Below are 53,805 nucleotides of genomic sequence, written 5' to 3'. Positions count from 1 at the left end.
AACGATTATTCATTGCGAAGGTGAAAGTTACCGACGCAAAACAGCGCTCAATAAGAGCAAATAAAATTCGGTGTCAACCGGCCAAGATAATTGACGCGGAACCGGCCAAGTTAATTGACGCTAGATAGTCATCATAACGCGATGATCACGAAAGCTTAAAATTAATTACACGTTAATGTCACTAAACGGTTAGAATCGAAGCTATATTTGCGGCGCGCATTCATCACTTATTATTCGCCGCGTAACATTCAGCACTCAAGGATTTGAGAACAACGCTATGTTAAATCAAAAATTAATGAATATTGATCATGTCGTAGCCATCGGTGGCGGTCATGGGTTAGGCAGAATACTTGCTGCACTCGCTTTTTTAGGTCCTAAATTAAGCGGCATTGTTGCCACCACAGATAATGGCGGTTCAACAGGACGATTAAGACAAGACCAACAAACTATTGCTTGGGGTGATTTACGTAATTGTTTATCACACTTAGCTCACCGCCCTTCTTTAGGTTCTATGCTATTTGACCACCGTTTTACTGGCGACAATGAGCTTGCTGGGCATAATTTGGGCAATGTGGTGTTACACGCGCTTGACCAATTGTGCGTACGCCCACTCGATGCAGTCAATTTAATTCGCGGGATTTTAAAAATCGAAACGCAAATCATCCCCATGTCTGAAGCATCAACTCATTTAGTTGCACTAAGTCATTGTGGCGCAAAAGTGTTTGGTGAATTAAATGTTGATGGTATGACCGAGGCACCAATCGCTTTATCTTTAGAACCACAAGTACAAGCAACATTGGAAGCGTGTTTGGCCATTGAAAAATCACAATTGATTATTTTGGGGCCAGGTAGTTTTTTAACCAGTATTTTGCCGCCACTGCTCATTCCTGAAATTGCCGAAAGTATTAGAAACTCAAATGCGCATGTGATGCTTATCGACAACTTAACTGCTGAGTATTCTCCAGCTAGTACGTTTAGCATTGAAGATAAAATTGTTTGGTTAAATCAAATTATCGGTAAAAAGGTGATTGTCGATGTTATCCAACATGGGCAGGGACAAAAAATAGCCAGTCATTACAGCAATGAAGTGCGTTTTAATCAATTTAACTTAGTCAGTCAGCACCATCCCGGCCTACATGATAAACAGTCTTTAGCTGAAGCAATTGAACAAGTATGTCAATTTCATTTAGCCCAACAACAGATCCCTGAACTTAATTAATACCGCGGAGTTCAAGGATGAGTTTCTAAACAAGAAAATTAAATCAATAAAAAAGGCTGCAAAAGCAGCCTTAATTATTATTCGATTTTTTTACAGCACTTGTGCGATAGCTTTACATACTGCTGGCATGTTGTTTTTAGTTAGGCCAGCGACGCTAATGCGACCTGAACCAACGATATAAATGGCAAACTCATCTTTTAAACGAGCCACTTGTTGCTTGTTTAAACCAGAGAAACTGAACATACCGTTTTGACGTGAAATAAAACTAAAGTCTTGCTCTACGCCTTCTGCTTTTAGACTGTCTACAAATAACGTACGCATTTCTGCAATGCGTTGGCGCATTTCAGTTAATTCTGCTTCCCACTGTTGACGCAACTCGGTGTTTGCCAAAATAGTACTCACAATTAATCCGCCATGAGCAGGAGGGTTAGAGTAATTTGCACGAATTGTTTTTTTGATTTGGCTAAAGCTGTTAATCGCTGCGCTATCATCTTGTGCTACAACCGTTACCGCACCAATACGTTCATTGTATAAACCAAAGTTTTTTGAAAATGAGTTCGCGATAAGTAACTCAGGTACCAAAGCCGATACAGTACGAAGACCTTGTGCATCTTCTTCAATACCAGCACCAAAACCTTGGTATGCAAAATCAAATAATGGTAAAAGCTGCTTGTCTAAACAAACTTGCGCAACCTGACTCCATTGCGCTAAAGATAGATCAATGCCAGTTGGATTATGACAACAGCCATGCAATAGCACCACATCACCAGCTTGAGCTTGATTAAGATCGACCAGCATCGCATCGAAATCCATGTCGTGAGTTTCGGCTTTATAATAACGATACTCTTTGACCGTTAAGCCGGCAGTTTCAAAAATATTTTGGTGATTAGCCCATGTCGGATTACTCACCCAAATCGTTGTTGATTGAGTATTTCGAACTAAAAACTCGGCAGCAACACGTAAGGCACCGGTTCCACCTGGTGCTTGTGCTGTTACTGCACGCTTGTCTTTAATAATCTGGTTATCCGCACCAAACAGTAACTCTTGTACTACCTGGTTATAAGCTTGAACACCTTCAATGCCTAAATAGTTTTTGGTCATTTCTGTTTCAAGTAAAATAGCTTCTGCTTTTTTTACTGATTTCAGCACTGGCGTTTGCCCTGCCTCATCCTTATAAATACCAACACCTAAATTAACTTTATGTGCGCGAGTATCGGCTTTAAAAGCATCAGTTAAGCCTAAAATTGGGTCCGCTGGAGCAAGCGTTACTTCAGAAAAGATCATTACAACTATCCTAATTGAGGGAAGAGACAAATTTTATTTAGTTATACCATTGTATCGACAAGCTGAGTAGTGAGATTTTTAATTGTTGGGATAAAATGACACAATCATTAAGATTAAATCAAAAATTTTAAGATAACTTCTATTTAATCGGTGATTTCGATAAAATTTTAATATAAGAAGCGCAATGTTAACTCGGTTTATGTTCTATTCGTCAATTTCTGATAGGCATTTTTTGTTAGCAGTATTTTATGTGCACTGCTTTGTGTGAATGGCGTTGAAGATATTGTGCTGAGTGTTTATAAAATGGCTCAGGGGAAATGTATTCACTGAATACAGATTTTATCGCTGACAAAATTTACACACACTGCAAAATTTAAAACCATTTTTTACATTTTGATGATTACGTTTTTTTGATAAACCACATGTATTTAGACGATTGATTACCGATGCATAAGACTATTTATCGTAAATGCATTTAAAATTAAAAGAGTTTTAACTTATTTTTAGGCATAAAAAAAGGAACCCGAAGGTTCCTTTTCTAAAGCATTTCACTAATTAATTAGTTAATGCTTCTTTTGCTTTTTCAACTAAAATTGCAAATACAACTTTGTCGAAAACAGCGATGTCAGCCAAAATCTTACGATCGATTTCAATAGACGCCTTTTTCAAGCCGTTAATGAAACGGCTGTAAGACAGACCATTTTGACGTGAAGCCGCATTAATACGAGCAATCCATAATTGACGGAATTGACGTTTTTTCTGACGACGGTCACGGTAAGCATATTGACCAGCTTTAGTTACTGCTTGAACAGCAACACGGTAAGTACGGCTACGAGCGCCATAATAACCTTTAGCTAGTTTAAGTACTTTTTTGTGACGAGCACGAGCGGTTACACCACGCTTAACTCTAGGCATTGTTTATCTCTCCTTTAATTAAGCGTATGGTAGTTGACGTGCAATTGCTGGCACATCAGACTTAGCAACTAAACATTTAGCACGTAAGTGACGCTTACGCTTAGTGCTCTTCTTGGTCAAAATGTGACGTAAGTGTGCTTGCTTGCGCTTGAAACCATTAGCGGTTTTCTTAAAACGCTTCGCTACACCCTTGTCTGTTTTCATTTTAGGCATTTCTAAAACTCCGCATTGGGACGTTAATAAACGTAAGGCGAGCAAAAGCCTCAAGAGACTTTTGCTACTTTAGGTTGCCCTACTATTTCTTTTTAGGTGCTAGCACCATAATTGCTTGACGACCTTCCATTTTCGGGAAAGATTCGACAACCGCATACTCTTCCAAATCAGCCTTGATACGGTTCAAAAGATCCATACCTAGGTTTTGGTGTGCCATTTCGCGACCACGGAAACGCAGCGTAATTTTCGCTTTGTCACCATCTTCTAGAAAACGAATCAGGTTGCGTAGTTTTACCTGATAGTCGTTTTCATCAGTGCCGGGACGGAATTTAATTTCCTTCACCTGGACCTGTTTCTGCTTCTTTTTTTGTTCTTTTTGAGCTTTCGCTTTATCAAAAAGGAACTTACCGTAGTCCATTATGCGACAGACCGGAGGCTCAGCATTAGGGCTGATCTCTACAAGATCAACACCGGCTTCATCTGCAATACTCTGAGCTTCTTTAATACTAACGATACCAATTGGTTCTCCTTCTAAATCCGACAAACGGACTTCAGGAACACCAGTGATTTCATCATTGATTCTATTAGGGGCTGGCTGTCGCCCTGCTGTTCTTTTGATCTTTATGACCTATTCCTCCAACAATTTGAGACTACGGAGCGAAATTTGTTGACGTATTATAGAGGCGAAATCTTCTAATTTTAACTTGCCTAAATCAATACCGTCACGTGTACGCACCGCGACTTCCTTATTTTCCATTTCTTGATCACCAACGACCAACAAATAAGGCACACGTCTAAGTGTGTGTTCGCGTATTTTAAAGCCTATTTTCTCATTCCTCAAGTCAAAAGATGCTCGAATACCCTGTTCTTTGAAGAATTTAACGATTTCTTCAACATAATCAGCTTGTTTATCGGTAATATTCATTACAACGACTTGCATTGGAGCAAGCCAAGTTGGGAATTTACCCGCGTATTCTTCTATCAAGATACCTAAGAAACGTTCTAACGAACCTAAAATAGCACGATGGATCATTACCGGCGTCTGGCGACTGTTGTCTTCAGCTACATAAGTAGCACCTAAACGAGTCGGTAATGCATAATCTAGCTGTACTGTACCACATTGCCATGCACGATCTAAACAATCATGTAAGGTAAATTCGATTTTTGGGCCATAAAACGCGCCTTCGCCCGGTAATATATCATATTCTATATTATTTGCGGCTAATGCTTGCTTCAAAGCTTCTTCTGCACGGTCCCACATCGCATCATCGCCAATACGCTTTTCAGGGCGTGTTGACAGTTTTACGACAATGTTTTCAAAGCCGAAGGTTGCGTATGTGTCATATACCATTTGGATACATGCACTCACTTCCTGCTGAACTTGATCATCAGTACAAAATACGTGAGCGTCATCTTGAGTAAATCCGCGTACGCGCATTAATCCATGTAATGAACCCGATGGCTCGTTACGATGACAACAACCGAACTCAGCCATACGTAATGGCAGGTCGCGATACGATTTTAAACCTTGATTGAAAATCTGTACGTGACCAGGACAGTTCATTGGTTTAATCGCGTATTCACGGCTTTCGCTGCTGGTTGTGAACATGGCTTCTGAGTATTTATCCCAGTGACCTGAACGTTCCCATAGAGAACGATCCATCATTAATGGACCTTTAACTTCTTGATAAGTGTACTGGCCTAATTTTTGACGAATAAACTTTTCAAGCTCTAGGAATATGCTCCAACCATCATTATGCCAAAACACCATTCCTGGCGCTTCTTCTTGCATATGGTATAAATCTAGCTGTTTGCCAATTTTACGATGATCACGCTTGGCTGCTTCTTCTAAACGCACTAAATGAGTTTTAAGGGCTTTTTTATCTGCCCACGCTGTTCCGTATACACGTTGCAGCATTTTGTTATCAGAGTTGCCACGCCAATACGCACCCGCAACACTCATTAACTTAAAGTTTTGACAAAAGCGCATATTCGGCACGTGCGGTCCGCGACACATATCAACATATTCTTCGTGATGATATAGCGCTGGAGTTGCATCTTTACTGATGTTTTCATCTAAAATAGCAATTTTGTATTCTTCGCCACGTTCGCTAAAAGCGTCACGCGCTTCTTGCCAAGAAACGACTTTTTTAACCACGTCGTAATTGGTTTTTGCTAGCGCAAGCATTCGCTTTTCAAGTGCTTCGATATCATCTTGCGTTAACTTGTGGTCCAAATCGATGTCGTAGTAAAAACCGTTATCGATAACAGGGCCAATAGCCATTTTTGTTTCAGGCCACATTTGTTTGATCGCGTGACCTAATAAATGCGCACAAGAATGGCGAAGGATTACAACACCCTCGTCGTCTTTAGCCGTAATGATAGCGAGTTCTGAATCTGCTGTGATTAAGTCTGTTGCGTCTTTAAGCTCACCGTTAACTCGGCCAGCGATACACGCTTTAGCTAAACCAGGGCCGATGTCTAATGCAACATCAAGAGTCGATACAGGATTGGCAAACTCACGTTTGCTGCCATCAGGCAATGTAATAATAGGCATGAAATGTCCTTGTCCAGTGGTGACCCACACGTAGGGCCACATGGTAATTAAGTATGTTCTTTTGGAACGAGAGACACGTTAATGAAATCAAGACAGTACAGGAGTCTTAGTTACCCATAAACGTAGCCTTTATTCTAAGTGATAAGCCGTTTATGGCGCAACTATATAAGGCTGAATAACGACTATATTTGATGATTTTAGAAAATATAGTTGTCCGAAGGATAAATTATGACATTCACTCCTTTTTAATGTTCTACGTTATTTATTTTTAGATACAACGAATTAGCATTGATATTGCCAGCCTTTTTTTAAACACCTCGCGGGATTCTTTGTTTGAGCTGATTTTAATCACTCGCTACACTACTGATATTATTATTTATTATTAAGAAATTCATTAAAAACCTACATTTAGAATCAAATAATTTCAACAGACATAAATCAAACAAATGGATGATCCACAATAACAGGAGGCCACTATACTGTTTATAACAACATCAGTGGGAGGTTTAAAATGAGATTATTATCGCGCCCAATTTGTTGCCCGCATTGCGGTCATCATCAACATGTCACAATCGATGCGAGTGCTGGCGATCAAGAATATTATGATGATTGTCGCATCTGTTGTAACCCCATTCATATCCGTATGCACTTAGATGAAAACCGCCGAATGATTCAGCTGCATGTCGATTCAGATGATGAACAAATTTATTAGGCTTAAAAGACAACCATTTTTAAGAGGGTAACGCCATAATGGCAACAATAATGGCGTTACATGCTTATCACTATGAGTATTAGGCATACATTAATTATTGAGTAACTGCTTTTTTGCCAATATCCGCTCAACAGTGTCGACTATCACCTGTGTTTGACTATCGATTTCGATATTAATCTTATCACCCATTTTATATTGACTTAAATTAGTCAATTTCAATGTTTCGGGAATTAAGTGCAACATAAAGCCGCTATCACTTACCTTACCTACTGTTAGACTGCACCCGTTAATGCCGACGAAACCTTTATAAAAAATGTAGTTCATCCACTGCGGGTCAACGTTAAGTTCAATATTATAATGTTCCGCAGTATTACTGACTTCACCAACGGTAGCTTGAGTATGCACATGTCCCGATAAAATATGTCCGCCAATTTCGGTTCCAAATGTCAACGAACGTTCAATATTGACATTATCCCCAACACGGGTGTTACCTAGGTTAGTCAGCGCTAATGTTTCTTCCATTACATCAAAGAAAACCTTATCATTTAGTATCTTGGTTACTGTTAGGCAAACGCCGTTATTGGCAACACTTGCACCTGTCACTAATCCCTTTGTTAACTCTGATGTCATAAGGATTTCAAAGGTGTTAAGTCCTGCAGTTTTTTGTATTGATACCACTTCACAAGTGGCTTGAACTATACCAGTAAACATATTTCTCTCGTTCCGTAATAGGCTTTTTAATGAATAATACAGGTTTTCAAATTCAGCGCTTAATAAAATTAGCGCTTCCGGTACTTATTGCCCAAGTAACACAAACCATGATGGGATTCATCGACACGGTAATGGCTGGAAGAGTCAGTGCGGTCGATATGGCTGCAGTGGCTGTAGGTACCAGTTTATGGTTGCCTGCTATTTTATTTGTTCAAGGTTTATTAATGACTTTTACGCCAGTGTTTTCTCAACATCATGGTGCAAATAATCAACAAGTGATCCCGTCTCTCATATTTCAAGCAGGTTATATTGCCATAATTGGTGGGATTGGCGTGATGATCTTTCTCGCATCTTCTACCTATTTACTTGATTTAATGCATTTAGAACCGCAATTACATGCATTAACTGTGGGGTATATTGATGCGATTTTATGGGGCGCCCCCGCTTTTGTCTTATATCAAGTATTACGTGGCTGCAGTGAAGGAATATCTTACACCATGCCTACCATGGTGATTGGCTTTGTTGGTTTAGCTGTGAACATCCCAGCTAACTATATCTTTATCTATGGAGGCTTCGGCATTCCCGCTATGGGCGGTGCAGGATGCGGCGTAGCAACGGCATTAGTGTTTTGGGCAATGTTAGCCGCGATGATTATTTATATGTTAGTCGATAAGACCTTTAAAGAACTTGGGCCTTTTAAGCAGTTTTATCGTCCGCATTTAGCCAGCATGTGGTCAATGACTAAACTGGGCATGCCAATTGCCATGGCTTTGTTTTTTGAAGTGAGCTTATTTGCGGTGATTGCACTCTTTCTTGCGCCGTTAGGGGCAAATGTTGTTGCTAGCCATCAAATAGCACTTAACTTTTCATCGATTGTATTTATGTTGCCATTATCTATCGGCATCGCTGTTTCAATCCGTATTGGTTATTACCTTGGCCGTAACCAACCTGAAATAGCAGCCTTAGTTGCCAGAGTAGGATTAGGACTATCCTTTGTGTTAGCGGTTTGCACGGCATTATTAACAGTTACATTTAGACATGAAATCGCTTTGCTCTATAACGACAACCCTGAAGTGGTTGCATTAGCAGGCAGCTTAATGATGCTGGCAGCCTTTTACCAAATATCAGATTCAGTCCAGGTCGTCGCAGCTGGCGCTTTACGCGGTTATAAAGACACCCGAAGTGCATTTTACATCACGCTGTTTTCATATTGGTTTGTGGGTATGTCGACGGGCTATATTTTAGGTTATACCAACATCATTGTTGAACCAATCGGGGCGCATGGATTTTGGATTGGTTTAATAGCCGGTTTAACAGTAGCCGCAATATTGTTTGCAATACGCTTAAAGTACATACAGAAGAAAGGATTTGAGTTTCAACAGATTGGGTAATTAGGGCAACATTTTCAAGGTTTAATCATTCATATTGTTTAACCTTGAATCAAGTTGCACAGCAAATCACCATTTAATCATAAAAATGATTTTTTTACTTGCAAGCGGTAGGCTATCCCACTTACTATAGCGACCGCTTTGAAGCAAAACGTAATTAATGTTTACTTTAAACGATACACCCGTAGCTCAGTTGGTTAGAGCACTACCTTGACATGGTAGGGGTCGGTGGTTCGAGTCCACTCGGGTGTACCACTCTTCTGACAGAGTATAAACAGTCAGTTTTTGTTAAAAGTAAACAATACACCCGTAGCTCAGCTGGTTAGAGCACTACCTTGACATGGTAGGGGTCGGTGGTTCGAGTCCACTCGGGTGTACCATTTCTCGCTGTAACCTTTTTGAAAAATTCAGTCATAACCCCTCTAACTACTAGCTTACATTGCAGCTTCCATGCAAAAAATCATTGCTCCAAATAGGTTGATATACAAAAAAACTCAATTTCAGCCAAAAATTATCGCTTAACGTAACACGTCTTTAAATCACCAAATTACCACCATAAATGTCTAAATGGCACAATGTGCCAAACAGAAAGGCATAGACACTGTTTTACCAGTATTAAAACAGGTCGAGTGCGAGTGGTTTTCCGTATAAGTAGCCTTGTAAATCATTGCATCCCATCGCTTTTAATAATTCATACTGCTCTTCGTGCTCTACCCCTTCAGCGATTGTGCCTAACCCTAGGTTTAGTGCGAGTTGGACGATGGTGCGTGCGATGGCGGCATCTTTTGGATTATTAACAATGCCATCGACAAATGATTTATCAATTTTTAAGGTGTCGATTGGAAAGTTCTTTAAATAGTTGAGTGACGAGTAACCCGTGCCAAAGTCATCGATAGCCAAAAGAACGCCGAGTTCTTTGAGTTTAAACAATAATGCAATGGCATCGTCTACGTTACTGATAATGGCGGATTCAGTAATTTCAAGTTCAAGTAAATGGGCTGGAAGCGATGTTAGCAACAATGCATTGTTAACGTGGTCGACAATGTTGGCGTGATTAAATTGTAGCGCAGATAAATTAACCGCCATTCGAGTAAAATTACTGTCGGCAGCGTGGATTTTTTTGGCTTTTTTACAGGCTTCAATTAACGCCCACTCACCGATAGGAATGATTAATCCACTGCTCTCTGCCATGGCCATAAAATCAAAAGGCGACAACATGCCTTTGGTGGGATGATTCCAGCGCAGTAATGCTTCGTAACCGATAACTTTACCGTTTAATGAGCTCACTTGAGGTTGGTAATGTAATTGGAGTTGATCGCCGAGGATAATCGCTTCTCTCAGTTCTGCCTCCAGTTGCAATCTGTCCATTAATGACTTGTGCATGTCATGAGAAAAAAGCTGATAACCATTTTTACCATTATTTTTAACTTCATACATTGCTGTATCGGCGTGTTGTAGCAGTATATCGCCAGTGAGTCCGTCATCTGGATAAAACGAAATACCAATACTAGCAGAGATAAAGGTCTGTTTACCCATAATAAAATACGGCTTAGACAACTCGTCGATAATGCGTTGAGCAATAATAGCAACACTATCAAATGTGGTCAGTTCGGTTAATAACAGGGTAAACTCATCGCCACCTAAGCGTGCAATATGTTCATTGTCAAAGTCGACTTGATTATTACCAATGCTCAGTTCATCAGTGTTACGTATCGACATTTTAATGCGTTTAGCTGCTTCACAGAGTAATTCATCACCCGCTTTGTGCCCTAAGGTGTCATTAATGCGTTTAAAATGATCTAAATCGATAAAGAGTAAGGCTAATTTTGTTCCATGGCGCTTTGCTAATGCGATAGCTGATTCTAATTGAACCAAAAACTTCCGTCGATTAGGCAGGTCAGTTAATGTGTCGAAATAAGCATAATAGGCAATTTCTTGTTCCGATTTTTTACGGTTAGAGATATCGTGTAACGTGCCGTTTAAACGCTGCCCTGTAAAATCATCGGTGATATCGGTTCTGTCATGTAACGTTATCACTTCACCACTACCATTTAATATTCGATATTCAATATCATAGGACACTTTGTTTTTTAAAGCGTTTTTAAGTGTTTTAGTCAAAAACTCACGATCGTCTGGATGAATAATTTCAATTAAATTAGCAAAGTCGAGTTCGCGTTCTTGCGGCTGCATTCCAATCATGCGATACACTTCGTCAGAACAATCCAGTGTTTGATGCTTAAAATCCCATTCCCAAGAGCCTAAGTGGGCGATGCTTTGTGCCCTGGCCAATCGATTTTTACTTTTAGTCAGTTCTTTAATGGTTTTATTGGCTTTTAGGACATAGTGGATCCGATGATTCAACAAAGGCCATTTGACAGGTTTAGTCATAAAATCAGTGGCACCGACATCGAATGCTTTTTTAATGTCTTCTGGCTGGTCTAAAGCTGTCACCATAATAATGGCAACATTATCACCTTCTGGCATAGCCCTAATAGCAGAGCAGCATTCAAAACCATCCATTTTATCCATAGAGACATCAAGTAAAATAAGGTCGGGTAAGTGCAAACTGAATAATTCTATAGCCTCTTCACCACTGCTGGCTTCAAGAATATGTGTCATCGACGGATTCAATGCACGGCGCATTAGCATGCGAATGACGGGATCGTCATCCACAATTAAAATGACATCATGTATTACATTGTGCGTCATTGACTCAACTCCTCAATCTTTTGCATTAACGCTTGTTGAGTTTGTTCAAATACAGTGTCAAGCGATGCTGCTAGCGGTGTGGCTTCATCTAATTGGGTATTGCGAGCCAATAACTCAATTTGACTGGCTAAACATTGTATTTTACTCGCGCCTAAATTAGCAGAACTAGACTTTAACGAATGCGCCGCTTTAAACACCTTATCGGCATTTTGCTCTGCGAGCCCCAGTGTAATATCGCTGATCAATGTCGGGGTACTGTTAATATAAATATCAATAATGGTTTTCACCAGTTCCACTGAATCATCTGGCGATATTTGCATAATGTCATTGAGAGGACCTTCGACAAAAATCTGTGGCTCATCATCGGTTGGTTTATCGTTTTGGGCTAATGTCTGGACAGAGTCAAATACCCATTTATTTAAGCAGTCACTAAGGGTTTGTCTGGTAAACGGTTTAAGTAAGGTGTCTTTTGCCCCTGCTGCTCGAAACTGACGTTTTACATTAGGTTGTATATCAGCGGTTAGCGCAATAATGGGCGTGGTAAAGTTTACACCCTCAGGGCCTTGATTCGTGATGGCTTCTGTTGCCGCTATCCCATCAGCTACGGGCATATGATAATCCATAAAAATCACATCAAACTTTTTCTCACTAGCCCGCTTAATCGCCTCTTCGCCGTTATCTACGATTTCACATTCATGGCCTAAAGAGGCTAACAAGCTTTTAACCACTAATTGATTGACGACGTTATCTTCAGCGACTAGGACATACGTTTTACGGTAAATGGCTTCGCTAATCGTATTGTTAAACAGTTCGCTCACGGGCTCAGATGAACTATCAACAGCGACAAGCGGAAGGCTAAACCAAAATACACTGCCTTTGTTAACAGTGCTTTCAACACCATAGCGACCATTCATTAATACAATCAGTTGCTGGCAAATGGCTAAGCCTAAACCTGTGCCCCCAAATTCGCGGGTAATGGAGTTATCTGCTTGAGTAAACGGAGTAAAAATTGATTCTAGCTTAGTGTCAGAAATCCCAATCCCCGTGTCATTAACGGTGAATTTGATTACGGTATCTGAGCCCTCAATATGTTCACTAACCTTAACCGTTATTCCTCCCTGGCGAGTAAATTTAATCGCATTAGAAATGAAGTTGTTAATAATTTGACGGATCCGAACAGAGTCACCTAAATAGCTCAATTGCGTTAATGGTTCGATATCAACTGTAAATGTGAGGTTTTTATTGTGTGCGACAACTTGATGCGATTGACAGGTTGAATGGACTAAATCAGGAAGATTAAATTCACGTATGTCTAAATCCATTTTGTTGGCATCGATTTTAGAAAAGTCTAATACCTCATTCAACAATACCAATAACGTTTGCGCTGAATCGTTAATCATATCTACAGTCTTAGTGACGTCTTTATTCAAATCATAGGATTTAAGTAAATCTGAAAAACCAATAATGCCATTAAGTGGTGTTCTTATTTCATGACTCATTACTGCCAAAAATTCAGATTTAGCCAGATTGGCATTTTTGGCGATTTCTAACGTTTGTTGTAACTCAAAGGTACGTTCGCTTACACGATGTTCTAATTCACGGTTAATGGTTTCTAATTGTTGGCCACGCGTGTCAACCTCAGCAATCATAACGTTAAAACTATCAGCAAGTTGTGAAAATTCATCATGAGATTTTATGCTGACTCGCTGGCTATAATCTTTGTTGTTTGAAATTTGTTCAATCACAGCTAAAAGTGTGTTCATCGGCTTAGTAAATAACGACTGCAACCAAAACATCACCAATAAACTGGCAAAAAAAGCCGACACACTGGCTGAAACCACTAACAATAAGTAATCATCAAGCTGTTTTGATAAAGTATTCATATTGTCGGTAATGCGAAGCATGCCTACAAACTCACCTTCGGAGAGTATTGGCGTATACGAATGTACAGCACCATGGCTAAACGTAATGTGTTTTTTCTTACTCGACACTACATCTAAGAATTGCTCTGTTTGTATGTTCGATTCATGTTGTGTATTGCTAGAGTACACCGCAAAAATGTGCCCCAGTGGATCATAAATTACCGCATTGATAATGTCAGGTTGAGCAACTAAAGCAGACAAGGTTTTCTCGGCCGAACTGGGATCGTTAAATATCACCGCAGATAAACTGTTGCTCGCAACAATATCACTGAGCACGGTTAAGTTTTGCTCCGCTTTTTGTTTGGTAATGGCAAATTGTTGGCTAATTAACGCGGTAGAAATTATCGCAATGACGATGACGGCAATCGCAAGCATTGAACAAATAAGCTTGGTTCGAATAGAAGAAAAATTGATTATGCTCATCGTTTTACCTCAAGCGCTAACTTTAAGACCTGTGAGCTTATATTTAAGCCAGATTGTTCTATCGCTTGCATGTTCACTTTGAAAAATAGTCGTTTATCTTGTTCTACAATTTCAATCATGCCGCCCTGTGCAGCAAAACCAGAAATATCCGACACGGTTAAAATTGCTTTACTGTCTACAGCCAAAAATAACCGTCGTGTTAGCTCTCGTGAGCCTGAGTCGATAAACACCACATCACATTGATCTATTGGGCTGGTTTCTGATAATTGAATAGCCGAAATGGCGTGTGTCGCTATCTTTTTATTCTCAAGCCCCTTAAAGCTGTCTCGGTATTGATTACCATAAAAACAAATTTTCCATGCAGAATCTTGTTCAAGACGTGTTTGAGGCCATTGAGTAAACTTAGCAAAGTTATAGGTAAATGCTGCTTTTAAGGCAAACGAGTCCTCGGCGATTGTTGGACCAGAAAACAGCACCAGTATCGCCATTAATAAATAAAGTAGCTGTCGATAAATGTTATCTTTTTTCATAAATAATGCTTAAAAGCTCAAGCTTGCTTTAACAAAATAACTTGGCCCGACCTGATAAGGCAGCAAAATACTTTCTGCCTCATATTCAAGGTGTGATGAATAAAATAAATCTTTACCGTATGCAGATAGCATCAGCTTAGGCGTTACCGCCCAGCTAACACCAATATCAACCCCCGTGTAGCCATCAATGCTTTTAAAGCTCGATCCGTTACCGGTGAGTAACTCTGTGCTGTCAATGAAACGCCATACAATATTAAAATCAATGTGTTCGGTTATGTTCCAATCAATCATGGTTGACACCATATTTTGCGGCGCTTGAGTATTTTGGCCTAAGATGTCACCAAATTCGTTTTGAATATAGCTGTAGTTAATGCGTAATTGCAGAAAATCGGTCAAAGCCCACATTGACGACAATTCGGCGCCATAGTTGTAGCCATCATATTGGTTTTCAAAGACAGTGTATTGTGAAAGGTAATTCGGAAAAGCACTAAAATCAGTTGTGCCAACAGAGGTGCTGCGTAATTTATCATAAGTATTATAGAAAAATGTGGTGTCAAAAGACCATTTTTTAGCGGGTACAAAGCGGTAGCCAACTTCATAAGAGACTATTTCTTCCGATTGATAATCATCACTGCCCACAACAAACACTTTAACTGGGGGTGATACATCCGATGGCGGAATATTAAGTGCATTAACTGATAAGTTATTTTCAACACGAGAAGGCGTTCGCACTGCACGGGCAATTGAAGTCCAAACACTGTTTTTAGTATCGACTTGCCACATTAATCGAATATTGGGCTGAACTTCAAATCCAGTATAATCATTGTGCTCAAAGCGTGACGCTAACGTTAACCAAAGAGCATCATCCACTAAGGCAATTTCGTCGCTTATAAATGCACTCCATAAATGCGTTGTTGTTGAATCGGGTTCAGTGCTGGTTAAAATAGGCATTGAACTAAAATCATCGCTTATATATCGGTAACCTAAGCCCCAAACGATATTATTATCTTCACCAACGATGAGCTGATGTTGAAAATCAACATCTACAGTATTGGTGCGTAAATGATAAAGTTCTTCGTCTCTGTCGGCAAAATCGTAATAGGTTTGCAGTGTGTATTCTGAGGTAGCCGACAACGCTTTAGTGTAACGAGATAATAAATTAAACCCTTCGCTCTCAACTTCTTCTGAATAAAATTCACGGTATACCGGCGGATCCATCGAGGCGACATTGGATGCTTGTTGCATTTTGGTTGTGTAATAATCACTGCTTAACGTCAGGCTCGTGTCGTTTTCAAGCTGAATATCAACCCGCCCACCTAACTGTAAATGGCGCCAATCATTATTTTTATCGACGGTCGCAGCAGCATCAATCAGTGAACTGTCGAGATCATTTGGCTTATGGTCTAAAGAGTCACGACTATTGCCTTTTATATACATTCTCGAGGTCGTATTGTCTGATAGCTTACTGCCGTATCGTGCACCGATAAAACCTTGTTCATAATCACCCGCACCAAGCTCAGCATAGCCTCCTAACGTATCTGCACTGTGTTTAGTGATAATGTTAATAACACCATTAACCGCATTGGCACCCCACAATGCAGCACTAGGGCCGCGAATAACTTCAATACGTTCAATATCGGCCATTAAGGTATCTTGTACTTCCCAATACACCCCTGAAAACGCAGGGGAATAAAGCGTTCGACCGTCCATCATCACTAGGAGTTTGTTGTTATACCGGCCATTAAAGCCACGGCTGCTGACAGCCCACTTTTGAGCGTCAATTTGGGCAACATGTAAGCCAGGTACATCACGCAGAGCTTGAGGGATGGATGTCGCGCCAGACTGGCGGATAGCATCGTTAGTAAGAACATAAATAGCAGCGGGAGAATTGGATAAAGACTGTTTTTGTTTTGAAACCGATGTGACTTCTACGTTCATCAATTCTTGCAAACTGAGGTCTAATGAATTTGATTCTTGCGCCATAACAGTGGAACTTGCACATAAAACCGCTAACGCAGAGTAAGGAAACACATTCAATTTCAACATTTCAATAATGCCCTCGAAAAATTAACTAGTATGTGAAAGTTTATGAATAAACTTATACATTTATACAATTAATTTACACTAACAAACCATAAATGTATGTCTTAGGGTATGATTTTTATTAATTTAAAGGGAGTTTTCAGTTAAACATGCTGTAAAAATGCCAAAAATGTGAACTCAGCAATAAACAACCCAAATCACGTTAGTCATTCGCGACTTAGGTTGTCACTTTAGTTACAGGCGTATTTGCGGGTTTGTATGGTTTACCTGATGATAAAATTTGAGGGTTTTACCTACTGTGAGCTTGTCTCTATCTGTCATGTTATTCCAACTGATAATTTGCTCTACACTCACTTTATAAACTCTTGCAATACTCCATAAGGTATCGCCGTATTGTACTGTGTGCCCCGTTTGGATAGCTGTGCTGGATGATACAGAGGTTAACAGCGGTTGTACTGGCGTATTGTCGGTCTGTTTTTGATGTATTTTCTTTGCCGCTGATTTCGATGCGGCTAATTCAACATCTAAAATGACTTGCGATGCCGTGTGTGGCATGTATAAAAATTTTCCGGCAACAATAATATCGCCATTAATGTCATTCATGGCTTTAATTTTATCAACACTGGTTTGATGACGTTGTGCGATAACCGTAATATTGTCACCGTTTTGGATTTGATATTTGTACCATTTCACCCGTTCATTAACATCGGTATTGGCTAACGCCTGCTTAAACTTATGCGCTTTACTCACCGGCACCACCAATTGATGTGGCCCTTGTGGTGATGTTGCCCAACGATTAAAACCGGGATTTAATTTCTGTAATCGTGTCACGGGTATTTTAGCCAACTTAGCCGCGACGGCTAAATCAATTTGACTGCCAACATCAATCACTTCTACTAAGGGTTTATTAGGAATTGAGTTGAGGCTTATGCCGTAGCTTTCAGCATTTTTAACCACATCGGCAATGGCTAAGAGTTGCGGCACATATTGTCTGGTTTCAGTGGGTAATTTTAATGACCAAAAGTCAGTATCAAGTCCCCTTGCCTCATTATATCTTATAGCTTCTCTCAACCGGCCTTCACCTGCATTATACGCCGCGAGTGCATACAACCAGTTATCGGTTTTTATATACAAATATTCCAACATATCTAGCGCTGCAGTGGTTGCGGCAGGCACATCTTTGCGCCCGTCGTACCACCAGTTCATGTCTAAACCAAAGTGACTTGCCATCGGCGAGGTAAATTGCCACAAACCTGAAGCATCAGCACTTGAATACGCTAAAGGATTAAAAGAGCTTTCAACAATGGGTAACAATGCCAGTTCAATCGGCAAATCACGGTGTTCAAATTCTTGGACAATTAAATATAAGAAAGGTCGAGCGCGCTGCGAAATTCGCTCTAAGTGCTTTGGATTATCAATGTACCATTGGCGATATCGATTGACTAAGTACTGGTCAGGTATGGGCATATCCATTGAAAACCGAATACGTTCCCATACATCACCAGACTCTTTATATTGTCGACGAACCAAAGATTTGGGGATGTTATATTCAGTCGACTTTTTAGATTTATTAACGCTTTTTTGTGCTTCTACATTGGTGACAGTTGCTGTTTGGCACCCGCTTAACAGCATAAATCCCGCGGAGATAAGGAAGAGAGATGTTTTCAATTAAAGGTATTCCTCAGATATTACGCGGTGTTTTTATTGATTAAAGCGTAAGCAAAATTGAGCAAAAGTCGGGCATTATAATTCAGATTTAAAAACCTTGCTATTGAAATCACAGCGTCCAATTTTACCTGCTTAACTCCAACGAAATTGGCTATATCAGCCTTTGTGCTTGGTTATGGTCAAATTCTGTTAAGGTTTTTCTTGCCAGGTATCTAAAGGGAAAAGCTTTCACTGCTTCTTCAAATGGCATCACGGCGAAAGCCCAAAAAATGGATGCGTCAAAATACAAAATCAATAACGCACACAGCGGAATTGAGATTAACCATTGACCGGTAAAATTGATTTTAAATACCGCCGTCGTCTTACCCAACGCACGCAATATATGACCATGCACCGTATTGTATCCACGGATAAACGGCAACAGTATGTATAAAGGGGCTATTGATGCTAACGCTAAGTAGGTATCAGGGTTTAACCCTGGATAAATATCACCAATTACAAAACTTAATCCAAAAAATAAACCGCAAGACAATACCGACAAGACGACAGCCATCTTGATACTGATATCAACATCTGCGGTTAAGTTTTCTAGTTTTGCTGACCCAATCGCTTGGCTAATTGTAATAGCGGATGCGTGCGCCCATGAGGTGATAAATTGAGTTCCCCCTCTTATCCAGGGCATTAATACGGTAATGGCGGCATAAGCATTGATAGAGAGCTGCGAATACAATAGTTGGTAAATTGTTGCTCCAATAGACAACATAGTGACATTGGCAGCTACAGGAAAAATCTCAACGAAATGCAATTTAATATTGTTTAAAAATAATGCCTTTTTGCTGCTAAAAGACAAATCCAACTCGTGCTGGTACTTTAAACAGACGGTTAAAAATATCATTCTTAAGCTTATTGCGATGACACTGCCTATTGCTGCGCCAACAACCCCTAAGCCCTGCCAATCACTCACGCCATGGATTAAAAAATATGATGCGAAGGCATTAATGGGTAACTCAATCAAATAGCTCTTAAACGGAATTTTACTGTGGCCTAACGCGTTAAACATTGCCGTAATAACTTGCGTAATGGCAGTAAATAAGACTAAGTATTTTGCATAATCAAGGTACGCACCAATCTCAACATATAAGGTGATATTGTCAGTTAGCCAATGAATCAAATCTTGATCTAACCATGAAAGCAATAGCCAAAACACGATAGCCACGAATAAGTTAATCAACATTCCAGACCAATATGCATTAGCCAGTTTGGTCTGACTTCCAGAGCCTACAGCCCGGCTCATCACCAGTTGAGTCCCATTAGCCAGCGCCATTTGAATACCTAAAATAAATGACACAATAGTGGTGGCAATCCCCATTGCCGCTAATGATACTTCGCCTAAAGGACTGACTAATAAGGTATCAATCATCAACATTGACTGCATTAACAGCGCATTTAATGCTAATGGCCAGCCTAAAGAGATATTACGTTTGATGTAGGCATGAGATGCCGTTGATAAAAACACAGTACGTCCTCTAACAAAATATGTTAAATAAATCATGTTGTTTATCAATCACATTGACCACTCTAAAACATTATTCCAGTATTGATGAACTGACTATAATCTGCCACTGTGATTGACACTTAAGTTAGTCAACAACAGATGGCTAACAATGCTAAGTATTAAGTAATACAATTACATTAAGCTAATCAACATAAATTAACAGATCTTTTTTTATTTTATGATCAAATTTAGATGAAATTAAAACAGTAGTCACTAAGAAACACATCAATAAACGTGAGCCCTTAATGATTTACTCATCAATTTGGTGTTTGCTTTAACCTCAACCCAGCCTAGGCTTTTGGCTATAAAGGCTTGTAATAGCGATAACTCAGATCCGTACTGCATCACTATTTCAGATGGTTAAATTAAACAAAATCATATATGTCACATTTAAAAAGATTGCTCGTTTGTATAGTGATTTTTTAGGTGTATAGTTGTACTTAAATAGTATGTTTTAATAAGTAGAGATGAATATGATCGGTGATTTTGATTCAATTGCTGGCTCAAAGCGTAGTTTGCATGTACAAGTCGCTCGCGAAATAGCAAGGAAGATTTTGTCAGGTGATCTCGCACAAAATTCAATTATTCCTAGCGAATTAGATCTCTGTGAACAATTTGGTGTTAGTCGAACCGCACTGCGAGAAGCAATTAAACTGCTAACGTCAAAAGGCTTATTAAAGTCGAGACCGAAAGTAGGCACCAAAGTGGTTGAACGGGCATATTGGAACTTTCTTGATTCTCAATTACTTGAATGGATGGATGGTATTTCTGATAACGACGAATTCTGTTCGCAATTTTTGGGTTTACGCAGTGCAATTGAGCCAGAAGCGTGCGCCCTTGCTGCTCGCCATGCCACCATTGAACAACGTATGAAGCTGTCAGAAATATTCGACAAAATGTGCGATATCGCTAAAGCTGATGTATTTGACCAAGCACAATGGACCAACGTTGACACACAATTTCATAGCTTAATCTTTAATGCAACGGGTAACGTATTTTACCTGCCATTTGGCAATATTTTAACGACCATGTTTGCAAACTTTATCCACCATACCTCTGAAGATGGCAGCACCTGTATTGAAGAGCACAGAAAAATATACAGTGCCATTATGGCGGGTAACAGTGACAAAGCTCGTGCTGCATCAGCTGCTCATTTATTAACGGTTAAAGACAAATACCCTGTTTAATTCATTTCGTATTGAACGGCTGTATTACTGAATCAACAATGCATACTGAATCAAGAATGCATACTGAATCAACAATGCATACTGAATCAAGAATGCATACTGAATCAAGAATGCATACTGAATCAAGAATGCACATCGATCATCAATCAATCGATGTGTGTTATTGAGTGGTGTACCCAATCACATAGCCTAATGAAAAACTTGACCTCATCGCTATTGGGGTCATACACAGCAAGCCAATACTCTTTCAAAAAACACTAAAACGGTGATATCTACTGATGCTTGTATCAGCTTTTATCATGGCAATTGTTTGTATATTAGAATAATTAAGCGCTAGAGGTCTTTATCATGCCACAATCTTTACTGCCGAATATCATGACTTTTATCAGTCAGATCGATCCTTTCGACAAAATTGATAAAGCCGAATTAAGAGAATTATGCGCTCATGTTAAAATAAGCTACTTGGGCAAAGGCGAAAAAGTCGACCTCAATGATGATGACAAAGAAAAATCACTCTATATCGTTCGCACGGGTTCAATGGAGCAACGCAAAACTGATGGTGTACTTAGAGCGAGATTAGGACCTGAAGATCTGTTCGGCTTTACTTTTCTAAATTCGAATGTCAACGATAACGAAGGCTATTACGCTACCGCAATTGAAAATACCCTGCTCTACTTAATTCCTCATTCTGCACTGCAAACCTTATTTAAACATTCTCCACATGTAGCAGAACATTTTGCCTCACAAGCACAGGTTCGATTAAAGTCAGCTTTAGATGTTGTGTGGTCTAACAAAGAGAAAGGGTTATTTTTACGTCGAGTTGGTGATATTGCCACAGGACGCATTGCTATTGTTACTGCGGACATGAGTATTAAAAAAGTGGCGCATGAAATGCGTAATGTACAGCGAACCTCATGTGCAGTCATTTATAAAGACAGTCAGATTGTCGGTTTAATTACTGACCGCGATATGACCAAACGTGTAATTGCAGATGGCGTATCTGTTGAGCGCCCGATTGAAGATGTGATGACATCATCACCCCACATCATCAAACCAGACGATTTAGTGCTGCATGCTGCATCATTAATGATGCAGTATAATATTCGTAACTTACCTGTTGTAAAAGATAATAAAGTCATCGGCTTATTAACCACTAGCCATCTGGTACAAAATCACCGTATGCAGGCAATATTCTTAATTGATAAGATCAAATATGCCGGAAGCACTACGGTATTAGCCAGCTTTACGCCTGAACGTCAGGCAATATTTGAAGCCCTGGTTGAAGGAAAAGTCGCCCCAGAAACCATTGGTAAAGTGATGACCATGATTATGGACGCTTATAATCGTCGGTTAATTCAAATTGCTATCGACAAGTTAGGCCCACCACCTTGTGAATTCTCATGGATAGTGGCCGGCTCTCATGCACGAAATGAAGTGCATATGCTCTCAGACCAAGACAACGCGATAGTCTTAGCCGACAATGCTACCGACAATGACAAGATCTACTTTAAACATTTAGCCAATCTTGTCACTCATGGCTTAGACAGTTGTCATTACTCACTGTGTTCAGGCAACTATATGGCATCGACACCAAAATGGTGCCAATCATTATCTATCTGGAAAGCATATTATAAAAAATGGGTCGCTAACCCTGAATATGAATGCTTACTCAATATCAGTGTTTTTCTTGAAATCCGCACCATTTATGGCAATGCTGATTACGAAACAGAGTTACGCAGCGAACTCCACAGCAATATTAAAAATAACCGCGAATTTTTAAGCAGTTTAGTCAAGGATGCGGTAAACACGAATCCGCCATTAGGTATTTTTAATAAACTCGTGCTAGAAAAATCTGGTGAAAACAAGAAAACGCTCGACGTTAAAAAATACGCCATAAACTTAATTATTGACCTCGCCCGTATCTATGGTCTCGCCGTTGAATGTGACTCATCGGCAACGGATGAACGCTTTAAAGCCGCCAATGAAAAAGGTGTGCTCAGTGATGATTCATTCAAAAATATATTGGGTGCGTATAAGTTCATATTATCCTTTCGGTTTAACCATCAATTAGTGGCATTAAAGCAAGGTGAAGAGCCTAATAACAATATTAACCCCAATCATTTCGGCAGCTTTGAACGCAAACATTTAAAAGATGCTTTTAGAATTATTGCCGACTTACAAGATGCGGCAAAAGTCAGGTTTGGGAGCCGTTAATGAAATCACTTATTCATTATTTCCATCCCTTAATGCGAATAATGCGTGAACGCGAACAGTTTTTATCTAATAAAAATGTTCCTGACTTTATTCACGACAATTTACTTCAAACGGTCCCAGCCCTTAACGATACCGCTGAGTCGTTTGATTATTTAGTACTCGATTTTGAAACAACTGGGCTAAATGTTGATAATGACCTCATTTTATCCATTGGTTGGGTAGAGATTATTCACTCACAAATTGATCTGGCATCATGTAAACATCACTACATTAATTCAAAGTCGCAAATTAAGCCTGTTACCGCAGTCATCAATCACATCACCCCACAAATGCTCAATGAAGGTGAATCGATTCACGATGCCATTAAAGCCCTGTTTAATGCCTCAAAAGGCAAAATCCTTGTTGCCCACGGTTGCATTGTTGAAGCACAATTTCTACAAAAATACATGGAACGGAATTTTCAATTAACAGTATTGCCATTGCTGTGGATTGATACCTTAAGTATTGAGAAACACATGGCAATGTCTGTCAATAATCCAGACATAGACCTGACACTCGCCAGTACTCGTGAACGTTACAACTTACCTGAATACAATAGCCATAATGCATTGGCCGATGCGGTATCTACTGCGGAGCTGTTTTTAGCCCAACAAAAAAAACTGCAGCCACACCATAAAATGCGTTTTGGACAACTGTATAAAATGAGTCAATAAAGATAACCATAACGTGGTTGTGGTACAACAATGCAGGCATTGGCTAAATGTAACCAATGTAAAATGGTAACCAGCAAGTGGCACGAGCGAAAAAAGTTCTTTATTCTTCTTTTTAAGTTCTTTGCTTTAAGAGTAAGGCATCGGAGTTAGTCCGCGCTTGATTGGAGATTGTTCAACGCAATAATGAACAACTATAATTTACAAGACCCGAAACGACACGAGCGTTGTCTCATAGGGGATCATATCGCAACATTGATCCACATCTGACCTCATCTGATTTAGCATCAAATCATTAGTGTTTAAATCATCGCTTGGTGATTCAACTGCTTTTATATCATCTGCTTGTAATTCAACGTCGCGCTGTAAACGGCCTAAAAAGCTGTGGTGTTGTGCACTAGAATGCTTAATTTTTTTATCGAACTGAATGTCGATGTCCCACTCAGCAAATGCCATTTGAATTTCTTGCTCAAAATGTTGTTGCATCAGCACCCTATCGCCATCTGCGCTAGCTAAATTGTCAGCGGTAAACACGTGGGTAATGACCAGTTCAAATTGAGCAAGTATGTGTAACACGTCATCATTAGCCATCAGGATCTCCTATCCATTTATTTGTTTAGCTTTTGTAATTTTAGCTCGCGGTACATTGATATTTTTGTTGCATGTGTTTTACCGACAGCTCAGAAATTTGCATTAATACACTCAGGTTTACATCCGATAGTTTATTAATATACAGACAAGATTTACCCAATTTGTGTTTGCCAAGCTTAGCAAGTAAATCATGATACTCATCAAACCCTGGCATGATATAAACGACTGTATTTTGTTTGCGCGGCGAGAAAGCAATAAGCGCAGAGTCACCCTCACGACCACTGTCATAGTGATAATGGTAGTGGCCAAACCCAATAATATTGCCCATTAAATAGGGCTGATAACCCGATGCACTTTCAAGTAGTGATAACAAACTATGTGCATCATGCAGACGATCTTTATTGTCTATCTTTGAGATAAAGAGTTGAATATCATCCATTTTCAAAATCCTTTTACGCTTAATAAACTTAATTAGAATAATCGACATCTCGTTAATAATGTAACGATTTCCGATTTTTGATTTAGTGGCAAATATTTGAACCCGCATAACTGTTCAATGAGTAGAATACAATTCGCATACCCAGCAAATGGCTAATCAGCTTGTAAACGCCAACAAAAAGGGTTGAACATGATGTTCAACCCTTTTATAAGCTAGCAGAGCATTTGGCTTTAAACTACCGCAAATGCCCCCTGCCATTCATAAGTTTGACCATTAAACTCAACAGTATGCTGTCCTTCTAGCGCATCACCACTGAGATTTGAAATCGCGATGGTGTAACAATGACCGCTCGTGGTGCTAACGTTAATCACGGTTGCATTGTCGTTATGGCCAACCACTTCAACCTTGCTGACTAAACCGCGCGCTCCCACAGAGGCTTCAATCGATTCATTAAAGTAACCGTGAGTTTCTAACACAGAAGCAAACACATGATTTTGACCTGATTGACGCAAAATAAAGGCTGGCTCACTGCGCAAGTTAAAATCAGGATCGTTTGCCCCTGTACGTGCAAATATCACTTTGCTGTTTGGTGTGGCGCTCGACACTAGACTGTAATAGCTGTTGCCATGTAACCAACTAACCAAACTACTGCCAGAGACACTTCCTGATGCAACATTCCATAAATGCTGGTAACCGTTGTCGGCGCCAAGCGGCTTTAACGTTGCTTCTGTTTGGTAATCAAAGTCAGTACGAATAATTTGCCCCGAATGATGCACAGGTAAATCGTATTGATGCGGTTGATCTGCCGTAATGCGATACACATCGATAACCAATGGTTTCTCAAACTCTGCGATGTCAGCAACAATAATCGTACGCTGCATTTCAGTGCCATCGTAGTAATCAGCAATACGACCACTCATACCTTGTAAACCAGAATCGTCTGCTTTAAAAAAGTGTTTTTGGCCAAATTTAGATTCAGCTCGGGCGGTATCAAAATTGTTTTGAGTTTTTTGATCAACGGTTACCGTATTATGTGCAACGGTCTGCTTACAATATGATTTGTTTTCAGGAATGTAACGGCCACCAAATTTAGGTTCAATATTAACCCAACGGCCAAAACCATAATCGTGTAACACTTCCTGGCCACGATTAAACACGCTTAAATGCAAACCATCATAATGACCATGGTCGAGCGCAGAATGGTATTGATGATCGCTACCATGTTGACCAAACCAAATCAGTGCCATGGTATCGTCATTTTTTGCATCACGATGACGCAAAATGCCCACGCCGCCCTTTTCACCTTCTGGGCCATCGGTTACAAACAAGCTGCCCCAGCTAAAGGGTTTAATGTCTTTGGTATCATGAACCGCGTTAGACAAGGTTAATCCGGATATATGCACCCACACATCTTGTTGATGGTTTGCCATGCTAAGTAAGGTATCGTTTTGCTCATAGCGGTGATAACACACACTGGTGGCCATAATGACACCTTCATCATTAATACTGATGGTTTTAGATGAATCATTAAGCGCAGGTAACGTGCCATCAGGAAACGCGGTCGACATCACGGCATAAGAAGTGGTTTTAATTACCGAATCGTTAAATTGGTAAATACCGATTTCAGGTTGGCGACGTTCAATCGCTTCAGCAAATAGATAAATAGGACGTAACGAGAAACGGTGATAGTACGGCCCTTCCATGTAGTAACCGTCTGGCGAAAACAATTGGTCTAGCTGCGCAAGAAAGCCGCCACTGACTTTGTCTAATTTAAGGCCATACAGTGCTTTGTCTACTGATGCTTGATCGTTTATCGCGTAACCACAAATACCCACAGCAGCCACGGCCCATAAACCATGATTGTGAATAATATCAAAATCATGGGCGTAGGTGACCACAAACATATCAATCATTTGTTTAAGCAGATTGTCTTCAATATGGCGTTTTTGAGATTCATCTAAGGTGTGATAAATACAGCTATACGCGCATGAGGCATACAACATCCACATGTTTTCATTTAACGTTTGATGAAACAACTTACCCGGCGGATTACTGTCACGGCTGACATTGCTTTCAAGTGTTGGGTACACAGTGGCATAAGCACTCAACATATCAACAATGTAATTGCGGTATTTATCTTCTTGGGTGATTAAAAATAACCGCCCAGCTAAATCCATATGAATGTAGTTTTGTTTATGGCGATTATGCTCATAGCCGCCACCTTCACCGTGACCAGGTACTTCAATGCCCACTGTGGCCATATAATCGTCAGTTTGAGCGATATCACGGGATAATGCTTTGCCTAATAACGTCTGGGTATTGAGCGACTGTCTTAGTTGTGTTGCTTCGTCAAAATTTAACAATAACGGTTGGTAACTCATGTTTATTTCTCCTGCTTAACGGCAGTAATTTCAACAGCGTATGGGCCAGTCCATTGATAGGTTTTCTGATTTAAATTCACGCGATGTTCGGTGTTGGCATCAGCAGAAAGTTGATTGCTAACCATTAAGATCACCACTGAAGACGCTGTGGTGATTTCAATGACAGAGGCGACGTCGTTATGCCCTAATATATGAATATCACTGACGTTACCGCGAGCGCTGACCGACTGCTCAAACTCTTCATTAAAATAACCATGCGTTTCAAGCACCGATGCTAACAATGTTGTTTTGCCTGCTGTGCGATAAATAAAAGCGGGTTCGCTGCGTAAATTGAAACTGGGGTCATTAGCGCCAGTGCGAGTAAAGAAAACCTCACTTGAGTCATTGCTGCTCGTGCCTAGCCAGGTGTAGTAAGTGTTGTTTTGTAGCCAGCTCACAAGGGCTGTATTGGTAGGCTTACCACTGGCTAAATTCCAAAGGTGTTGGTAACCATTGTCAGCGCCTAACGTAGACACTTCTTGATGGCTTTGATAATCAAAGTTAGTACGAATAATTTGACCATCATACTGATGTGAATAATCGTATTGATGCTCACCCTCACCTGCTAAACGGTATAAATCAATTAATAGTGGTGATTCAAGTTCATCTAACGCCAACATAAACACACTACGCTGCATCGATAAACCATCATAATGTTGATTAGCAAAAGCACTCATGCCGCTAATGACATCATTGCCTACACTAAAAAAATGTGGCAAGCCGTGCACGCTGTCTGCACGTGTTACGTTAAAATCATTTTGACACTTTTGATCGACGGTAACGGCATTATGAGCAATGGTTTGGCGCGCATAAGATTTGTTTTCATCAAGGTAGCGGCCACCAAATTTAGGTTCTACGTTGACCCAGCGGGCAAACCCGTATTCGCGTAACACTTCCTGACCACGGTTAAAGAAACTGATCCCTAAGGTGTCAAAGTTTCCATGCCCCATACCGTGCTGGCCGTAATTCATCACCAGTTGCGACACATCACCTTTTTTATCCTGCATGCGGATAAAGCCTTGTGCGCCATGAGTACCATCCGGGCCTTCATTTAATTCAACACTTGGCCAAAATGGCATGCCAATAACCGCTTTTTCTTCTGCATGTTCAAGGGCACGAGACAACACTAATCCGCATGGATGCATCCAGACTCTGTCTTGAATTTTGGCCATACCCAGTAAGTTGTCATCTACACCATAGTGTTTGCTGTATACACTTACAGCCACTTGTACGCCCATGTCAGTAATCGACATAGTACGTGACGCATCATTCAACGCTGGAAACTGGCCATTCGGATAGGCAGTAGACAATAACGCGTTTACGGTATTACCAATCACTTTGCTTTTATAATTATAGATATCAACTTCAGGCATATGGCGTTGCAATACTTCGGCAAATAAACACGTCGGGCGAATGGCATAACGATGATAATAAGGCCCTTCCATATAATATCCAGACGGGGCAAATAATTGCGAAATCTGTGCAAGGAAACCACCAGTGTCATTTCGATCTATTCCATATACCGCCATATCTAGGTATTCACGTTTACCGATAGCTAAACCACAAATACCCACCGCGGCAACAGCCCAAATGCCGTGATTATGGATACGGTCAAAATCATGAGCATACTTAACGGTAAACATCTCTAGCATAGGTTCAAAGAGTCGGCTTTCAATTCGAGTGCGCTGTGCATCGGTCATCACCTCGGTCACACAAGAATAAGCCAGGCTTGTATAGAGTAACCAGCAATGTTCATTCAAGATTTGGTGAAATAGACGCCCTGTCGGATTGGTATTTTTTTGTACATGAAAATCGAAGGTTAAATACTTGTCTGCGTATTCTTCTAATAGCGCGATGACAAAGTCTGCATACTGCTGCTGCTGAGTAATTAAGAACAACCGCCCCGCTAAATTCATAAAGGTGTAGTTTTGCTTGTGACGGTTGTGCTCATAACCACCTGCTTCACCGTGCCCAGGCACATCTATTGGCAAACGCATAAAATCTTGCAACTCATTTATATGGGAGTCGATTGTTTTTCCCATCAAACTTGTGCGTCCAAACTCTTTACGTAAATCAGCTATTTCTGGCTGCGTAAGTAAAATGGGCGTTGTAGTGGTCATAGTGTTTACCTTATGGCTAAATATCTAATCTTCAATGAATACAAAATCTGTATGACAATATTGTCATACAATTTGATATCTTAACAATGATTTTTGTCACATTTACGCTTAAAAGACGCTATTATTTTAATTCTCTTAAAGTTTTTTTAAAAAAAATATTATCATAAGCCCATGTATATAAATGGTATTATTTATATATTACCGATTTAGATCACATTGGTAAGATCTTATTGTATTACAATATGTATTTAATGTTTATTATTTGTATAATGAAGACCACATTAAAAGCAGTTGGAGAAGTAACATGAATCCTTTTTTTAAAGCTGATGACCATCCATGGGAAACGTTAGGCGATGGCATTAAGCGTAAAATCGTCGGTTACACTGACGAACTGATGGCCGTACATCTGAACTTTGATAAAGGTGCGATTGGTTATCCTCACTCACATGAAATCCATGATCAAATAGGCTATGTGATTAGCGGCAGTTTTGAAGCTGAAGTCGATGGCAAGAAACAAGTGCTTAAAGCCGGTGACGCCTACATTGCTCGCAAACATCTTATGCACGGCGCAGTAGCATTAGAACAAGACAGTATCTTACTGGACATGTTCTCTCCTGCTCGTGAAGACTTTTTAAAGTAATACCAGAATAATCATAAGGTAACAGCATGAAACCATTGAAAATAGCAATTATTGGCGAATGTATGGTTGAGCTTCAAAAGAAATTGAGCGGCTTAAAGCAAGCTTTTGGCGGTGACACGCTAAACACCGCTTTATACTTAGCCCGTTTAACTAAAGGTCAGTCCATCAAAACGAGCTATGTAACGGCATTGGGTTACGACTCATTTAGTGAACAAATGTTAACAGCATGGCAAGCCGAAGGAATTGACACGAGTTTAGTATTGCAGTTAGCGCATAAAAATCCTGGTTTATATTACATAGAAACGGATGACAGTGGCGAACGTAGCTTTCATTATTGGCGCAACGATTCCGCAGCAAAATATCTATTCGATCAACCAGAATCAGAACATCTTGCAGAACAGCTGCTCACTTATGATTACCTTTTAATCACTGGCATTACTCTAGCGATCTTAACGGAATCAGGCCGAAGCAAATTAATTTCATTACTTAAAGAATTCAAACGTGGTGGTGGTAAGGTTATTTTCGATAACAACTATCGCCCTAGATTGTGGCTAAATAAATCACAAACAATAGCTGAATACCAAAAAGTATTGGCATTGACCGATATCGCATTATTGACCTTCGATGACGAAGTGCAATTGTATGAAGACACTGATGTTCAACAATGCATTGACCGAACGCTAGCTCTGGGCGTAAACGAACTCATTATTAAAAGAGGCGCTGAAGATTGTATCGTTATTGAACACAATCAAACCAGTTATGTAGCAGCGACCTCCGTTTCAAACATTATTGATACCACTGCGGCAGGTGATTCTTTTAATGCCGGCTTTTTAGCAAAGCGTCTCAATCATGGCAGCGCATCAGAATCCGCCTATGCCGGACATTGCATGGCTGGCACAGTCATTCAGTACCCAGGGGCAATCATTCCGATGGTTGCAATGCCCTCTATCAACTTATAAAAAAATACGTCAACGGAACCATGATATTTATGAATGATTTACTAGCAAAACATAAACTAATCCCTGTGATTGCCATTAATAACACTGCCGACGCAGTCCCGTTAGCCAGAGCATTGATTGACAATGGCATGCCAAGTGCTGAAGTCACGTTTAGAACCGAATGTGCGGCCGATGCCATTAAAGCCATGCGTGAAGCCTTTCCGTTTATGTTTATTGGTGCGGGGACTATTTTAACCACAGAACAAGCAGACCAGGCTATTGCTGCAGGTGTCGACTTTATCGTGAGCCCAGGCTTTAATCCTCGTGTTGTTCAGCATTGTCTTGATAAAGGCATGCCAATTGTTCCCGGTGTTAACAACCCAAGCCTTGTTGAGCAAGCCATGGAAATGGGGCTAAGGACATTGAAGTTCTTCCCTGCTGAAGCTTCTGGTGGTGTTAACATGCTAAAAGCATTAACTGCAGTTTACCCCGTTAAGTTTATGCCTACCGGCGGGGTTAATTTAGCCAATATCGATTCGTATCTTGATATTCCCGCTGTGCTTGCCTGTGGCGGCACGTGGATGGTACCAACCAATCTAATTGACGCAGGGCAATGGGACGAAATAGGCCGTTTAGTGCGTGTTGCAGTAGCACACATCAATAAATCAAAATAAAAACCTTATGGCCATCAAATGTATGGCCATTTTTCGCGGTTAACATTGTTAACACACAAAAATAAGAGTTTATAAATTATCGAGGCTAAATCATGACTATTGATATGCTTGTCGTACTTGCCTATTTTTTCTTTCTAATCGCTATTGGGTGGATGTTTAGAAAATTTACCACCTCAACCAGTGATTACTTTAGAGGCGGCGGGAAAATGTTATGGTGGATGGTTGGGGCCACCGCCTTTATGACACAATTTAGCGCATGGACCTTTACCGGTGCTGCGGGTCGTGCTTTTTCAGACGGTTTTGTGGTGGTTATTCTGTTTTTAGCCAATGCTTTTGGCTACTTAATGAATTACCTGTATTTTGCACCAAAGTTTAGACAATTAAGAGTGGTGACTGCAATTGAAGCCATTCGCCAACGTTTTGGTAAAACCTCTGAACAGTTTTTTACCTGGGCGGGTATGCCTGATTCATTAATTTCTGCCGGCATTTGGCTCAACGGTTTAGCCATATTTGTATCGGCTGTGTTTGATATCCCAATGGAAACCACCATTATAGTTACTGGTGCCGTGCTTGTTGTCATGTCGGTCACGGGTGGCTCATGGGCTGTTGTGGCCTCTGACTTTATGCAGATGATTGTGATTATGGCCGTAACCATTACCTGTGCTATTGCGGCGTATTTTTATGGCGGCGGCATCGGTAACATCATCGACAAGTTCAACGGTAACTTTATGTTGGGTAACGACTTAAATTACGTCAGCGTCTTTGTACTGTGGGTAGTGTTTATCTTTGTTAAGCAATTTGGCGTAATGAACAACAGTATTAATGCCTACCGTTATTTATGTGCTAAAGACAGTGAGAATGCTAAAAAAGCCGCTGCCCTAGCCTGTATTTTAATGGTAGTTGGCCCACTAATTTGGTTTTTACCACCTTGGTATGTCAGCGCATTTATGCCCGACTTTGCTCTGCAATATGCGTTTATGGGCGACAAAGCAGGCGATGCTGCCTACTTAGCCTTTGTGCAAGAAGTCATGCCTGCCGGTATGGTTGGTTTGTTAATGTCGGCCATGTTTGCAGCGACTATGTCATCTATGGATTCTGGCCTTAACCGTAATGCGGGTATTTTTGTCTGTAACTTCTACTCACCTATTTTACGTGAACATGCTTCACAAAAAGAGTTAGTGACAGTCAGTAAAATAACCACCGTTATAATGGGCATTATCATGATTTTGATTGGGTTATTTATTAACTCACTGAGTCACTTAAGCTTGTTCGATATTGTACTGAACGTAGGTGCATTAATCGGCTTCCCCATGTTAATACCGGTATTACTGGGTATGTGGATCCGTAAAACACCTGATTGGGCTGGTTGGACAACATTGATAATCGGTGGTTTTGTTTCTTATTTCTTTGGTATTGCACTGACCGCGGGTCAATTTGAAACCATATTTGGTTTAGACATTCCATTAACTGAACGAGAATGGTCTGACTTAAAGATTGGCTTAAGCTTAGCCGCGCACGTTATCTTTACTGGCGGATTCTTCTTCTTAACCATGCTGTTCTACAAAGGATTGTCTCCAGAGCGCGAAAAAGAAGTCGATCAATTGTTTATTAACTGGAACACCCCTGTTATTGCAGACAGTGAAGATCAGCAAACCTTAGACACTAAACAGCGTTCAATGCTGGGTAACCTCATCACAGTCGCAGGTTTTGGTGTACTGATAATGGCGTTAATTCCTAACGAACCAACAGGCCGTTTAATGTTCTTACTTTGTGGATCGATTGTGTTAGTAGTGGGTGTATTACTGGTATACGCCGCAAGGTCTGGCAATGCAGCCGTTAAAAAAGTTGAGAGTCAAAATGCATAGCGCATCTTGTTAATCCATTAACTCAACAGTCAATAAAGGCCTTACTTATATAAGGCCTTTATTATTTGTTACATCCTAAAAAAGTTGTGATCTACATCATCGGATTTCGATTCCCTCAACCCCGCCTTCGGCTCTTTTCACTGTTGTAAGCCCCTTTTAATCAGTACATTAAATAACCTGAACTCGGGATAAGGAATGAACTTAGCTATTTAACATCAGCATGTTAACCAAGCTCACTTTCAAGCTTGTCATTTGTTATGCTAACAAGGCGAATTGACGCGTCAATAGCTAGCCTATTGTAAGTCGATTCAACACAGTTAGCAGGACAAAGGGCTGTTTGAAAGGCGTTTATTATCCCGAGCTCAGGTTAAATACATTAGCTGGTCCCATTAAATCAGCACTGTCATAAATGGATTGCATTATGTCATTACAAAATCGCATTACTCATATCATCAAAGATCCACTTCTGTCAGCAAAACAAAAGTCAAATTACTTGGCGTTAGAAGCTGAGAACAGTCTTGATTATGTTGAAGTCTCGGCGCAGGCATTAGCTGCAAAACAAGCTGGCATTATTTGCGATATGTTTGAAGGTCATGCGCCGTATAAACCACGCTATGTATTGCCAGATTATGCCCGGTATCTCAGTCAGGGATCTGATTATTTAGAGATGCCACCAGCGCAAGACTTTGATGATGCCTTAAACTCACTCATGGTGCTTTATCATCATGTGCCCTCGGTCACCAATATTCCTGTGTATTTAGGCCAACTCGATACGCTGCTCATGCCATTTGTATCTGATATGGACAATGATGCCATTTACCGGAAATTAACCCGCTTTTGGATTTTATTGGACCGCACCCTGCCCGATGCATTTATGCATGTGAATATTGGCCCAACGGATAATATTATTTGTCGAACGCTGTTACGCATTGATGCGGAGCTACAACAAATAGCCCCAAACCTCACCTTTATGTACGACCCAAGCACCACCCCTGATGATTTATTGCTACAAGCCTCCAGCAATATTTGCTTGTGTAATAAACCGCATATTGCCAATTACCCAATGCATGCCAACAGTTTTGATGAGCGTGGATTTGGCATTGTGAGTTGTTATAACGCCTTGCCATTAGCCGGAGGTGCCAATACCTTAGTGCGCCTTAATCTTAAGCAAGTGGCAATACAATCAAACAGCATTACAGACTTTTTTGAACGCGCCTTGCCCTATTATTGCCAACTCACCTATGAGCTGATTGAAGCACGCTCGGCATTTTTACATCAACAATCACATTTCTTTGACAGCTTTTTAGTTAAAGAGCAGCTTATTGATGAGTCGCGGTTTTCTCCGATGTTTGGCATTTATGGCATGGCAGAAGCAGTGAATACATTGCGAGGGATCTCCAATGAGCTTCACAGCACGCAACACACTTATGGCCATCACCAGGAGGCTAATGCACTCGGGCTTAAAATATCACAGGCATTGGATCAAATTGTGACCACCACGCCCGTAACCTATGGTTTCAACCAACGAGCCTTGTTGCATTCACAAAGTGGCATTAGTCTCGACACTGATGTGACACCTGGCGTGAGGATCCCTAATGGTTTTGAACCGGATCCTATTAGCCATATTCAGGCATTGGCGCAGCATCATCAATATTACCCTGCCGGCATAAGTGATATTTTAAGCTTAGATGAAACCATAAAAGCCAATCCTCAAGCCATGATGCAATTGTGCAAAGGCGCGCTAAGTATGGGCTTTAGAGAATTTACCGCAAATGTAGCTAACACTGAATTAATTAGAGTCACAGGCTACATGGTGAAACGTTCGGACATTGAAAAGTTTAGCCAATGCGGCTCTCGCACCAACACCACAGGCTTAGCCGCTGAAGCCGCTGCCAATACTGGGATGATGCAAAGAAAAGCACGGGTGATTGCCCATGAGCAAGTGCCCATTTGTTATGAGTAGAGAAGCCATTGTAAGTCAAATACTGCCATTTTCATGTGTCGATGGACCCGGCAGTCGTTTGGTTATATTTTTGCAGGGGTGTAATTATCAATGTAAAAACTGTCATAACCCATATACGATTAATGTCTGCAATGCGTGTGGTGATTGCATCGAGCATTGTCCTCAACAAGCCCTTAAGCGAGTAAAGATTGGCACTAAAGACCATATTGCGTGGGATAAAAGCCTGTGCAGCCAATGTGATACCTGTTTGAGCATTTGCCCAACGCAATCGTCTCCTAAAACCACCACTTACAGCGTTGAGCAGTTGGTTGCAATAATCGAAGCGCAAAGGCATGTGATTAATGGCATTACCGTGAGTGGCGGTGAAGCCAGTTTACAATTGCCCTTTGTGATTAACTTATTTAAAGCCATCAAGTCTACGGCACATATAGAACACTTAAGTTGCATGATAGACACCAATGGCAGTTTATCGATAACAGGCTGGCATAAGTTATTGCCTTATTTAGATGGCGCAATGGTCGATTTAAAAGCCTGGCAACAAGACACACATCGCTATATTACTGCTCGTGATAATCATCCGGTGTTTCAGTCAATAACATGGTTAGCAGCGCAGCAGAAATTATATGAAGTAAGGCTCTTATCTATCCCAACAATGACTGATTATGATGTCGAAATTGAAGCATTAGCCAATTACCTTCGACAATTGCCCTCCACTACGCAGATCAAACTCAATGCATTTCATCATCACGGTGTAGAGGGAGTTGCCATGCAATGGCCAGCATGTACTCAAGATGAAATCGAATTACTCGCCAGCCAACTTAGACAGCGTGGCGTCAATAACATCACCTTACCCACAATATATTTAAATGAGTCCAGACGACTTGATAATGATGCCTTAACGCTGAAGTCTTAAGTCTTAGCCCTTTTAATCTCAGGTCGACAACGTAGTATTTGCTCAAATAGCCAACGTAAGGCTGGATCGTTCATGCTTTGACGATGCCACACCACACTATAGGCAACACGACCATATTCAATCGGTAACGTTTTTATCACCAGCCCTTGAGCCTGTTTTGCTTGCGTTGCCCAACGATGAGAGCAGGTAAACAGTAACTCACTGTGATGACACATCGTGGCGGCGCTGCCAAAATCAGCTACCGAAATAGGCACATGACGTTTCCTTGCTTGCTGAGCCAATAGAATATCAAAGAATGGCGTATTCAAATCGGTATCACTAATACCAATATGACCAAAGCGTAAATAGTCTTCCAGGCTTAGATGAGTTTGAGCGCTTAAAGGATGGTCAGGATGCATTAGGCACACCATTTCATCATTCATTAAGGTTTCCCAGACTAGGTTTTCATCGATATGAGTCGGTTGACTAAGATCATGCGGCAAAATAATAAAATCTAATGAGCCATTTGTTAGCCCGTCAAAGCCAATATTATCTTTATTGTAAATATCTAAGTGAATATTGGGCGCCACCGTTAAGATATGAGCGCACAGCTTAGCGGCTAATAATTCAAAGGTACTTTCTCGCATCGCAATGGAGTACCGACCTTGGTACTGCGCAGGGTTAAACACGTCCTGATTCATGATCTGGTTCATGTCATTGATCATTTGCTGCACGCTTGGCGCTAATCGTTTTGCTAATGGCGTCGCGATCAAAACATTGCCATGACGATAAAATAATTCGTCATTAAGATTATCCCTAAGCTGGCTTAAGGTTTTACTCACTGAAGATGGGCTCAAACATAAACGCTCGGCACTGGCGGTAACACTTAATGTATCGAGCATCACATGCAAGGTTATTAAGTGTTTCATACTAATACGAGAAAGTTTTGCCAAATCCATACGCTAATAAGCCTTCATCAGAACGAGAGTAAAATATAACTCGTTGCCAGCATCAGAGATACGCCAAGACTTGATAATCACGAAGCAATTCACAATCAAGCAAAATAACCTGTCAGAATTGACGCGTTATCCATCAATAAGCACAAATTAATCTCACAACTTTCTCTTTAAATTTATTCCTAACGCTTATTCCTAACACTGAGACTTCACCACTTACGCTTCAAGATTTGCACTTCAAAACTTGCGCTTCACAACTAACAAGCCACGTTTTGTCATGCCATAAATAAGTCTTCCTCTTATTTGCAAAGAGAAAGACTTTAATGTTGTTAATTTAAATCGACCAACTTAACTCAATTAACTGATATAGCTTTGACCTGCATACATAATGAAATGACGTAGCGCCAGCACACCGGTTAAACTGCAACACGCTACCGTCAACATCATCGCCTTGGTATGGCGAGCCTTAGAAGGTAGAAACATTGACAAGATAGGGATACAAAAACCAATCCCAACCACACCATACCAAAACACACTCGCCCAAATATCTTGAGTCAACGAAGCTAATGCCTCTACCGCTGCGCCGCCTGTAAAATACAATGAGGTAAACAGCATGACTAAAAACATCATTTCAGTAATGATGACAGGTAAATCTAAACCGTGTAACTTCATCACATCGTCGTCATGTGTTGTGCTGTTAAAGCAGGTTAATGCCACAATTAAGTTTCCTGCAGCACCAGCTGATAAACCCGATGCTAAAAACAACGCCGGTAAGATTGCCGTATTTAACATAGGGTATGCATTCATCGCCGAAAGCAGAAAACCGGTATAGGCTCCCACACCAATCGCAAGTACAAACAAGAGTATTTCAATCACTTTACGAAATGGCATTAACAGATGACTTATCGGCACTAAAAACCCCAATTTCCATTTTGGCAGTTCATCGCGTAGTACAATCATCGAATACGCGATACCCAAAGGTGAATACGCTAATAACGCAACCACACCAATGGCCATCACAGAGTCGAAATTGTAATTGATTAAAATCAACCAAAAATGAAATGGTTTGGTTAAGTCAAATACCAAGCATGCAAGCCCTAAGCTAATCGCCACAGGACCAATAATCGCAGAAGCTTTTAAGATTGGGCTTTCAATATGTTTATCTTTGCTATACCAACGCATAACAATACCAATCAGCACGCTACCTGCCGATAACCCGGCCATAAATAAGTAAATGGCAATAATCCAGTTCCACACCACAGGATCGTATTGCGCCATATCGCCCCAGATATTGTTCATGATTGAATCCCTCCACGTTTAGTCGGAACACGGTAAACCCTAGGTTTGGTGCCTAAATGGGTTTTATCTTGATAGGTTATTTTGGTATTGAGTAACTTAGCCACGTCGCTGTTACTGTCGTTAGCATCGCCAAAATACAATGCATCGGTAGGACACACCGTCACACAAGCGGGTTGCTCACCTCTTGCCAAACGCGTGTCTTTACAGAAATTACACTTATCAGCCGCTTTGGTTATTGGGTTAATAAAGCGGACTTTATAAGGACACGCCGCCACACAATACATACAACCAATACACTTATCGTTATGGATTGACACTAGGCCATTTTCATCTATGTAGGCTGCACCTGTTGGGCACACAGTGACACAGGGCGCATCTTCACATTGCTGACACGACACTCGATGGTATTTAAAGTGAAGATTAGGTGCTTCACCAAATGGCCCTTCTACTCGTACTTGCAGGCGGGTTATCCCTTCAGGTACATCATTTTCACTACGGCAGGCTACATTACACGCTTGGCAGCCGATGCATTTGTTTTCGTCATGCACCATGACATATCGTTTATTCATAGGAGACTCCAAATCAATTAGTTACGGCTAAATTTTTGCCAACTTAACACCTGTGGTATGTATGTTCATGCCACAAACTGGCGCACTCGCATTGGGTAATAAATTGCCGCAATGAATGCCTTTACCCGTTGCACGAACCAACTCTTTGTTTTTAGAGCCAAAGCCCATGTACGCAAATACGGTGTCTTGACGAATACCCGGCGTGACTAACGCGGTGCCTTCTTCACTGCCGACACTGCTGGTTAATTGAATGGCATCACCACTGTGAATATTTAAACGACCAGCCGTAATAGGATGGATCCAAATAGCATTGTCAGACATCAAGTTGGCTAACATTGGAATGTTATGCGTTGCCCCGTTGGTATGAACGGCCACTTTGCCTTGAATAAAATACAATTCGTCAGCTTGCTTAAGCTGCACTGGGCGATGCTTAATCACACCTCTTCCTGGCGCCATGTCTTCAACTTGCGCAGAGGTTAACTCTATTTTTCCGCTCGGGGTTTTAAATGTCATTGCCGATGCATAGCTGCCGTCATGATCAGCATGTCGAGCATTAGGGTATGCGTTAACAAATTCGGCAACCATACTCGGTTCACGTAACATTAACGGCTTGCCATAACTGACATAACCCATTTTTTTGATGTGTGCTAATAGGTTGTGATCGCGATTAACCTGCATAAGTTGTAAAGTTTCAATGTTTTCCCATGGGTAAAACTTCTCAAGTCCTAACGCATGGCCTAGCTCTTTAAAGATTTGCCAGCTTGGGCGAGTATTACCAATGGTTTCCACCGCACGTTGACGCACATAATAAGCCGGGTTTTTACCAGACTTATCCGCAATTTCTTCATCACGTTCGAGATAAGTAGACTCAGGTAAAATAATGTCGGCATACGCCGCTGTTTCACTGATGTACAAATCGCAGCACACCACTAATTCTAGTGCTTTAAGCGTTTGTTCGACTTTTGCTCTGTCTGTTAGCGTTTGCAACGGGTTAGTACGACTCATTACCCAGGCTTTGAGTTGATAGGGTTTAGCCTCTAATGTTGCATCGATGATGGTTTGATACACACCACCTGAAGACCACATGAGTTTGTATTGCTTTTCAACTTGATCAATGCGTATCGCAGAAATTTTAGGCATCCCTTCAACACCCGGTGTGGCTAATTCTGGCGCGACAGCTTCACCGGCAAATTTGTTGTAACCAGAGGCCTTTTGGCCCATGTATATGCCACCTTTACGCTCAATATTACCAATCAAAATATTGGCAGCATAAATAGCGCGGCGCATATCAAATTCTTCTGGAGTGAAAGTCGCACGATGACCAAAATCAACTACTGCATGTGGCGCATGGCTGGCGTATTCGTGTGCGATACGACGAATGGCAACCGCAGACACATCTGAAATCGATTCAGCCCACTCAGGAGTATATTGTTTAACTTCTGCCGCAAACTCATCAAAACCGACAACATATTGTTCAACAAATTGACTGTCATACAAATTGTCATAAATCAGCACATGGCATAAGGCTAATGCCACTGACACATCAGTGCCTGGACGTATGGCGTGCCACTCGTCGGCTTTATCTGCTACCACAGAAAAACGAGGTTCAAATACAACTAACTTGGCCCCTTTATCCATTTGCGCTTGCATCATGCCTCTGGTTTCAGACATGTTTATGCCTTCATAAATATTATGACCAAAGTTTATTATGTATTCAGAGTTACCAAGGTCGCGCTTCATTTTGGTGCCAAACATGGCTTTCGCAGCAATTTCATAAGCGCCAGGACATGTTGAAGCATGTGTGAAGGTATTGGGCGTACCGAATGCCGCCGCTAAGTGAAAAACATGGCCATCTAACGAACCAGATTTAGATGAAAACGCGACAGTTTCTGCACCGTATTGTTTTTTTATGGTGTTGAGTTTCTCGGCGATAAATTGATAAGCATCATCCCAGCTAATTTCGGTCCATTTACCTTCACCACGCTCACCAGCACGTTTTAGCGGTTTAACAATTCGCTGTGGATCGTATAACAAGCTATGCCCTGCTCCACCACGAGCACACACTTTACCGCCGAAGGATTTGGCTTCTTTATTGCCGCTAATAAACACATTTTTGCCATCAACAATACGTGCCTTAATTGGGCAGCGTGTCGAGCACATTTCGCAAATACTGGCCACTTCAGAAGCAATCCCTTTAAGAGGTTGTTTCTCTATTGCTGCTAGCGAGCCAGGTAAAATACTTGCCAGCGCACAAGTTGCACCACTGGCACCTGCTCCCTTTAAAAAATGACGCCGATTTAACTGAATCATAATTGCCCCCTTCACCTTGGCGAAGCTTAACGTTATTACGGTTAACTTTGATTTAACGGGCTTAAGGATTAAACATCTCACTAAGCTCCATCGCTAAATACATTGTTAACTCTTAATACTATTAGGGGTATTGTGGTAAACCACATTGCGTATCATCATTTGATAACCATCACGGTTTAAGCTCTCAAAACATAACGTTAAATGAATTTAGGGTCGTTAAGATAAGATTCTGGAGGAAGGTTTACTGGTATATCAATGAATACACGGCAGCCTGTTTGCCAAGGTGCGCTATAGTCACTTTCACATTTTGCTAAACTGATTTGGCCACCAAACTTCATAATGACATCATTACAAATGGCCAAGCCGAGCCCTAAGCCATTTTCTTTAGTAGAGAAAAACGTTGTTTTAAAATCTTCGTTTGAACACGTAAGGCCAATCCCATTATCGTATATTTTTAACTGTAAATGCCCATTGACCACACTTAGCTCAATGAAAATCTTCTTTAAACTCTGCTGTAAATGATGTGTTTCAGCCAATGCATCAATCGCATTTTTTAATACGTTTATCACGACCTGACAAAAACCAACCTTATCGCCTTTTAACATCATTTCACCGCAATTGAATTGGCTTTCAACAACAATTTTGTGACTTAAAAACTCATGGGCTAATAACTCTAAACACAAGGTAATTTGTTCACACACATCAAAATCAATACTTTGAGTGTCTTTTCGTTGCAGCAAAGTTCTTATCCGATGCACAATTTCTCCGGCACGATTCGATTGACGCAATATTTTACCGAGCAATTGGTATTGCACAGAGTCTTCACCATAATGTTTAGCCTGTTCTAGCATGCCTCCTTCACTGTATTGTGTTATTGCAGCAATGGGTTGATTAAGCTCATGCGCTAAACCTGCTCCAATTTCACCTAAAATCGCCGCGCTTTGTAATCGCTCTAATTGTAATGCTTTGGTTTTTAACTGACGCTCTGTTGCGAGTAAATTCTCACTTTTTCTTATAAACCGGTATTCAAGCCACAAATGATAAATTGTGGCAATAATAAATAAACCAATAAAACCAAAACCCCACTGTTGATTAAGCTTAATCCATTGCCAAGCCTGTATGTAAAGAGGCTCTTTACTGGCTTGTAGATCTAACGCTTTAAATAACTTAATCACTTCAAATTGGCTTATTGGCGCTGCCCAACCACGATTTTGACCAATGACTGAAATAGGATCGGACTCACTAATGGAAAATAATGCGCGGGTGATGTCAGTTCTGACGGTTAAGGGAACCGTATCAGATGAGGCAAAAGACCAATTAGGATACAAAGGAGTGCTCACCGCGCAATCGTAACCGTCTGGGGTGATATCATTAATCACACGAAAGTGTTCAGCATTGATGTAGCCTTCTGCAACCATTTGCTCAAAGGTGCAAAAAGGCGTAATCGCAATATCTGCTGTGTTATCACGTACCTGATAAATTAACGGCTCTAACGGAAATCCAAGAAAAGAAACATTATCTAAAAAATGTTCGGTAGGATAATCCATCGAATGAATCAAGCCCATCGCCGCTTGATACCCGCCTAGTGCATTAGGATCGCTTGCAACGGCAGAGTGACCGGCTAAATCTTCTAGTGTAAATAAATCACTCTCTTTCCTAACGATAATGGTGGCACCAATCGCAAACGTATTACCGCCATGTTTATCGCTTTTCATGGTGGCTAGCCACGAAATAGGAAAATCATCACTCATGCTAAAATAATGACCCGGATTTGTGACCACAAATTGCACCTGGCCATTCATTAACTGTTGGTTCATTTGAGTAAAATCTAGCGGCACCACTTCAAAACTGGCTAACGGTACTGTTGAAGTAAGGTAATCCATCAGCGGTTGCCAACGCGCAATACTTTTTGCCACGCCATAATTTGCCAGCACAGCAACACGATAATGCACGGTATCGTTATCTGTTAAGGTCTCTGTCTTGTTAATTGTTGATGTTGCATCTGCACTCGATAACACCATCAATGAAGTTAACAAGATATATAGCAATGTTATAGCTCGGCGCATTTAATGCTCATCACTCTTAATAGCTCACAGATCTTTGCATTTTAAAGCACTATTTAAGCCAATAAAGTTGCCTGTCGCACAAAATCCAAGCAACAATTTGCTCAATAGTAAGTAATGATTACACTAAGCAGTAACCATCCAAGCCTGTGATTAATATGCCTACTACTCAACGCCTTTACATGGTCGATGACGACTTAGCGATACTCGATTCAATGCAATTTATGTTGTTGCAGTACGGTTATGATTTACAGGTTTTTGATAGTGCCGAACACTTTTTAAACAGCATAGAGACATCACTGCCAGCCTGTTTAATTGTCGACAGTAATATGCCTGATATTACCGGCCAGCAATTACAGCAAACACTGGTGAGTGCGCAAAGTCCCATCGGGATCATATTTCTCACTGGACATGGTGATCTCCCCATGGCCGTTAATGCATTTAGACAAGGTGCCTGTGATTTTTTTCAAAAACCAGTAAAAGGCAAAGAGCTGGTGCAAGCAATAGAAAAAGCCTTGCTAGTAAGCGGACACGAGTATGAAAAAATACAGCTACAACGGCGCTACAGCACGTTAACAGAAAGAGAAGATCAAGTATTGCAGCTGCTTATTGCAGGTAAAACCAATAAACAAATGGCAGATACGCTTTTTGTGTCATTGCGAACCATTGAAGTTCATAGAGCAAAAATCATCAAAAAACTCGAAGTACATAATGCTGCTGAACTGGCTAAATTCAGTCCGTTCTTGTCTGATAATGCCAATATGGATTGATGCTAACACCTGAATTACCGCGATCTTATTGATTAAATTTTACCCGCTCATCTTCACTGTATTGTCATAAATACAGCATTATCCCTGCATTAACTGCGCCTTTAAGCTTATTTTCATAAAGTTTTGCTTATATTTACTCACAATTGCGACATTGACATTTTTTGTCATTCTTAGATTATGGTTCAGCAAACAACATATTAAAAATATAAAAGGAAATACCATTACAATGAAAAAGTCCTTAATATCTATCGCATTAACAGCAGCGCTATTGACAGCCTGTGGCGGCGAACAACCAACACCTCCTGCAAAAGTGAGTACACCAGCGGCACAACCTGTTGTAGCTAAAGCAGAGTTAGGTACTTTTGGTATTGATTTATCCGCACGTAATGAAGCCATTAAACCAGGTGATGATTTCTTTATGTACACCAGTGGCACATGGTACGACAACTTTGAAATGCCAGCCGATAAAACTCGTTATGGTGCATTTAGCGTATTAGCAGAGCGCAGCGAAGAGCAAGTTAAAGCGATTATTGACGATATTGCCAGCCGCACTGAATTAACCGCAGACGAACAACTGATTGCTGATTTTTATCATGCTTACATGGACACAGACACCATTAATAAGCTTGGTATCACCGCGATTCAACCTACGTTAGATCAAATTAATGCCATCAAAAATACCGATGACTTAACCAAGGTATTTGGCCAGGCCTGGCTCACGGGGGCTTCATCTCCTATTGGCGGCGGCATGTGGTTTAACCGTTTAGACCCAGACCAGTATGAAATGACTGTCGGTGCGGGTGGCTTAGGATTACCTGATCGTTCATATTATTTAGAAGACAGCGAACGTTTCAGTACCATTCGTGATGCTTATGTAAAACACATTGCCACTATGCTTAATTATGCAGGTATTGAAAATGGCGAACAACGTGCAAAAGCTATCTTAGCGCTAGAAACCCAAATTGCTGAAGGCCAGTGGCCACGTGAAAAGCGTCGCGACCGCGACCTAACCTTAAACCAAATCAGCCGCAGCGATTTAACCAAAACATACCCTGGCTTTAATTGGGATCTGTTTTTTGAACAAACCGGCTACCAAGTCCCGCAGTTAAACATTTCACAACCAGAACCGGTTAACGCCATGATTGGCTTAGTCAATAATAGTGAACTTGCAGTATGGAAAGACTACCTCACCTTCCATACCATCACCAATAATGCTGAATTATTGTCTGAAGACATCTTTAATCAAAACTTTGCCTTTTTTGGTAAAACATTAAATGGTCAAGAAGAGCCTCGTCCACGTTGGAAACGCGCAGTTGAACAAATGTCTGGCACCCAGTCATTAGGGTTTGCAATTGGTAAAGTCTACGTAGAACGCTATTTCCCTGAATCATCTAAACATCAAATGGCAGAGCTAGTTGAAAACCTTCGCACAGCGCTAGGTCAACGTATTGATGGTTTAGATTGGATGGGCGAAGAAACCAAAGTCAACGCACACGCCAAGCTTGCCGCATTTACACCTAAAATTGGTTACCCAGATGTATGGCAAAAATACGATGGCTTATCATTAAAGAAAGATGACTTAGTCGCGAACATTGCCCAGCTTCGTCAGTATTTCCAAGATGATAGCGTTGCAAACGAGCTTAAGAAAACGGATCGTAATCGTTGGGGCATGACACCCCAGTTTGTTAATGCGTATTACAACAGTTCGTTTAACGAAATTGTATTCCCTGCCGCGATATTACAACCTCCATTTTTTGATCCAAATGCTGATGCCGCGGTAAACTATGGCAGTATTGGTGCAGTTATTGGCCATGAAATGGGCCACGGATTCGATGATCAAGGCTCTAAATCAGATGCGCACGGTATTCAGCGCAATTGGTGGACAGATGCAGATCGCGTCGCCTTTGAAGCCAAAGCCGATATGTTGGCTCAACAGTACAGCCTATACGAACCGCTGCCAGAAAACTTTGTTAATGGCCGTAACAGCCTAGGCGAAAACATTGGCGATGTGGGCGGATTGTCTATGGCATACCATGCTTACAAGTTAAGCCTAAACGGTAAAGAAGCGCCTATTATCGACGGCACCACAGGCGATCAACGCTTCTTTATGGCATGGGCACAAGTGTGGAAAGAAAAACGCACTGAGCAAAGCATGCTAAGTCAATTACGTGCAGGCACCCATGCCCCAGGTCGTTACCGTGCACTAGCACCACGTAACCACGATGCATGGTACAAAGCGTTTGATGTTAAACCAGGTGACAAGCTGTATTTACCAGAAGATCAACGCGTACGTATTTGGTAGTTTTACAGATTACAGATTACGTACAAGGAGTTAGAAGTTAGGCTTTAGGCTTTAGGCGTTAACCGTTAGCAATTATCATTTAATGCTTAAAACCGTACGCTAATCAGTTTTGATGCAATAAGCATCCGACACAAAAAATGCCAGTCAGTTAACTGACTGGCATTTTTTATCACTCTATCTGCGAAGACCTATACACACATTCGGATTGATTAATCTGTTACTGGTCAAAGCGTTTAATCACTCTACAAGTCGATTAACAATTTCCTCTTGATAAGATTTAACCGTAGAAAAGCTGTGTATTTTCATAAATAAGTCCGAGGCCGTTTGCTTAGATACACCTGCTAAATTAACCCCTTTATACAGTGCGGGTAGCGTGTTTTGTTTTATGGCGTTATCTGCAAATATTAAATTTAATTTGACGACACGGGCCAACTCTTCTTGATAGAGAAAAAATTGCCTTAAATGTGTATTCTCTATTTTGGCCGTTTTAGATCTGTCTATTGTTAAGATCTCATCAATTAGGCGGTTTAATCTACTGCGAAACTCAATCGCTTCATCCATCACTTCAAGCCATTTTATGTCAGTATTTGATAACAAAGCCAAAAAGAACAATGTACGTGCTTTGTTATAATTAATGAACCCTGGCCACATAACATCTTCACTAGAAATACTAAGAGCCTTATCAAACTGGTCACATGCAGATTTTAAATACATGGTCACATCTTCTATAATTGACGGAGATACTGACCCAATAGCTTTGTGGACCACACTAAGACCTTCAAGTGAGAGAATATCGATATTCCCCATATTTAAGGACTCTCTGAGCAAGTGCATGCCCTTTTTGTTGTAATATAAGCCAAGGTAATTGTGATAAATTGTTTTTGTGACCGGATTTCGCAGTATAGGGCCACGAACATGAAGAAGATCTGCATGGATATTAAAATTACCATCAGCAACAAAATTCTGGTATGAAACAACAGCCTTAAATAACTTTATTGATTCAGTAATTTGAATTGAATTTCCCTTGCTTACCGAATGCAGTATGTCACGTTGCCTATCTACCTCTGTTAATATCTTGTCCATCCGTTGTTTATAGCGTTTTTTGTCTGTATCAGAAGCATTAAAAACAGCAGGAAATAACACAATGATATCAATCATATACTGCAACGTATCAGCAAACAGAACAGCCGTTCCGGACTCTTTATTTAACTTATATTCAACGGAATCGAATAGTGCTTTGTCTAGTGCTTTTTCGTCTTTAGACTTGAATTGATTTATTAACTCTGGAAGTGAAATGACATAGTGCTCATTATCAAGAATGTTACCTTCCATTTTGCTTATATTGTTCACACTATCGATGGATGTATATGTCCTGACAGCGATAAAAAGGGCTAATAGTGCAATGCAGAACCCAACTGTCGACATTGTAAAACTCAGTAAATCTTTGCCCTCTTTAAGGTAATATATCCAAACGGCAATACACGAAGAAAACATGACAAGTATAAAAATGGCAAAGTATATTATTTTTGATGTACGCATTTATCTTCCTAATATTATTAATATTTTCACGTATACACAGAACTAAAACCTAACATAATAGAACGCGTTAGCGCATAAAACCAAGAAGCCTGTATGGATAAAATGTCGTTCATCACACCCTTGTCATTGAGGATAAATTATACCCAATGATAGTATGTTTGCTTTTTATTGAACCATGATCAGATACCATCTTGTAATCACTAAATCATATAAAAAACTCAACATCATTAGCGGATTACAACCTGACACAAGAAAACTGTTTTAAAACTAAAGCTTAACTTGAATATTTTCAAGCGAATGCTAACACTCTATTGGACAAAAGTGGACTAGAACCAAACTCTAAAAATGACTGCTCGTGTTAGGGAAAGTATGGGAATCAAATATTTTATTACGAGACAGTAGAATAACTCTACCAGTCAAATTCAAATAAAAAACGAGTTCTTCAAATCAGTTCTAAGCATTTTAAGACACTAGGTAATGCATTTGGAAACCTAAAAATGGTGATTTTTCAAGAAAAGAGAAATTCTACATTTTCAACGCCCAAATATCTGCGCGTAGGTTGGCGTTGTTTTTGCTGGCTTTTTGTTTTAGCAAAAACGATGACCGTTTATGCGTCTGATTGATTTGTCTTGTTATATTTTTATTTCACTGAACATTGATATACTTTTTTAACTCTCCATGAAGTGCAAGCACCATCAATGCCTGACGTATGACAACTGGCAGTTTCTTCACCAAATGCTGAAGCATCGCTATAGCCCCATATTTTGCATTTAGATATAGCTAAATTTAATTCATCATTATTTAAAATTGGTTTAGTATCTAAAAACGGTCGATATACATAAGTCAATGTAATAGTCCCGTCAGACATACTACCGTCCAATGCTGTCCACTGTTTAGGCATAGAAGAACATCCCATAAGAACTGCACTACATAAAACACTCAATAAAAATATTTTCATAGAAAGACTCCAAGAATAAAAAATATAACACCCTATTAAGAGCAAATGATAGTTGGCTAAAATGTGAAGCGGAGCGGAACTAGCCAACTATCATCTGTCCCACTTGAATAGATTGTGGGACGCGGCTTCGCGCGGCCTATTCTTATTAGTTAGGTACTCGTTTCACTTGTACTTTCATTAACTTGTGACGGATTATTTTGAGCCTCAGCTTGAAGTATATTATTTTTACGAACTGTTTCAATATACTTGTCCATCATACTTGTTATTGCAGATGAATCTGGATCAATAGCGCCCTCTAAAGCTACTGTTAAATTTGCAATATCAGTAAAGTCATCTCTCGCACGGATTGATACTTTAGCAATTTCAATATCAGTCTCTGATAATGGGTGTTGAATCAGTGAAATTTGATTTTGCCATAACTGCTGTTTTTGCAACGCAGAACTATTAATTCCAGCTAGTAAGTATTGAAGTTCACCCTTTCTTTTTTTTGACTCATTCAAAACAGCTGTTTGATAAATTGCTATTCCTGTACCAATAACACCGACTAAAAGAGAGATAAGACTCAACCCGTCCATTTTAAAATTCCCTATGATAATTTACACCCAAGTCGGATGAATACCTAACGTCTTACTCTAGGGAATCCCCAGATAATGCTTTTAAATTTCAAAATAATAGATACGCATGGTGCTATCTGATCTAATCAATTTAACCTCTTATTTCTATAAGAAGGCTACTAAATATAACGCCATGTGTGCTCCTGTTAAACTTAAGCATATATTACACTATTTGCTAAAAAAACAATGCCCAAAATTCATCAAAAACGTCTTAATTCTATGATGGTTGCCACTGAGTCATTACTCGATGGAAATCAATTGTCACTCACTCAGCTTGGTGAAAAAGATGCTTGAGAAAAAGACGCCAGAAAAAACGCCACCCATTTTTGAACACTACTGGCGTCAGTGGCGAAAACCACGGACTAAGGTACACTCACACAACTAAAAGTACTTAAACGTGGCGTCAGGATCCAAGAAGCTGTTGCTTGTGGTTTCACAAGTAAAGGCCCTTGGCGTAGCTCGCCTCTTGTTTTCAGTGATGACCAGGGATACAGAAAAAATATTGAGTAATGCCAAGCTCGAATTAAAAGTTAAGAAAGTAGCATTATATTCACTAAGAGATGGATGGATCACTGTTCATTATTGTAATAAATAGCTAACCAAAAAGTGAGTGGGGTCATTTCTTTAAAGAGGTAAATTAGCCGCCCTGTGCAGAGTCGCTTGCAGGGTGGTTGGGGGCTGGAGGCTAGATACCTCCGGCTACCCGATTATGAGCTATCTAAACTGACCGAAGTATGCGCCCTGAATCCACTTTTTCTTTAGGTTTTCATCTAGTTCAGCATAATCACTAAATATACAATCATCAAAATCTGGCTTTGATGAATTGTTGAATGTCTTACTAGCAAGATTATTACAAGCCTCTAAGATATCACGATAATTTTTGACTAGCTCATTCGCCGTATCGCTAGACATCTCTAGCTTGTACTTTTTCGGGTAGTTATCTCTAAGGTGAGCCTTTAGTTTTCGCTTATCTCCGCTCAGGCACGTATCAAGAATGTTCATAGCGCGACTAAATATTAAACTATCCATAAGGGCTCATAACGTTTTAGTATTTATGCGTTGCGAAGTTTGCAAGGCATAAATCGCTTGTTGGACTTGGCCGATGCCACATCCAAATTAATCGGTATGTTTTATGCTATAGGAATTTGCTTTTTTTCGGTAGTGGTATTTTGTACAACCTTTCGGCTAATTGTTTGTTCTGATTACACCTTTTAAGGTAGGTTTTGTCATTATTCATCTTTTATCATTGCTCTTTCATCGTCATATTTTCTGATTTTTCCACTTGAGGCAGTGTTTGGCTGCTTCACCCAACTGAATGTTAGCTAAGTGTACTTTTTTCAATTGAAAAAGATGCCACCCAATTTTTGAACATTGAAAATAATAAGGATAATAGTTTAACTGAATACCGTAGAGGATTAATTTAACACACTGAAATTAATAGAGTTAAATGATTAGCAAATGAGCTAAGGGAACTTACTGTCTATAGAAAATTAGCACGATAACTATCAGATCAAACAGCGCGTTTTCTCAAGCTGATATTTACATATAAAGAGTCACTCTCAGCTGCTCGGGCTTGTTCAACACTTGGGATAAGGACGTGGCTTCGTTCGGACTTATTAGTTAGGCATATTTTACACTTAAATTTGACCAACTTTGGTAAGTGCCAACTGAATATAACACACCGATACTTAGGCATATCGTTGAACTTACAAGCCAAAATGTAATGCTGTTTTCAGGAAATATCGGCATTAATGCAACGAATACTAAACCACGTAATACATAAATAGATGATATAAGCACTAAGGCGGTTCGAACAAGGGGAAGTTTACCGATAATCCTTGCACCAGATAACCCGTAAATAGACCAAATAGATAGAATGATAACTATGACGGAAGTAACAACCGTAGGATAAGATTCTCCGGCTTCTGCCATCTTAGCCATTTGTTCACCAGCACCGAAGAAGCGATACCAGTCACCACCAAATATAATACAACCTAAATGTGCTAAAGCGGCAACTGCGCTAAAGAATGCGCCTATTATAAGAGGTTTATTAGTTCTTGAATCTAACACAATACTTCCTGTATATGCATAACGAGACTGTAGAATAACGCTAACAGCCAAATTCAATTAGAAAACGAGCTCCTGAAATCAATCCTAAGCGCTTTTAAGACACTGGTAATGCATTTGGAACCCATAAAATAGGTTGTATTTTCTTAACAAAGAGTAATTCTACAGTCTCAACGCCCTAATAATGGGCAAAAAATTGCTGGTTAAAATATTGAGGAACGAAAACAGTCAACTGTTTTTTGTCCTTATTTATTAGCTGGTTAGGTTTTGCTTTTATACTGAATATAATTAACAAGCATCTTGTTATTCTTTAAACCCCAAGTCGATTTATGCAGTGGTGTACGCATGAGCTCTTTTTTAATTGCCTTTGAGTGTACTCGCTTAGGTATGTTAGATAAAACCTTATAATTAACAATATGACCGTAACTATCTATATCAAACTTGACTTCAATCTGCGAGTTTACAACTTGACAGATTGGTGGCATAGAAGCAGCTATTTTGATTGAACCTTTAGGGAATAATTCAGGAGTGTTATCTAAATACACAATCTCAGTTTTAAACTCTTCTAATAGCTCAATACTGGGATCTGAACATCCTTTCACTTCTCCAAATTGAATAATACTTGCTAGAAAAATACTACCAAACATGTGCGAAACCTACAGCGTATTAGAGATAATCCCGATATACATCCTTAGATGTTCATCTAAAGAATTATCGTATAAACACTTTAATTATTAATAATTTTAGTAACTTATCAACTTGTTTTTCACTAATCAATCACCTTTTAGTCTAGGTGAAAGCGAGAATTTAGATAATCGAGAATAATACAAACTCGTTATGTAGCGTTAATATTTAACAAAAATCATAGCATTCAATTATTAGTATTCAATTATTGCTTTAAACACGGATACCTATGCAGGGTAAGAGCATGAAAATTCACTTGCCAAAAATAACCTTTTCAAGGTAATCGGTGTTGCGATTGGCTTTCATTTGTTTTGCTCTTACTCCTTTCTTAAAGCTTGTCTCTGACTGAAGACGATTCACTGCAACATGCCTAACACCTGCCATGATTTCCGGTGCACCATTACGTCGGATACGACAATCATCTTCTTTCATTCCAACATCAAGTTTCCAGTGCAATCCATTTTCGATACTCCAATGCTCTCGGGCACTTGCTGCCAACTCTTCTGCCGTTAACGTGGCTGAACTGATGTAGTATCTAAAATTTAACGCTTTGGATACTTTGCCTTTTTCTTTTCGATAAGAAATGATCACCCCAACTGTCGTTAACATTGGCCAATCTGCCGCTGCGGGGATTTGACTCATGTCATTGGTCACAATACAGCACCGGTACTCTTCTCTATTTCGTTGGTAATCCGCTTCCTGAAATAGCGTTCCATCCTGACACTGTCGGCTGATTTCTGGTCCTAATAATTTCTCTACCTGGGAAAACAACATAGGCTGATTGCCTTTAAGTGCCAGCAGATAATTCGCTTCTTTATCCAAAATTTTCTGAGCTATCGCTTTCTGACATCCCATGGCATCGATGGTGACTAGGCAACCTTTTATTTCTAACAAGTCAAGCAGCACTGGGATGGCGGTTATCTCATTGGATTTACAGTCGGTTTTCTGCTGTCCAAGCACCACACCATTTTCACAAGCAAATGCGCTCACCATATGAATGGCATCCTTTCTATCAGACTGATTAAATGAACCTTTTAATCTTTTTCCATCAATAGCAATCACTTGTCCAGCAGTGACCTGGTGGCACTCTTGCATCCATTTAGAGAAGCAGGATTGAAACGTACTCATATCAATAGTGCTGATAACCCTCGCTATCGTGTCATGTTTAGGAA

The 53,805-nt window shown here is 40.3% G+C and carries 42 protein-coding genes and 2 tRNA genes; 16 read left to right on the top strand and 28 right to left on the bottom strand.

Features of this window, described 5'->3' with window-relative positions:
• Positions 1-277: 277 nt before the first annotated feature.
• Entirely contained in the window at positions 278-1,219 is a 942-nt protein-coding gene (gene yvcK / locus ACROAE_RS18695) for a uridine diphosphate-N-acetylglucosamine-binding protein YvcK (RefSeq protein WP_432405042.1), read from the top strand.
• A 90-nt stretch (positions 1,220-1,309) separates the two neighbouring features.
• Here yvcK and ACROAE_RS18690 read toward each other — a convergent pair whose 3' ends face one another.
• The 5 genes from ACROAE_RS18690 to thrS all read right to left on the bottom strand — a co-directional run bounded on the left by ACROAE_RS18690 (position 1,310) and on the right by thrS (position 6,188).
• Positions 1,310-2,503, bottom strand: coding sequence for an amino acid aminotransferase (locus tag ACROAE_RS18690; RefSeq protein ID WP_432405038.1), 1,194 nt, complete (start codon positions 2,501-2,503; stop codon positions 1,310-1,312).
• A gap of 555 nt (positions 2,504-3,058) precedes the next feature.
• Positions 3,059-3,418 (bottom strand): 50S ribosomal protein L20, encoded by a 360-nt coding sequence (gene rplT / locus ACROAE_RS18685; RefSeq protein ID WP_182773354.1) that lies wholly within the window; start codon positions 3,416-3,418, stop codon positions 3,059-3,061.
• Between the two features lie 18 nt (positions 3,419-3,436).
• Positions 3,437-3,631, bottom strand: a complete 195-nt coding sequence (gene rpmI, locus ACROAE_RS18680; RefSeq protein ID WP_011496149.1) for a 50S ribosomal protein L35 — start codon at positions 3,629-3,631, stop codon at positions 3,437-3,439.
• Between the two features lie 82 nt (positions 3,632-3,713).
• Entirely contained in the window at positions 3,714-4,256 is a 543-nt protein-coding gene (infC, locus tag ACROAE_RS18675) for a translation initiation factor IF-3 (protein WP_432405045.1), read from the bottom strand.
• Positions 4,257-4,259: 3 nt separating this feature from the next.
• Positions 4,260-6,188: a threonine--tRNA ligase gene (thrS, locus tag ACROAE_RS18670; RefSeq protein WP_432405031.1), complete on the bottom strand. Its 1,929-nt coding sequence runs from the start codon at positions 6,186-6,188 to the stop codon at positions 4,260-4,262.
• Positions 6,189-6,699: 511 nt separating this feature from the next.
• On the opposite strand from thrS, the gene ACROAE_RS18665 reads away from it, so the two are divergent.
• Positions 6,700-6,900 carry a CPXCG motif-containing cysteine-rich protein gene (locus ACROAE_RS18665; protein WP_432405028.1) on the top strand — a complete coding sequence of 67 codons (201 nt, stop codon included), beginning with the start codon at positions 6,700-6,702 and terminating at the stop codon, positions 6,898-6,900.
• 90 nt (positions 6,901-6,990) lie between these two features.
• On the opposite strand, the gene ACROAE_RS18660 is transcribed toward ACROAE_RS18665, so the two are convergent.
• Positions 6,991-7,611, bottom strand: coding sequence for a riboflavin synthase subunit alpha (locus ACROAE_RS18660; RefSeq protein ID WP_432405025.1), 621 nt, complete (start codon positions 7,609-7,611; stop codon positions 6,991-6,993).
• Positions 7,612-7,640: 29 nt separating this feature from the next.
• Here ACROAE_RS18660 and ACROAE_RS18655 point away from each other — a divergent pair, with 29 nt between their 5' ends.
• The 3 genes from ACROAE_RS18655 (at position 7,641) to ACROAE_RS18645 (ending at position 9,379) form a co-directional block, all read left to right on the top strand.
• The gene (locus ACROAE_RS18655) at positions 7,641-9,002 is read left to right on the top strand and encodes an MATE family efflux transporter (protein ID WP_432405022.1); all 1,362 of its coding nucleotides are present in this window, start codon (positions 7,641-7,643) and stop codon (positions 9,000-9,002) included.
• Positions 9,003-9,177: 175 nt separating this feature from the next.
• Positions 9,178-9,254: transfer RNA gene (locus ACROAE_RS18650), tRNA-Val, on the top strand.
• A gap of 48 nt (positions 9,255-9,302) precedes the next feature.
• Positions 9,303-9,379, top strand: a tRNA-Val gene (locus tag ACROAE_RS18645).
• Between the two features lie 235 nt (positions 9,380-9,614).
• Here ACROAE_RS18645 and ACROAE_RS18640 read toward each other — a convergent pair.
• From ACROAE_RS18640 to ACROAE_RS18615, 6 genes are all read right to left on the bottom strand, one after another.
• A complete protein-coding gene (locus tag ACROAE_RS18640; RefSeq protein ID WP_432405017.1) occupies positions 9,615-11,708 on the bottom strand; it encodes a two-component system response regulator in 2,094 nt (697 codons plus the stop codon).
• The gene (locus ACROAE_RS18635) at positions 11,705-14,053 is read right to left on the bottom strand and encodes an ATP-binding protein (protein ID WP_432405010.1); all 2,349 of its coding nucleotides are present in this window, start codon (positions 14,051-14,053) and stop codon (positions 11,705-11,707) included. Before ACROAE_RS18635 ends, ACROAE_RS18640 begins: the two co-directional genes overlap by 4 nt.
• Positions 14,050-14,583 carry a YfiR family protein gene (locus ACROAE_RS18630; RefSeq protein ID WP_432405007.1) on the bottom strand — a complete coding sequence of 178 codons (534 nt, stop codon included), beginning with the start codon at positions 14,581-14,583 and terminating at the stop codon, positions 14,050-14,052. Before ACROAE_RS18630 ends, ACROAE_RS18635 begins: the two co-directional genes overlap by 4 nt.
• A 9-nt stretch (positions 14,584-14,592) precedes the next feature.
• Positions 14,593-16,629 carry a TonB-dependent receptor plug domain-containing protein gene (locus ACROAE_RS18625; protein ID WP_432405003.1) on the bottom strand — a complete coding sequence of 679 codons (2,037 nt, stop codon included), beginning with the start codon at positions 16,627-16,629 and terminating at the stop codon, positions 14,593-14,595.
• A 231-nt stretch (positions 16,630-16,860) separates the two neighbouring features.
• The gene (locus ACROAE_RS18620) at positions 16,861-18,294 is read right to left on the bottom strand and encodes a LysM peptidoglycan-binding domain-containing protein (protein WP_432404999.1); all 1,434 of its coding nucleotides are present in this window, start codon (positions 18,292-18,294) and stop codon (positions 16,861-16,863) included.
• Between the two features lie 151 nt (positions 18,295-18,445).
• Entirely contained in the window at positions 18,446-19,810 is a 1,365-nt protein-coding gene (locus ACROAE_RS18615; protein ID WP_432404996.1) for an MATE family efflux transporter, read from the bottom strand.
• Positions 19,811-20,322: 512 nt separating this feature from the next.
• Between ACROAE_RS18615 and ACROAE_RS18610 the strand changes: the two genes are divergently transcribed.
• The 3 genes from ACROAE_RS18610 to ACROAE_RS18600 all read left to right on the top strand — a co-directional run bounded on the left by ACROAE_RS18610 (position 20,323) and on the right by ACROAE_RS18600 (position 23,963).
• Entirely contained in the window at positions 20,323-21,036 is a 714-nt protein-coding gene (locus tag ACROAE_RS18610) for a FadR/GntR family transcriptional regulator (protein ID WP_432404993.1), read from the top strand.
• A 348-nt stretch (positions 21,037-21,384) separates the two neighbouring features.
• Positions 21,385-23,250: a putative nucleotidyltransferase substrate binding domain-containing protein gene (locus ACROAE_RS18605; protein WP_432404989.1), complete on the top strand. Its 1,866-nt coding sequence runs from the start codon at positions 21,385-21,387 to the stop codon at positions 23,248-23,250.
• The gene (locus tag ACROAE_RS18600) at positions 23,250-23,963 is read left to right on the top strand and encodes a 3'-5' exonuclease (RefSeq protein ID WP_432404986.1); all 714 of its coding nucleotides are present in this window, start codon (positions 23,250-23,252) and stop codon (positions 23,961-23,963) included. The genes ACROAE_RS18605 and ACROAE_RS18600 overlap by 1 nt, the downstream gene beginning before the upstream one ends.
• A gap of 198 nt (positions 23,964-24,161) precedes the next feature.
• Here the strand turns inward: ACROAE_RS18600 and ACROAE_RS18595 are convergent, their stop codons facing one another.
• The 4 genes from ACROAE_RS18595 to ACROAE_RS18580 form a co-directional block, all read right to left on the bottom strand.
• The gene (locus tag ACROAE_RS18595; protein WP_432404983.1) at positions 24,162-24,551 is read right to left on the bottom strand and encodes a hypothetical protein; all 390 of its coding nucleotides are present in this window, start codon (positions 24,549-24,551) and stop codon (positions 24,162-24,164) included.
• Between the two features lie 40 nt (positions 24,552-24,591).
• Entirely contained in the window at positions 24,592-24,990 is a 399-nt protein-coding gene (locus tag ACROAE_RS18590) for a DUF1801 domain-containing protein (protein WP_432404979.1), read from the bottom strand.
• Positions 24,991-25,220: 230 nt separating this feature from the next.
• A complete protein-coding gene (locus ACROAE_RS18585) occupies positions 25,221-27,371 on the bottom strand; it encodes a heparinase II/III domain-containing protein (protein ID WP_432404976.1) in 2,151 nt (716 codons plus the stop codon).
• A gap of 2 nt (positions 27,372-27,373) precedes the next feature.
• Complete coding sequence (locus ACROAE_RS18580; RefSeq protein WP_432404971.1) at positions 27,374-29,530, bottom strand: heparinase II/III domain-containing protein; 2,157 nt, start codon at positions 29,528-29,530, stop codon at positions 27,374-27,376.
• A gap of 304 nt (positions 29,531-29,834) precedes the next feature.
• On the opposite strand from ACROAE_RS18580, the gene ACROAE_RS18575 reads away from it, so the two are divergent.
• From ACROAE_RS18575 to ACROAE_RS18550, 6 genes are all read left to right on the top strand, one after another.
• Entirely contained in the window at positions 29,835-30,170 is a 336-nt protein-coding gene (locus tag ACROAE_RS18575) for a cupin domain-containing protein (protein WP_432404968.1), read from the top strand.
• Positions 30,171-30,196: 26 nt separating this feature from the next.
• Complete coding sequence (locus ACROAE_RS18570; RefSeq protein ID WP_432404965.1) at positions 30,197-31,129, top strand: sugar kinase; 933 nt, start codon at positions 30,197-30,199, stop codon at positions 31,127-31,129.
• Between the two features lie 29 nt (positions 31,130-31,158).
• A complete protein-coding gene (locus tag ACROAE_RS18565) occupies positions 31,159-31,782 on the top strand; it encodes a bifunctional 4-hydroxy-2-oxoglutarate aldolase/2-dehydro-3-deoxy-phosphogluconate aldolase (protein WP_432404962.1) in 624 nt (207 codons plus the stop codon).
• 92 nt (positions 31,783-31,874) lie between these two features.
• Positions 31,875-33,647, top strand: a complete 1,773-nt coding sequence (locus tag ACROAE_RS18560) for a sodium:solute symporter family transporter (protein ID WP_432404959.1) — start codon at positions 31,875-31,877, stop codon at positions 33,645-33,647.
• A 421-nt stretch (positions 33,648-34,068) separates the two neighbouring features.
• Entirely contained in the window at positions 34,069-35,610 is a 1,542-nt protein-coding gene (locus tag ACROAE_RS18555; RefSeq protein WP_432404956.1) for a YjjI family glycine radical enzyme, read from the top strand.
• Positions 35,603-36,523: a YjjW family glycine radical enzyme activase gene (locus tag ACROAE_RS18550; RefSeq protein WP_432404953.1), complete on the top strand. Its 921-nt coding sequence runs from the start codon at positions 35,603-35,605 to the stop codon at positions 36,521-36,523. The genes ACROAE_RS18555 and ACROAE_RS18550 overlap by 8 nt, the downstream gene beginning before the upstream one ends.
• Here ACROAE_RS18550 and ACROAE_RS18545 read toward each other — a convergent pair.
• From ACROAE_RS18545 to ACROAE_RS18525, 5 genes are all read right to left on the bottom strand, one after another.
• Complete coding sequence (locus tag ACROAE_RS18545; protein ID WP_432404951.1) at positions 36,520-37,461, bottom strand: LysR family transcriptional regulator; 942 nt, start codon at positions 37,459-37,461, stop codon at positions 36,520-36,522. The two genes, ACROAE_RS18550 and ACROAE_RS18545, sit on opposite strands and share 4 nt — an antisense overlap.
• Positions 37,462-37,815: 354 nt before the next feature.
• Positions 37,816-38,757 carry an NrfD/PsrC family molybdoenzyme membrane anchor subunit gene (gene nrfD / locus ACROAE_RS18540; protein WP_432404948.1) on the bottom strand — a complete coding sequence of 314 codons (942 nt, stop codon included), beginning with the start codon at positions 38,755-38,757 and terminating at the stop codon, positions 37,816-37,818.
• Positions 38,754-39,326: a 4Fe-4S dicluster domain-containing protein gene (locus tag ACROAE_RS18535; protein WP_432404945.1), complete on the bottom strand. Its 573-nt coding sequence runs from the start codon at positions 39,324-39,326 to the stop codon at positions 38,754-38,756. Before ACROAE_RS18535 ends, nrfD begins: the two co-directional genes overlap by 4 nt.
• 27 nt (positions 39,327-39,353) lie before the next feature.
• Complete coding sequence (phsA, locus tag ACROAE_RS18530) at positions 39,354-41,636, bottom strand: thiosulfate reductase PhsA (RefSeq protein WP_432404942.1); 2,283 nt, start codon at positions 41,634-41,636, stop codon at positions 39,354-39,356.
• Between the two features lie 197 nt (positions 41,637-41,833).
• Entirely contained in the window at positions 41,834-43,702 is a 1,869-nt protein-coding gene (locus ACROAE_RS18525; protein ID WP_432404939.1) for a sensor histidine kinase, read from the bottom strand.
• Positions 43,703-43,857: 155 nt separating this feature from the next.
• Between ACROAE_RS18525 and ACROAE_RS18520 the strand changes: the two genes are divergently transcribed.
• Together ACROAE_RS18520 and ACROAE_RS18515 are read left to right on the top strand one after the other, a co-directional pair.
• Positions 43,858-44,469 carry a response regulator transcription factor gene (locus ACROAE_RS18520; RefSeq protein ID WP_432404936.1) on the top strand — a complete coding sequence of 204 codons (612 nt, stop codon included), beginning with the start codon at positions 43,858-43,860 and terminating at the stop codon, positions 44,467-44,469.
• 226 nt (positions 44,470-44,695) lie between these two features.
• A complete protein-coding gene (locus tag ACROAE_RS18515; RefSeq protein ID WP_432404932.1) occupies positions 44,696-46,771 on the top strand; it encodes a M13 family metallopeptidase in 2,076 nt (691 codons plus the stop codon).
• A gap of 237 nt (positions 46,772-47,008) precedes the next feature.
• On the opposite strand, the gene ACROAE_RS18510 is transcribed toward ACROAE_RS18515, so the two are convergent.
• The 7 genes from ACROAE_RS18510 to ACROAE_RS18480 all read right to left on the bottom strand — a co-directional run.
• Entirely contained in the window at positions 47,009-48,310 is a 1,302-nt protein-coding gene (locus ACROAE_RS18510; RefSeq protein ID WP_432404929.1) for a hypothetical protein, read from the bottom strand.
• 640 nt (positions 48,311-48,950) lie between these two features.
• Complete coding sequence (yecR, locus tag ACROAE_RS18505; protein ID WP_432404926.1) at positions 48,951-49,268, bottom strand: YecR family lipoprotein; 318 nt, start codon at positions 49,266-49,268, stop codon at positions 48,951-48,953.
• 149 nt (positions 49,269-49,417) lie between these two features.
• Positions 49,418-49,843, bottom strand: a complete 426-nt coding sequence (locus ACROAE_RS18500; RefSeq protein ID WP_432404924.1) for a hypothetical protein — start codon at positions 49,841-49,843, stop codon at positions 49,418-49,420.
• A 753-nt stretch (positions 49,844-50,596) separates the two neighbouring features.
• Positions 50,597-50,911, bottom strand: coding sequence for a hypothetical protein (locus ACROAE_RS18495; protein WP_432404920.1), 315 nt, complete (start codon positions 50,909-50,911; stop codon positions 50,597-50,599).
• Between the two features lie 591 nt (positions 50,912-51,502).
• Positions 51,503-51,952: a hypothetical protein gene (locus ACROAE_RS18490; protein ID WP_432404916.1), complete on the bottom strand. Its 450-nt coding sequence runs from the start codon at positions 51,950-51,952 to the stop codon at positions 51,503-51,505.
• Between the two features lie 257 nt (positions 51,953-52,209).
• On the bottom strand, positions 52,210-52,596 hold the full coding sequence (locus tag ACROAE_RS18485) for a hypothetical protein (protein ID WP_432404913.1): 387 nt from the start codon (positions 52,594-52,596) through the stop codon (positions 52,210-52,212).
• A gap of 289 nt (positions 52,597-52,885) precedes the next feature.
• Positions 52,886-53,805, bottom strand: a 920-nt coding sequence (locus tag ACROAE_RS18480; RefSeq protein WP_432404910.1) for an ISAs1 family transposase, incomplete at its 5' end; no start/stop codon positions are given.

Origin of the sequence: Shewanella sp. MF05960 (genome assembly GCF_050849305.1) — a bacterium.
Lineage (GTDB): Bacteria > Pseudomonadota > Gammaproteobacteria > Enterobacterales > Shewanellaceae > Shewanella.
Note: the sequence above shows the minus strand (reverse complement) of the source record. Positions and strands in the feature narration are given on the sequence as shown.

Excerpts from the sequence above, each read along its gene's own strand:
- yvcK (WP_432405042.1), top strand. The coding sequence starts at position 278 with ATGTTAAATCAAAAATTAATGAATATTGATCATGTCGTAGCCATCGGT.
- rplT (WP_182773354.1), bottom strand. The coding sequence starts at position 3,418 with ATGCCTAGAGTTAAGCGTGGTGTAACCGCTCGTGCTCGTCACAAAAAA.
- ACROAE_RS18600 (WP_432404986.1), top strand. The coding sequence starts at position 23,250 with ATGAAATCACTTATTCATTATTTCCATCCCTTAATGCGAATAATGCGT.
- rpmI (WP_011496149.1), bottom strand. The coding sequence starts at position 3,631 with ATGCCTAAAATGAAAACAGACAAGGGTGTAGCGAAGCGTTTTAAGAAA.
- ACROAE_RS18605 (WP_432404989.1), top strand. The coding sequence starts at position 21,385 with ATGCCACAATCTTTACTGCCGAATATCATGACTTTTATCAGTCAGATC.
- ACROAE_RS18550 (WP_432404953.1), top strand. The coding sequence starts at position 35,603 with ATGAGTAGAGAAGCCATTGTAAGTCAAATACTGCCATTTTCATGTGTC.
- ACROAE_RS18630 (WP_432405007.1), bottom strand. The coding sequence starts at position 14,583 with ATGAAAAAAGATAACATTTATCGACAGCTACTTTATTTATTAATGGCG.
- phsA (WP_432404942.1), bottom strand. The coding sequence starts at position 41,636 with ATGATTCAGTTAAATCGGCGTCATTTTTTAAAGGGAGCAGGTGCCAGT.
- ACROAE_RS18560 (WP_432404959.1), top strand. The coding sequence starts at position 31,875 with ATGACTATTGATATGCTTGTCGTACTTGCCTATTTTTTCTTTCTAATC.
- ACROAE_RS18625 (WP_432405003.1), bottom strand. The coding sequence starts at position 16,629 with ATGTTGAAATTGAATGTGTTTCCTTACTCTGCGTTAGCGGTTTTATGT.
- ACROAE_RS18660 (WP_432405025.1), bottom strand. The coding sequence starts at position 7,611 with ATGTTTACTGGTATAGTTCAAGCCACTTGTGAAGTGGTATCAATACAA.
- ACROAE_RS18520 (WP_432404936.1), top strand. The coding sequence starts at position 43,858 with ATGCCTACTACTCAACGCCTTTACATGGTCGATGACGACTTAGCGATA.
- ACROAE_RS18610 (WP_432404993.1), top strand. The coding sequence starts at position 20,323 with ATGATCGGTGATTTTGATTCAATTGCTGGCTCAAAGCGTAGTTTGCAT.
- nrfD (WP_432404948.1), bottom strand. The coding sequence starts at position 38,757 with ATGAACAATATCTGGGGCGATATGGCGCAATACGATCCTGTGGTGTGG.
- yecR (WP_432404926.1), bottom strand. The coding sequence starts at position 49,268 with ATGAAAATATTTTTATTGAGTGTTTTATGTAGTGCAGTTCTTATGGGA.
- ACROAE_RS18580 (WP_432404971.1), bottom strand. The coding sequence starts at position 29,530 with ATGACCACTACAACGCCCATTTTACTTACGCAGCCAGAAATAGCTGAT.
- ACROAE_RS18485 (WP_432404913.1), bottom strand. The coding sequence starts at position 52,596 with ATGTTTGGTAGTATTTTTCTAGCAAGTATTATTCAATTTGGAGAAGTG.
- ACROAE_RS18515 (WP_432404932.1), top strand. The coding sequence starts at position 44,696 with ATGAAAAAGTCCTTAATATCTATCGCATTAACAGCAGCGCTATTGACA.
- ACROAE_RS18635 (WP_432405010.1), bottom strand. The coding sequence starts at position 14,053 with ATGAGCATAATCAATTTTTCTTCTATTCGAACCAAGCTTATTTGTTCA.
- thrS (WP_432405031.1), bottom strand. The coding sequence starts at position 6,188 with ATGCCTATTATTACATTGCCTGATGGCAGCAAACGTGAGTTTGCCAAT.
- ACROAE_RS18655 (WP_432405022.1), top strand. The coding sequence starts at position 7,641 with ATGAATAATACAGGTTTTCAAATTCAGCGCTTAATAAAATTAGCGCTT.
- ACROAE_RS18665 (WP_432405028.1), top strand. The coding sequence starts at position 6,700 with ATGAGATTATTATCGCGCCCAATTTGTTGCCCGCATTGCGGTCATCAT.
- ACROAE_RS18590 (WP_432404979.1), bottom strand. The coding sequence starts at position 24,990 with ATGGATGATATTCAACTCTTTATCTCAAAGATAGACAATAAAGATCGT.
- ACROAE_RS18570 (WP_432404965.1), top strand. The coding sequence starts at position 30,197 with ATGAAACCATTGAAAATAGCAATTATTGGCGAATGTATGGTTGAGCTT.
- ACROAE_RS18495 (WP_432404920.1), bottom strand. The coding sequence starts at position 50,911 with ATGGATAGTTTAATATTTAGTCGCGCTATGAACATTCTTGATACGTGC.
- ACROAE_RS18690 (WP_432405038.1), bottom strand. The coding sequence starts at position 2,503 with ATGATCTTTTCTGAAGTAACGCTTGCTCCAGCGGACCCAATTTTAGGC.
- ACROAE_RS18555 (WP_432404956.1), top strand. The coding sequence starts at position 34,069 with ATGTCATTACAAAATCGCATTACTCATATCATCAAAGATCCACTTCTG.
- ACROAE_RS18535 (WP_432404945.1), bottom strand. The coding sequence starts at position 39,326 with ATGAATAAACGATATGTCATGGTGCATGACGAAAACAAATGCATCGGC.
- ACROAE_RS18595 (WP_432404983.1), bottom strand. The coding sequence starts at position 24,551 with ATGGCTAATGATGACGTGTTACACATACTTGCTCAATTTGAACTGGTC.
- ACROAE_RS18585 (WP_432404976.1), bottom strand. The coding sequence starts at position 27,371 with ATGAGTTACCAACCGTTATTGTTAAATTTTGACGAAGCAACACAACTA.
- ACROAE_RS18565 (WP_432404962.1), top strand. The coding sequence starts at position 31,159 with ATGAATGATTTACTAGCAAAACATAAACTAATCCCTGTGATTGCCATT.
- ACROAE_RS18525 (WP_432404939.1), bottom strand. The coding sequence starts at position 43,702 with ATGCGCCGAGCTATAACATTGCTATATATCTTGTTAACTTCATTGATG.
- ACROAE_RS18575 (WP_432404968.1), top strand. The coding sequence starts at position 29,835 with ATGAATCCTTTTTTTAAAGCTGATGACCATCCATGGGAAACGTTAGGC.
- ACROAE_RS18640 (WP_432405017.1), bottom strand. The coding sequence starts at position 11,708 with ATGACGCACAATGTAATACATGATGTCATTTTAATTGTGGATGACGAT.
- ACROAE_RS18500 (WP_432404924.1), bottom strand. The coding sequence starts at position 49,843 with ATGGACGGGTTGAGTCTTATCTCTCTTTTAGTCGGTGTTATTGGTACA.
- ACROAE_RS18545 (WP_432404951.1), bottom strand. The coding sequence starts at position 37,461 with ATGGATTTGGCAAAACTTTCTCGTATTAGTATGAAACACTTAATAACC.
- ACROAE_RS18510 (WP_432404929.1), bottom strand. The coding sequence starts at position 48,310 with ATGCGTACATCAAAAATAATATACTTTGCCATTTTTATACTTGTCATG.